The organism is Hymenobacter baengnokdamensis, assembly GCF_008728635.1.
Taxonomy (GTDB): Bacteria; Bacteroidota; Bacteroidia; order Cytophagales; family Hymenobacteraceae; genus Hymenobacter; species Hymenobacter baengnokdamensis.
The window spans coordinates 1,605,517-1,663,187 of record NZ_CP044285.1 but is presented as its reverse complement, the minus strand read 5'-3'; the positions used below and the strand labels follow the sequence as shown (position 1 = coordinate 1,663,187).

Genomic DNA, 57,671 nt, shown 5'->3' with positions numbered 1-57,671 from the left:
GCGCAGTCTAAGACGCAGCCGCTGCATTTATTCCTTGCTAATGTGTACGTAACAATTCCCGCCCAGGAATTAAAAGCAACTCTTGTAAAAACGAAACGAAATGCACTGAATACCACCCAATACGTAGACCTAATAAACATTATACTTCCAAACGACTTCGTCAGAAATAAGCTGGTTGACACTAAAGACATAGGTGACACAGGATTATTTACACATGACCAGCTACTTATTTGCTTTGCGGTTTTACCTGATTTACGCACTGGGAATGTAACGTGGGTACCATTTAGCCCCGACTCTGTTCCAGCATCAAGGCAAGTTGCCTGGCGCGACATAGCTGATGACTGTTATACCCGGCTGTTTAATTATGAGGCACTGGGCGGGCCAGCTATTGACTGGTCTCGAAGGCGTTTGGATTTGCGCCCTGTAATTAAAAAAGGTAATCAGTATTTCACTACGAACCAGACAGTGCTAACAGAATATTTCTTATTGCGCAATATGCCTACCTGGTATCCAACTAGCGGTGATAATGCAACAATTAACTGCTTAGCTCACCCCTTTACACCTGCCGATTACGCCGCTGAATCAATGCGCATAACAGATTCGATACTGAAAGGGCAGGAAGTACCGCGGCTTCGTGGAGAGCTTACGACAAAGTTATTGCTGCAAAAAGTAGAGAACAACATTTATACTTTTTGGTCACTGCCACCTAAAATTTTTGATGCAAATATTGCTTCTTTTGGAGCAGGAGAACTAAAATTCCAACCTGAGATTGGCCTAATAAGCGGGAAATACTCTCAATATTTCGGGCTTGATAGCAACGACATGCATAATATATTTTTTGATTTAATCTCTATACAAAAAATATAACCAAGTTGATAATGCTCATTATTATATAAAATCATCAATAAGTATAATATTTAAATTATAATACTTTAATATTGAATAATTATTCATGAAAGTTATTATTTTTAACAATAAGCTATGGTAGTAAATAGTTAAAGATGAATGCACTAGGATTTTTTATTAATATCATTTCTTATGAAAGACCTATACTAGTTCGCATGGGTTTTATCCGCGTGTATGTTTGCAGCGACAATTTTGCTCCTAGCGTCAGCTAATAACTCTGCAAGTTAGCCACGTTTAGTTATCCTAACTGAGCAGCGCTCATACTTAGACTATAGCGCGTAAATAATTCTCTTACCCCCGCACCAAACTATCCCCTCGCCACAGCGGCAGAATCTCGGGGTGGGTATCGACGTTCATGCAAAAAGTGAAGTCGTCGTGGGCTTCGAGCGCGTTGAGGCCGCGCACGGCGGCCGACTGTAACAAGTAGTGAGGTCAGGTGGCCCCGGCGACTACGGCGGCACTCCCGGCAACGGCGGCAACAGCCCTAATGACCCCGGCAGCGGGCCTCAGGGGCCATTGCCTGGCGGCAGTGCACCGACGGCAATTACGACTATCGTAAGTGATGGCCTTAACCTTGTATTCAACCCATCCTTGCGGCTCTGCAGGGGTTGAAAGGCAATGACATAGCGGGCATTTTTTCCCTGTTAGGGAACAATATAGCTATCACCTGGACGATTACGAGTGGCAATATTCCTGTTGACCCTAAGTATCCAGCAGGAAGCATAAACGCACGGACGGAAAGCGCAAATAGTAACCCGCCTCAATTTACTACTACTGTTGACCTGACCTTTACTTCGCAAGCAACTAATCTTGCTGTAGCCAGAACGTTAATTCACGAGTCTCTCCACGCCTACCTGGAAAAGTGGGGGCAGGGTAAAAATCTGGACTCGAATGCGACAATAGACGACTTGCTTGACAGGTATGTAGGGTCGATGGATTTAAAAGAGGCGGAGCAGCATGACCTTATGAGTTCTATTATCAGTCAGATGGCTGATGCCTTGCAAGCCTACGCTGCCAGCCAGGGCATTCTATTAGACCATCAATTGGCAGAAGACCTGTTTTGGGGCGGCCTGCAGGGAACCACTACCTACCAAAGCTTTTCGCCTACCCGCAAAGACTTAATCGATAGAGAAACGCAGGCAGAGCAGCACAACACATCTTACCCAAATCCCAGCAATGGCCTTATCATTAAGGCGCAGGGCAGCCAAGCATGTCCGTAGGTATAATTTTTTAGCTCGTCTTTTATTATGAATTTACTTATCAGAGCAGCACTGCTTTTGTTTTGCTTCATCAGCTTGGCTGGCCCGGCTAAGGAAGCGTTTGGCCAGCAGTTGGTTATGCCTAAATCCTACATCCTACTCGAATCAGCCAAAAACCGCATTACCTACGTTCGCACGCAGCGCACGCGGCTGGGCAAGCCTGAGCAGGTGGACATCGTTAATATACTGGCCGACAGCACTTATTTCCTGCCTCATTACGATGATGCTGCAACCATTAGGACAAACGGCTATTATTACAGCGATAAGCTATTAGTAACCCTGGCCGTACTGCCCGACGAGCAGACTGGCCAGGTGACATGGGTCGCGATAGATATCGACACGCTGAACAGCCGGGCCAGGGTGTCCTTGGAAACGGTGCTCCAGAATGGCGTGGAGAAACTACTGGCCTACAAACGGCAGTTGCCAGTTGTAAACCTGCTGACGCGTCATCTGGGCTGGCAGCCCATTATCAAACGCGGCGGTCGCTACTATACTACCTCCAATCAAGTACTGACGGAATATTTTCTGGTGCGCCGGCAGCCCGTCTGGTTTCCTGGCACTGCCGACAACGTTACCCTCAACTGCGGGGCCCAGCCCTTTGCGCCAGCCGACCTCGCGGCGCTGCAAAAACGCCTCGTGCTCACCTTTCCCAAGCCCGCCGACCAGCCATCCGTAGCCTGGCAGGTAGCCGGATGCAAACTGGTGCTGAGCAGTAAGGAGCAGCAGATTTACACGTTCTGGTCTATTCCACTCAAAATATTCGACGTAGAGCCTCAGATTGTATATTTTGGCGCGGTGGACCTTAAATTCAAGCCCGGCATCGGCGTCATATCGGGCAAATACCCGCACTATTTCCATATGGACTATGACAATGGCTACAATACTTTTTTCGACACGGTAAGTATCGAGGTGCTGAGTAGCCCAAAATAATGCGAGCGGCGCGGACAGGCTTAATGGCGCCGCCCGGCTACCCCCGCACCAGCCTATCGCCCCGCCACAGCGGCAATATCTCGGGGTGGGTATCGACATTCATGCAAAACGTGAAGTCATCGTGGGCTTCGAGCGCGTTGAGGCGGCGCACGGCGGCCGATTGCAGTAAGTAGTGGGGCCAGGTGGGCCTGGCGTCCTGCCACAGATGCAGGGCGGCCAGCGCCGCATCAGACGAGGCAATATCGAAGCCAAACGTAGCCAGGCGCTCGGCTAGCGCGCCGCCGAAGAGGCTGTCTTCGAGGCAGAACTGCCCTTTCCAGCCGGCGCACACTACCAGCACGTCGCGCCCCTGCGCTACGGCAAAGTCGGCCACGGCGCTTAGGTTGAGAAACGCGCCGCACACGATGGCCTGGGCCGCCAGCGAGCGGCGCAGGGCCTGCGTGCCGTTGGTAGTGCTGATGGCCAGGGCGCGACCCTGCACCGCCAGTTTGCCATCTAGAAAGCCAAAGGGCGAATTGCCCAAATCGAAGCCGGCGGCGGCGACCCCATCGCGCTCAGCAGCCGTAATGCAGCCCTGCTCGCGGCCCAGCGCCGCGCACTCATCGAGCGTGGCGGTCGGGTAAACCTCGGTCACGCCCTGGGCCAGCGCCGTCACGATGGTGCTGGTAGCCCGCAGCACATCCACGATAACGGCCACCTTGCCGCGCAGGTCGTAGAGCGGCAGCAGGTCGGGCGAAAAGCAAACGTCGAGTTTCATACAATCAAAGGGCAGTTTGATAATCCAGCCGTCCGCCATTGCGCGCAACGCGAAGCAATCGCACCGGAACGACACCCGTACGGCTCGTTCTGATGCGATTGCTTCGCGTTGCGCGCAATAATAGAAGGTGGTGAATTTGTTGAAGTGTTATACCTCCTCCGTACCGGGCACCAGCGGCAGCTTATGCACCGTGGCAGGCAGGTTTTTGCCGCGCACCTGCACGAAGATTTGCGTACCCGGCGCGGCCAGCTCGGTTTTGACGTAGCCCAGGCCAATGCCTTTGCTGAGGCTGGGCGACTGCCCGCCGCTCGTAACTTCCCCAATGGCTTCGCCGCTGGCCGCTACCAGCGGGTAGTGGCTGCGGGGCAGGCCACCGGGGCCATCCATCACAAAGCCCACGAGCTTGCGCTGTACGCCGGCGGCTTTCTGGGCCTTGAGGGCTTCACTGTTGGTAAAGTCTTTGGTAAACTTGGTAATCCAGCCCAGGCCCGCTTCGAGGGGCGACGTGGTGTCGTCGATGTCGTTGCCGTAGAGGCAAAAACCCATTTCGAGGCGCAGCGTATCGCGCGCGCCCAGCCCGATGGGCTTGATACCGAATGGCTTACCGGCTTCCATTATCTTATCCCACACGCTGGAAGCATACTCGTTGGGAATGTAGAGCTCGAAGCCGCCCGCGCCAGTATAGCCCGTGGCCGATATAATAACGTCGGGGGCGCCGGCAAACGTCCCTTTTACAAAGCTGTAGTACGGAATGGCCGTCAGGTCGACTTCCGTTAGGGCGCGCAGTGCCTCGGCGGCCTTCGGGCCCTGCACCGCAAAGAGGCTCAGCTGGTCGGAGACATTCTCCAGCTCGGCACCATTCGTGTTGTGCTGTTGCAGCCAGCTCCAGTCCTTATCAATATTGGAAGCATTGACTACCAGGAAATAGTCTTCGTCGCCCATCATGTACACCAGCAGGTCATCCACGATGCCGCCTGCGGCATTGGGCAGGCACGAGTATTGGGCCTTGCCGGGCTGCAGCTTACTGGCATCGTTGGAGGTAGTGCGCTGAATAAGGTCGAGCGCCTGCGGGCCGCGCACCCGAAACTCGCCCATATGCGACACGTCGAAAATGCCTACCGCCCGGCGCACCGTGTGGTGCTCTTCCAGGTCGGAGGAATAGCGCACGGGCATGGCGTAGCCGGCAAACGGAACAATTTTGGCCCCCAGCTGCTGGTGGGTGGCGTGCAACGCAACGGTTTTAAGTGAAGTATCTTCCATAAAGAATGCGAGGGTGGGCAGAGCAGTTACCCAGCCGGGCTGAGCACTTGCAAAGCTACTTCGTACTAAGGCAATACCCCGGCCGGCTGCCTACCTTTGCGCCATGTCGCCCGAAGCTATCAAACAGGATTTTGAGTCCGCTTTAATTAAGCATTTCTCTTTTAAGGCGCGCCTCCGCTCTTTCCTGCATGGCAATGGTACGGAAGAAGGCCCCTTGCGCGACCCCGAGCAGTGCGGGCTGGGCGTTTGGATAAAGGAGCGCCGCGAGGGAGCTTACCATCACCTGCCCGAAATGAGCGAGCTCGACCGGCAGCACCGGCTCATCCATAAGCAGGCTAACCGCCTCATGGACCTGCGCTTGGCTAATCGGGGAGAAGAGGCACTAGCTGGCTTTGGCGAGGTGCAGGCGCTGGCCGATGCCCTTACCACGCTGCTCCAAACTATAGAAGCCAAACTGCGTACTGCCGGGGCCCAATAGCAGGCCCGAAAGCCATGAAGAGTAACCTTACCACCAAACTGTTTGCCGGCTTCTTACTGCTGCTGGGCTTATTTGCCGCCGTGGTAATTGTCAACTATCGCCTGGCCGAGCAGGTATTGCGCAATTCGCAGCGCATGGAAGCCTCGCAGCGCACTTCTGCCGATGGCACTACGCTGCTACGGAGCATCATCGACATGGAAACCGGCTTTCGGGGCTACCTGCTGCTGGGCAATGAGCAGATGCTGCAGCCCTATTACTCGGGCGAGCGCGACCTGCTGCACCGCTTCAACACCCTGCGCCAGGAGCTGGCCGACGAGCCCCAGCAGCGCGCCCGCCTCGACACAACTGAGCACCTGTTTCGGCAGTGGTCGGAGTATACGCACCTGATGATAAGCGAGAAGCGCGCCGTGCACAACCGCAATGCGCAGCTAACCGGCCTGATGGAAATGCCCCACGGCAGCCTGGTCGCGGGGATGTCGGGCAAGCAGATAATGGACGCTATCCGCTTTCAGATGGCCAACTTCGACGCCACGGAGAACGCCGGCCGCCAGCAGCAGCGCCAGCGCCTGGCCAGCAGCATCGCCCGCGCCCAGCAACTGTCGGGCCTGATAACGGGCCTGGCGCTGGTATTTGGCCTGCTTTGGGCCGTGTACCTGGTCCGCCTGCTCTCGCGCCGCCTGCGCAGCATGATAAAGATGGCCCGCCACCTGGCCGATGGCGACTACAAGATGCAGCTGCTAGATAATGAACATGATGAAGTGAGCGAACTGACGGCGGCGCTCAATACCATGGCCCGGACTATCGACCAGAACATCAGCCAGCTCGAGGGCCGCAACCAGGAGCTGGACCAGTTTGCCTACGTAGTATCGCATGACCTGAAGGCGCCGCTGCGCGGCATTGAAAGCGCCTCGCGCTGGATTGAGGAAGACATGGGCAAAGACACCCTGCCGCCCCACATCCAAGAGTTTCTGGGGTTGATGCGCCAGCGGGTTCACCGCATGGAAAACCTCATTACGGGCATTCTGGACCTGGCGCGGGTGGGCCGGGTGGCCGAAGCCAACGAGGCCGTATTTGTGCGGCAGCTGCTCCGCGAAATTACCGACACGGTGGGCCTGCCCGAAGGTATGCACCTGGAGCTGCCCTTCTTTCTGCCTACGCTGCCAACCAACCGCACGCAGCTGCAACAAGTTTTTACCAACTTGATTTCCAACGCTATCAAGTACCACGACCATCCCGAAACCGGCACGCTGCGCATCGGCTGCGAAGACCTGAACGACAGCTTCTACCGCTTTTCGGTGCAGGACGATGGCCCCGGCATTGCGCCGGAATACCACGAGCGCATTTTCGTCATTTTTCAAACGCTGGTCGAGCGCGACACCCTTGAAAGTACGGGCGTAGGGCTGGCCATCGTCAAAAAAATTGTGGAGCGGCAGGGCGGCCGCATCTGGGTCGAGTCGGCCGAGGGAAAGGGCGCTACCTTCTTCTTTACCTGGCCTAAAAAACCCGTCGCCAAGCCCAGCTCAGGCACCATAAAGGCCGTACCCGCTGGCCAGCTAAAGGCGCTGGCTACCTAATTCAAGCATCCTTCACGTCTTTTTTACCGTTAATAGAGAACCCCTATTTTGGTAAGCCTGCCTTCTTCACTACTCATGCCCCCCCTTTCCTCGCCTGCAGCGCCTAGCATCCTACTTGTAGAAGACGACCAGATGGACGTCATGAATGTACAGCGGGAGCTTCGCAAGCAGAATATTACCGTACCGCTAATCCATGCCCGCAACGGCCGGGAGGCCCTGAACCTGCTGCGCGGCGAAAATGGCGAAACCAAAATAAGTCGCCCCAGCCTGGTGATGCTTGACTTAAATATGCCGCGGCTCAATGGCCTGGAAATGCTCAAGATTTTACGGGCCGACCCTGAGTTTAAAGACCTGACCGTATTCGTCATGACCACTTCGGACCTGGATACAGACCGTATCGGGGCCAGCGACCTGGGCATCAGCGGCTATATTATCAAGCCGCTCACCTTCGACTCCTTTGGCAGCGAGGGTGGGGGCACGGTAGACAGCTTCAGCCTGTTTCTCGATTTGCTCAAGATGAAGAATAACGAATAAATATTATATTGATAATATTTTTAATATATATTATATTTATAATAATCTAAAGCCCATGCGGTGGTGCCGCGTGGGGCCGTGCTCACGCAGCGCCGTGCGGTGGGCCGCTGTAGGATAGCCTGCATTCCGGGCCCAGCCATAGTGCGGAAATTCCCTGTCCAGCTCCAGCATGTGCGCGTCGCGAAAGGTTTTGGCCAGCACCGACGCGGCGGCAATGTGGCGGTAGCGGCCATCGCCGCCCACGGCGCAGGTATGTGCCACCCCCGGATAGGGCCGAAACCGGTTGCCGTCGACGAGCAGGTGCGCAGCTGGTACGTGCAGGGCGGCCACTGCCCGGTGCATAGCCAGATAGCTCGCCTGCGCTATATTATGCGTTTCTATTTCTTCTATGGTAGCCGAGCCCACTGCCCAGGCTACCGCCTCGGCGCAGATAGCCTCGCGCAGCACCTCGCGCCGACGCGGCGTTAGCTGCTTCGAGTCGTTGAGAAAAGGCGGGTTAAAATCGGGCGGCAGGATAACGGCCGCCGCAAAAACCGGCCCGGCCAGGCAACCGCGCCCGGCTTCATCGAGGCCAGCCTCGTGCGGATGACCGGTGTGGGTAGCCAGCAAGCCGGGCGAAATAGTAGCGGCAGACCGGGAAACGATGGATGACATAGTACAAAGCAATGAGCCAGAACCAGCCGCAAAGGTCGGCAAAGGCTCGCCTCCATCCTGGGCCTGGGCCGCGCTACCCTTGCCGAAGCCTGCGGGCGGCCAACGTTAAAACTGCACTAGCTGCAGAAAAAAAACCTGCCGCTCGGAGGCGTGCCCGGGTTTAATACGCTGAAAGCCACTGGCTACAAAGGTATTGTTGGCCCAGGGCATCAACTCAGGCTGGCGCACTTCGGTTACTTTTTCGGGCGCGCCGGTGGAGGTGAGCAGCTCTACCTTGCTGTCGTTTGCGCTGGGCTCGCTCTGGCTGATGCGCTTATAGTGCAGCTCATTGTCGAGCAGGTAGGCCAGTACCAAATGGCCATCGGCCAGGGCCAGGGCCTGCACGGCTTCTTCAAGCTCCGAGCGCACTACATCGTCACTGAGCACGAAGTTATTATCCCACAATAGATTGCCACGCTTATCGAACCCGCAAACCAGTACGTGCGACGTACGAAAGCCCGTAAAAGAGCGGTTCGACCCGCCATAACGATTATAGGGCCCGAAGCCATTGTAGGGGCTGTAGGAGTTGTGCCCAGGCAGGCTATACGGGTTAAGCATCATGTTGCCATAGGTCGAATAGCTATACTGAGGGTTATACACCTCGGCCACCAGGGTATAGCCGCCGTCGGGCTGGGGCAGCAGCTCGTGCAGCAGCAGGTGATAGTGCCAGCGCAAAGGGCTGGCCTTGCGGGCCTCGCGCCGGGCCGCGCGGGCCTGTAGCCGCGCCGAGTGGTTTGGCGCCAGGTAATCGAAGAAATGCCGGAAGCGCTTAAAATCGTAGAAGCGCAAGGCCGGGTGGTCGTCGGGGGCGGGGGTTGCCCGCCTGGTAAGGTCGGTGGCAAATAGTCCTTGCGCGTAGCGCAGGTCGCGCAGGCCGTAGGTGCCGGCCAGCAGGCGCGTAGTAGTGTCTTCGAGCGGGCTAAGCTGGGCCGTGAGCAAGCTGCGCTCACTCTCGGTCTGCACCATTTCGGAGTTGAGCACCTGGCCCTGCTCGGCCGAAAGGCGCTTGAGCAACAGGCGCTGCTTGCGGCCGTTGCTCTGGCTGAGCACAAACTCGGCGCGGCCGGCCGGGCGGTCGGCTACGCTGGTCAGCTCCGTATCAAGGGGCTCGTAGAGTGCGGGCAAAAACTGAAACTGCCCACTGGCAACATCGAGCAGCAGCACGGTTTGGTGCAGCTGGTCGGCAAGCGTCACATTAACCAGCAGCCGGCCAGCCATGGCCTTAAGGCCCACTACCTCGCGGCTGAGCTTGGTATCGAAGGGCTGCACGTGCACCTGCCCGCCGTGCGCATCGTAGGCTACTACCAGCAAGCGGCCCGATACATCAGGGTTGCGAAACAGGGCGTAGGCGATGCCCGGCTCGGCGCACAGGCGCTGCACCTCAAACCCGGCGGGTATCTCGACGGGCGTTTCGCGGCGCAGGTGCAGGTTGGCGCCGTATTGCTGCAGCACGTAGCTTGGCTGCTTGCGAATACCGGGCGCTTCGTGGCGTATCAGCACTACCACGGCCGTATCGGCGGGCAGGGGCTGCACCTGCACCTCATCGTTGGCCGGGTCGAGCAGCAGCTCGGTGCGGGCCAGCTGGGCCGGGGCATCGGGCGGGGGCGGCACCGGCCGTTGAGCCGCTACCAGTAAGGGCAAGCAGCTCAGCACTGTAGCGAAGAGGTGTTTCATAGCTAATTCCGCAACGCAACCCCGCGCCAGATTGGTGGCGGGCCTTTACGAAGATAAGCAAGCCGCTGCGGAATAGAAGGGTAAAGCGAGCCGGACAACTAATTTTTCTCCGGCTTGCTTCAGCTCCAGCAAGCGGGCTTATTCGCTCAGCCCCAGCACCAGGTCAAACTCTTCGGGCCGCACGGGCGTGACCGATAAACGCGACTGGCGCAGCAGGGCCAGCTGGGCCAGCCGGGGCTCGGCCTTCAGCGCCGCTAACGATACGGGGCGGCTCAGGGGTACATGGGGCCGCAGGTGCACCGCCACCCAGGGGCTGCCGGCCTCGGCGGTGGTATCGGGCCGGTGGGCGGCATGGACGATGGCCACCCCTACCACGGCCTTTTCGCTCACGCTGTGATAAAACAGGGCCAGGTCGCCGGGCTGCATGGCTTGCAGGTTGTTGCGGGCCTGGTAGTTGCGCACGCCCGTCCAGTCGGTGCCGCCGTCGCGCACAAAATCGGCCCAGGAATACGCTTCGGGTTCGGATTTAACGAGCCAGTGATTCATGCCCACAAAGGTCGGTATAAGCCGGTACAGGTCGGTACAGGCCGGGCCGGCGGGCAAGGCTCAGGGATGGCGAATAATCTCGATGGCCGGCCGCTCGCTCAGGCGGCGCAGCATCAGCACCCCCTGCTTATAGGCCAACAGCTCCAGCTCGTAGTCGGGCGCGGCGGGCTCCAGCTCGGGCAAGTGAATAAGCAGATGGCCGGTGGTGGTTTCGGTCCAGGTGCCCTCCTGAGCCAGCAGCCCGCCGCCGGGGGCCACGTCGTAACGCACAAAGCGGCCATCCGGCCCCAGCTTAAAGCCCGGCCGGCCCTCCGGCCGGTAACGAAAGCGAAACGTGTTGCGCCGGTACGTGAGCGTATCGGCCCGGCTGGCTTCGGGCACCAGCAGCCAGGTGCCCTGCAAGGCTGCCAGCGAGCCGCCCGGCAGCCCGCTTGGATGGTGGGGCTGGCAGGCGGCCAGCAGGGCCAGCAGCACGCCGCCTGGCAGCCGCAGACGTTTCAATGACAACATAGCGGGCAATAGTACGCGCATTTTGGGCATCCCACCGCAGGGTTGGGCCGTACTTTTGGTTTCAGTAACTCTTTTTTCGTTGCCTGTTGGCAGTTGTTCGTTGTCAGCAACTGGCTTATCAGCGGGCTGCTCAACGAATAACGGGTAACGAACAACGCACTCCGCAAAGCTCGCAATGGATAACCGCGCCCTTATTAAAGCCTTCCGGCTCACGGCTCAACTCATGGAGCTGCACGACGAAAACCCATTTAAAATCAGGGCGTACGAGGGCACTGTCACGGCCCTGGAGCAGCTGGAGTTTCCGGTGTCGGAGATAGAGCGCGCGGGGCTGCCCGACCGCACCGGCCTGAGCAAGACCCAGGCCGCCAAAGTAGCGGAGCTGCTCGACACGGGCACGTTTGAGGAACTGCAGCGCCTGCTCGACAGTACACCCGCCGGGGTAGTCGAGCTTCTGAATATCAAAGGTATCGGCCCCAAAAAGGTGCGGGCGCTGTGGCGCGACGCGGGCATTGAGAGCCCCGACCAGCTGCGCGAGGCTGCGGAAGCCGGCCTCGTAGCCAAGCTTAAAGGCTTTGGGGCCAAAACCCAGGAAACCCTGCTGGCCGCCCTCGAATTTACGGACCAAAGCGCGGGCAAGCTGCTTTTTTCGCAGGCGGAAGAGCTGGCTAATACCCTCCTCGAGCACCTGCGCCAGGTGCCGGGCGTGACGGCGGCGGCCGCGGCCGGCGAAGTACGCCGCGCCCTCGAAATTGTGGAGACAGTGGAAATTATCGTGGCTACCCCCGACCCCTCCCCCATCCACGCGCTGCTCAATGCGGCCCCCGGCCTGCGGCACGAGGTGCGCCGCTCGGGCCCCTGGGCCTGGTGCGGCACGGCTACCGATTCGGGCGTGGGCGTAACGGTACGCCTGACAGCGCCCGAAGACTTTATCAATCAGCTTTTTGTAGCCACCGGCAACGACGCGCACCTGACTACCGCGCTGCCCCAGGCCGGTCCCGGCCAGCCAAACACGCTGCGGCAGTGGGCTAAGCGTGAGCGCTTTGCCAGTGAAGAGGCGCTGTACGAAAAAGCAGGCTTGCAATATATAGCGCCTGAGCTACGGGAAGGGCTGGGCGAAATTGAGCTGGCCGCCGAGCATAAAATTCCGGCTTTGCTGCAAGACAGCGACTTGCGCGGCTCGCTGCACAACCACAGCACCTACTCCGACGGCAGCCACTCGCTGCGCCAGATGGCTACCTTTCTGCGCGATGCCGGCTACGAGTACCTCGGTATCTGCGACCACTCGCAGGCGGCGCACTATGCCAACGGCCTGGGCCCCGAGCGCGTGCGCCAGCAGCAGCGCGAAATTGACGAGCTAAATGCCGAGCTGGCACCGTTTCGCATTTTTAAGGGAATTGAGGCCGATATCTTGGGCGATGGCAGCCTCGACTACGATGAGACGCTGCGCGATTCGTTCGACTTTATCGTGGCCTCCATTCACTCCAACCTGAAAATGGATGAGGCACGGGCCACCGAGCGCCTGCTGCGGGCCATTGCCAACCCCCACACCACCATGCTGGGCCACCCCACTGGCCGCCTGCTGCTGCGCCGGGCCGGCTACCCCATTGATTTTAAAGCCGTTATTGATGCCTGCGCCCAGCACCAGGTGATTATCGAAATCAACGCCAACCCCTGGCGGCTCGACCTCGACTGGCGCTGGGTGCGCTATGCGCTGGCCCAGGGCGTGCAGCTCAGCATCAACCCCGATGCCCACCACACCAGCGGCTACGCCGATATGCGCTACGGCGTGCTGGCCGGCCGCAAAGGTATGCTAACCAAGGAGATGACGTTTAACGCCAAGTCGGTAGACGAGGCCGCAGCGTATTTCGCGGCCCGGAAGGCGAAGCTGTAGCGTGGACTCTGCGAGTCCGCGCATAGGTATACAAGGCGGTCCGTTCAACGCGCGGACTCGCAGAGTCCACGCTACATTACTTATGAAAATCCTGGTTCTGCGCTTCTCTTCCATCGGCGATATTGTGCTGACTACGCCGGTGGTGCGACAGCTGAAAACCCAACTGCCGGGGGCACAAGTACATTTTGCTACCAAGCCGGCATTTGCCAGGCTGTTTGAAGCCAGCCCTTACGTCGATAAGCTGCACCTGCTGAGTGGCAGCCTTTCGCAGCTGGTGCGCGAGCTACGGACCGAGCGCTTTGACTATATAGTTGATTTACATAATAACCTGCGCTCCCGGCTCATTCGGCTGCAACTGCCGGGCGTGCCGGGCCAGGCCTTCGATAAGCTCAACTGGCAAAAATACCTGCTGGTGCAGTTCAAAATCAACCGCTTACCGCCCGTGCATATCGTAGACCGCTATCGGGCGGCCGCCGCGCCGCTCGGTATTCGCGATGATGGCGAGGGGCTCGATTATTTTATTCCGCCCGGAGCGGAAGTAGACCTGGCTACCGAGCTGCCGGCTGGCTTTCAGCCCTGGGAATACGTGGCCGTGGCTATCGGCGCGCAGCACGCCACCAAGCGCCTGCCGGTCGAAAAGCTCATTGAGCTGGTGCAAAACCTGGCCCCGCGCCCGGTAGTGCTGCTCGGCGGCCCCGAGGACGAAAGCACCGGCCACGTTATCCAGCTGGCGGCAACCTCGCTCGTTTTTAATGGCTGCGGGCGTTTTTCCCTGCATCAGTCGGCTTCTCTGCTGCGGCAGGCGCACTTTGTTATAAGCCACGATACCGGGCTGATGCACATTGCCTCGGCGTTTAAGAAAGAGATTTACAGCGTGTGGGGCAACACGGTGCCGCAGTTTGGGATGTACCCCTACCGCACCCAGTTCGAAACCCTGGAAGTGCCGGGCCTACCCTGCCGGCCCTGCTCGAAGATTGGCTTTGCCCAGTGCCCGCAGGGGCATTTTAAGTGCATGCGCAACCAGGATTTGGCGCGGGAGTGGCCGGCCTAGAACCTCCGCCCGGAACCGTTAGCCGGCGCAGGCGCTGGCAACTACTACTTCCAGTCGCCCCCCGCGCCCTTGTCGCCTTCGGGCTTAATCAGGCGGAATTCTACCCGCCGGTTGATGCGGGCATCGGCATCGGTTAGCTCGTCTTTGAGGGGCTTGCTGGAGCCGTAGCCGAAGCTTTCGATGCGGTTGGGACTAAGCTTGCCTTTGCGCTCGATGTAGCGGCGGATTTCCTCGGCGCGGTCCTGCGAGAGCTTTTCGTTTACTTCGGGGTCGCCGCGGCCATCGGTGTGGCCCGCGATGCTGAGCCGGTACGTAGGATGGTCGGCCAGAAACAGCGTGATGCGGTCGAGGGTGGGGTGCATGGCCGGCGAAATGTTTGACTTACCAGCCTCAAACTCAATATTTTTGAAAATAAGCGGCAGCTTGTAGTTGATGCTGTTGGTGAGCATCGCCATCACCGTATCGCCTTTCAGCTCAAACTGCCGCTCCACCGTGAACGCATCGGGGCTCTGAATAAGCATGGCGTAGTGCGAGCCATCCATGAGCTCGAAATCGAACGAGCCATCGGCACGCAAGTACTTGCTGGCCACCTCAATTCCGTTGTCGAGGTCGATAATGCTGACCATACCTTTCAGCGGGCGGTTGCTCACCGAATCGAGGAGCGTGCCCGCCACTTGGGTGGTAGCCATGGGCTGGGCCTCCATGGGGAGCGGAAACGAATACAGGTCGAGGTTTTCGATGTCCTTCGGCTCGGAGCGGGCGTAGTACAGGTTTTTGCTTTGGCTATCGATGGTAAAGTAATACTCTGAGCCCTTGCCGTTTACGAGCGGGCCGATGTTGCGCGGCTCCTGCCAGCGGCCATTTACCCGGTAAGTTTTATATATATCAAAATCGCCAAAATTCAGCAACTGCCCCCGCGAGCTGAAATACAGTACCTGGTACAAGGGATGAAAAAACGGGCTCACCTCGCTTTCGCGGGTGTTTACGACGGGGCCCATATTCAGGGCCTTGCCCCACTGGCCATTTTTGCCCTTCACAGTGTAATAAATGTCGCTCATGCCAAAGCCACCGAGGCGGTCGGAGGCAAAATACAGCGTGTCTTCCTTGGGCGAAAGAGTAGGCTGCGAGTCCCAGGCCGGAGAATTGACCAGCGGACCGAGGCTTTTGGGCGTGCTCCACTTGCCATCTTTGCCCAGCGAAGCCGTAAACAGGTCGCAGTTGCCGTGGCACACCGGGCATTCGCAGCGGGCAAAGAAAATGGTGCGGCCATCGTGCGAGAAGCACGCCGAGCCTTCGTTATAGGGCGAGTTGATGGGTTTGGGCAGCGGCTCGGCATCCGACCAGTAGTTGGGGCCTTGCTTGTGCGAAACATAGAGATTTTCATCTACTTTCGCGCGCACCCCCTTGCCTTGCTGGCGCTTCGAAGTAAAGAGCAGCACGGTGTCGCCCGCGCCCAGGGTGGGGCCGTAGTCCGGAAACCTGGAGTTCACGGCATCGCCCATGTTGGTATACACGTTCTTGGGCGGATGAAACGTGTTGATACTCTTGCGGTACTCCACCACGTCGTAGTACACCTTGAGCGGCACGTAAAGCAGCGCGCCCTTCTCCTCCAGCGAATCGTAATAGAGCTGCACCCGGCTGATATCGGTGCGATGATGCTTGAGCGCCAGCCGGAAATACGCCTTGGCCAGCTCCTGCCGCGAGCTATCGCGCTGCAACAGCTGCCCCAGGTGCCAGAGCAGGTCGGTATTACGGTAAAAGTTTTCGATACCGAACTGGCCAACGTATTTTTCCAGCAAAACCCGGGCCTCGGCATAGTGGTGGCGGCGCTCGGCTTTCTGGATGGCCTTCAGCGCTTTCTTATCCTCAAAGAACGGGATTTTATTGATATTGGGAAAGTCGGGAGTTCCATCGGGTCGTACGCGCAGGTGGCGGCTGATGCGCCCTTTCAGCGCCCGTTGCTGGTAGGCCGGCCGGGGCGAGGCCTCCGCTTTGGGAGTGGCTGGGGGGGGCACCGCTTTATCCGCCTTCGCCGCCGCATGCGGTGCCGGTTGCGCCTTTAGCGGCCGCGCCCCACCCAGCAAAACCAGCCAGCAGCAAATAAAACAAAAAAGTAGCGGGTGGCGCATGGGCAGGCAGCAGGGCAGAACAGGGCTGCAAGTTCTTACATAATAGCCATTATTATCAAATCACTAGCGCAGTTTCGGCGTCGGGGTGCCTGATAGCTACAATGGCTCAGCCGCTTTTAGTCATTGCCGGGGCTTATCCAAGCCGAATGCCTGGTAAACGAACTGGCAGCCGGGCAGCACTTCGTAGCCCGGCTTCAGACGAAGGCGGGGACTGGCTGTGCGCAGCGTGCTAACCTGCTCTGTAAGAACTGCTGCCTTGCCGGCTAATGCAGGGTTACGCGCACTGGCTGGCGGGCCACAAGCTCTTCATTGCCCGCCTTCAGCACTACGTCGCCGGCCTGGAGCCGGCCAAACACCTGCACCTGGCCAGCGTTCTCATCACCTAGCTGCACGTCTACCAGCTCGGTACGGCCGTCGGCCACGCGGATGAGGTAGGTGCGCTCGGCAGTGTTCACCACCGCCGATTTGGGCACGAACAGGCTGTTTGCCGAGACTTTCACCGGCAGGCTGGCCGAGGCGAACATGCCGGGCTTCAATTCCTCTTTCGGGTTGGGAATATCCAGCTCGACCTGCTCGGAGCGGGTGGCGGCCTGCACGCTGCCGGCCGTGCGGGTAAGCTTGCCAGTGAAGGTGCGCCCCGGAAAGGCCCGCACCGTGAACTGCACCGGGTTGCCATTTTTGATTTCGCCCACGTAAGCCTCGGGCACGGCTACGCGAAGGCGCAGCGGGTCGAGCTGCCGGAGCCGGAACAAGGGCACGCCCGTGCCCTGGCCTACCATGGCCCCGGGGGCGGCATTGCGCTCCGTGATAGTGCCGGCGAAGGGGGCCGTCAGGCGCAGGTAGGCCGCCATCTGGGCAGCGGCCCGGTAATGCGCGCGGGCCGCTACCACGTTCAGGCTGTCGCTGGTGGCCTGAGTGCGGGCCTGGTCTACGGCAAGAGGCGACACGGCCCCGGCAGTACGGGCCGTTTGACGCAGGCGGCGGTAGCTGCCCTGGCTACCCTGGGCGGTGGCCTCGGCAGCCTTCTGCTTGCTCAGCGCTTCGTTGAGGGCGGCCGTCAATTCGGGCGCGTCGAGCTCGGCCAGCACCTGGCCGGCCCGTACGTGGTCACCGATGTCTACGTTTACCCGGCGCACGTAGGCGCTCACGCGGGGCGTGATGTCGGTCTGATAGAAACTTTCCAGCTCGCCGGGCAAGGTCAGGGCCTGGGCCGGGGGCGCGGCCGTCACCCGGACGGCCGCATAGGTGGCGGGGCCGGCAGCCGCCGGGGCCTTCTGAGCGGCTTGGTCAGCCACGTCGGACGAGCCACAGCTGCTCAGCAAAAGGGCCGGAGCCGCCAGGTAGGTTGCCAGGGTCAGAAGACGGGCTGTACGGAAATAACAAAGGAAACAGGTCATGGGTGTACCATTAGGTCGGCAAAAAGAACTAAGCCAGCACTGGCTCGGTCGGGGGGCGCTCGGCCAGGGGTGCAGTGGCGCGGTCGTAGTCGGCACTTTCCGGGTTGTCGGGGTCGAGCGAGACAGATACGAAACCGGTTTTGCGCTGCACAGCCGCGAATACCACTGGCAGAATCAGCAGGGCAGCAATCGTGGAGGCCAGCAGGCCGCCAATCACGGCCCGGCCCAGCGGGGCAGTTTGCTCGCCGCTTTCACCCAGGCCCGAGGCCATTGGCAGCATACCCGCAATCATGGCAATGCTCGTCATCAGGATGGGGCGCAGGCGGGCGGCGCCGGCCAGGCGGGCGGCGGCCGTGGCATCGCGGTAGCGCAGGCGCAGGCTCTCGGCGTTGGTGACGACCAGCACGGCATTAGCCACCGACACGCCCACCGACATGATGATACCCATGTACGATTGCAGGTTCAGAGTCTGGCCCGTGACTAGCAGCAGCAGTAGCGAGCCGGCCAGCACCGCCGGCACCGTCACGAGCACCACACCGGCCACTTTCAGCGACTGGTAATTGGCGGCCAGCAGCAGAAAAATGACCACGACGGCCAGTGCCAGGCCAGTTTGCAGGCTGCTCAGGGTTTCTTCGAGCAGCTGGGACAAGCCCCGCACCTGCACCACCGAGCCCTTGGGCGGCGCACCCACTTCCCTGATAGCCTGCTGCACGGCGCGGGTGGCGGTGCCGAGGTCTTTATGGTCGATATTGGCCGAAACCGTGACGATGCGGCGCGGCCCGATGCGGTCGTACTCGCCGGGCACAGTGGCCGTGCGCAGCGTGGCCACGTCGCCCAGGGTGGGGCGCAGTTGGCCCGGCACGAGCGGAATATTGCGCATGTCGTTCTCAGTTTTCATGTCCTGCGAGGCGAGCTGCACCTGCACCTGGTAGGCAAAGCCCTTGCTCTGGTCGAGCCACAGGTTTTTGGCCGTGAAGCGGCTACTCGACGTAGCCGCCACCAGCGACCTGGCAATCTGGTCGGGGGTGAGGCCAAACTGCGCCGCCCGCTCGCGGTCTACGGTAATCTGCACCGTGGGGTAGCTCAGGGGCTGATTGATGCGCACGTCGCGCAGGTAGGCAATCTGCCTGAGGCGGGCCACGAGCTTATCGGCGTAGCCTTTACCATCAGATAGGCTTTTGCCGGCTACCAGCACCTCAATGGGCGTTTGCGCGCCCTGACTCATAATCTTGTCGGTCAGCTCGATGGGCTCGAAGCTGAGCTGCACGTCGGGCACCTGGCGGGCGGCGGCCTGGCGGATTTTATCCTTCAGCGCGTCCAGGTTCTGCACCTTGTAGTCCTCGGCCAGGTTCACCTGCAAGTCGGCCTCGTTGGGGCCGGCGTTGAAGACGTAGAGCGCGCTCGTGCCATACGAGCTGGGCGTCATGCCCACGAAGGCCGAGGTGATGGCCACATTCTGCGGCCCTACAATAGTCTGAATAATTTTGATAATTTGTTTAGTGCGCTCTTCGGTGCGCTCGATGCGCAGACCCTCGGGCGCCACCAGGCGCACCTGAAACTGCTTGGAGTGCGTGATTTTGGGCATCATATCCTGCCCGATGAAGTAGAAGCACGTGCCGATAATGGCGGCGCACACCACGCCATACACAGTAGCCACCAGCGCCCGGTGGCGCAGCAGCCGGTCGAGCAAAGCCAGATAATGCAGCTTCACCCGCTCGAAGCCGGTGACTTTTTCGGGGTGGTGCAGCTCGTAGGTTTCCTGGGCTTCGTCGCGCGGCTCGCTCAGGTCGGGTAGCAGGCTCAGGTCGTGCGGGCCAGGGTGAGCGTGGCCTTTCAGCCACCAGTTGGCCACCACCGGCACAAAGGTTTGCGAGAGCACATACGAGACGATAATCGAGAAGCCCACCGAGAGCGAAAGCGGAATAAACATGCCCCGCGGCACCCCACTCATCAGAAACGCCGGCGCAAATACGGCCAGAATGCTGAGCGTGATGAGCAGCAGCGGAAACGACACTTCCTGGCTGGCATCCAGAATGGCCCGAGCCTTGGGCTTGCCCATTTCCAGGTGCTGGTGAATGTTTTCAATCACCACCGTAGCCTGGTCGACCAGGATACCGATGGCCAGCGACAAGCCCGAGAGCGTCATCAGGTTGATGGTTTGCCCGAAGAGCTGAAGCAGCAGAATGGCCGACAAAATGGAGGCCGGAATGGTGAGAATCACGATAAGCGACGAGCGCAAATCGCCCAGAAACAGCAGCACCACCAGGCCCGTGAGCAGCGCGCCGAGCCCGCCCTCAAAGGCGAGGCTATGCACGGCCTGCGTCACGTACACCGACTGGTCGAACTCGTAGCTGAGCTGAATAGTAGAGGGCAGCAGGGCGCGCATCTCGGGCAGCTTGGCCTTGAGGGCGCTTACTACGCTCATGGTGGAGGCATCGGCCGATTTCGTGACGGGGATATACACCGAGCGCTTGCCGTTGATGAGGGCGTAGCCCACCGGGATGTCGGTGCCGTCTTCCACCGTGGCAATGTCGCGGATGAAGACGCTGGGCCCTACGCCCTGCCGCAGCGGAATATTCAAAAAATCAGCTATTTTATCCAGCACCGTGTTGCTCGGGGTCATCACCATGTAGTCGCCCATGCCCACGGCCCCGGCCGGCGAAACCTGGTTGTTTTTCACGATGGCCGACACGATTTCATCGGGCGTGAGGGCGTAGCTTTTCATCTTCTCGGGGTCGACGCGCACCACCACCGTGCGCTCGTTGCCGCCAAAAGGCGGCGGGGCCGACGCGCCCGGAATCTGCGAAAACAGCGGCCGGATTTTGGTCGAGGCCAAATCCTGCATCTGCCCCAGCGACGCGCTGGCCGAGCTGAACACCAGCTCGCCCACCGGCAGACTGCTGGCGTCGAAGCGTACTACCGTGGGCGGCACCGAGCCGGGCGGCAGGTAGCTCATCACGCGGCTCACCTGGCTGGCTACCTCACCGGCGGCCTGGGCCATGTTCACGTCTTCGTAGAAGGTACACTTGACCAGGCACAAGCCCTGGATGTTCTTCACTTCCACGGCCTTAATACCCGACACGTAGAGCATCTGGTTCTGGTAGCGCGTGGCAATAAAGCCTTCCATCTGGGCCGGCGTCATGCCGCCGTAGGGCTGGGCAATATAAATGGTCGGCAGGTTGAGCCGGGGGAAAATATCGACCGGAATGCGACCCAGCGCCAGCCCCGCAAAGACAAGTACGCCGAGCAGGGCCACGATAACGGCGATGGGTTTGGCAAGGGCAGCTTTGAGCATATTTTTAAGCTGTTAGCTTCTTTAAAGTCGTCCGTCGTGCTGACGAAGGAAGCATCTCTACCTCTTAGTAATCATGGCTATAGCAACGAAGCGGTAGAGATGCTTCCTTCGTCAGCACGACGTTCTTATTCTAGTTCTATAATTGTCCCAGCAACCCGCCTAGGTTGCCGCCGGCCGCGCCTTGCAGCAGCACGGCGCGCCAGAGGTTGTTGGTGGCCAGGGCCTGGTCAGTTTCGGCGCGGTTGAGCGCCTCGGTGGCCTGGGTGAGCACGAGCAGGTTGTCGAGGCCGGCGTCGTAGCGGGCGCGGGCGGCGGTGTAGGCCTGGCGGGCGGCGGCCAGCTGCGCGGGCGCCGCCAGGGCCGTTTGCCGGGCCAGCTCAACTTGCAGGCCGGCGTTTTGGAGCTGGGTTTCGAGCTGTAGGGCCTGCTGGTCATAATCGGCACGGGCCTGCTCGCTGCGAATGCGCTGCGCCTGCACCGCCCGCCCCGAGTGAATCAGCTCAGTGGCCCGCCACGTGAGGGTAGCGCCCACCATATAGTTATAAGCCTTGAAGGGCAGCCCGGCGCCCGGCGATGAGTCGATGACAAAATTGCCTTTGTCATCCACGGCGTCGCGCACGCCCGAGCCCCGGCCCCAGCTCGAAGCTAATAAGTTGAGGCTGGGACGTTTATTGACATTAAGCAATGAGGCTTGCGCCTGGCTGGCCACGATGCGCTGGCGGTAGGCCCGCAGCAGCGGGTTGGTAGCGCGGGTAGTATCGGGCGCGGCAGCGCCGGCCACTGGCAGGCGCGAATAAAACTGCATGGAGTCGAGCTGCACGTCCTGGGTGGGCTGGCCCAGCAGGCCCGCCAGGCGGGTGCGCTGCGTGCGGGCCTGCTGCCGGGCCGCCAGCACTTGCAGCCGGGCGCGGGCCAGCCCGGCATTGGCAGTGGAAGAGTCGATACCCGGCCGGATGCCCGAGCGCGTACCCGCCCGGATAACCACCGCCAGCTGCTGGGCGCGCGCCAGGTTAGCCTGCTGCAAGGCTACCGCCTTCTCAGCTCCCAGGGCCAGCAGATAGGCATCGGCCACCTGCGCCTGGTACTCAAATACCGCCTGGTCGTAATCGGCCTGGGCCGCCGACACGGCTGCTTGCGAACGGTTTTCGCTGGCCCGGTAGCGGCCAAACGTCACGGCCGGCCACTCAATGGCCAGCACCCCGAGGCTCGAAAAGTTGGTGCGCCCATCCGGCCCGGTCGATTTTACTGCCCCCGACTCCGAAAAGGCGACGCCCGGCAAATACGCGCCCCGCACCTGGTTGGCAGTGGCATTGAGAACCTGCGCCTGCGCCGTAACCTGTGGCAAAAAGGTGGAGCGGTTGGTCCGCACATCGGCCTCAGCAGCCCGCACGGCCGCCTGCCGGGCACGCAGCGCCGGGTACTTGGCTTGGGCTACCTGCAAGGCTTGCGGCAGGGTAATGGGTCGGGGCAGCTGGGGCAGCTCGCGGGGCTGCTGCGCCCGGGCTACCAATAAGCCGGGGCCTGTCAGCAGGCCCAGCCAGCTCAGGCAAAGGAAGATTCTCAGCTTCATGCTGCAAACCTCCGGTGGTGGTATTAGACTGGGATTAAGATGAAATTAGAAGTTATTAGAAGAAGCTTCTGCTGCTCTCTGCGTGGCGCCTCACCTTCCAGCCAGCGGCAAGCTTACCTCGGCGCTGGTGCCGCCGCCGGGCCGGGGCCGCAGCCGCAGCGTGCCCCCGTGCCGCTGAATGATGCGTCGCGCCAGCGTCAGCCCAATGCCGAAGCCCGGCACATCGGCCGATACGTCGCGGCCGCGCGTCAGGGGCTCAAACAAGCGCTCGGCTTCCTCCGGGCGAATGCCGGGGCCCCGGTCTTCAACGCGAATGCGTACGGCCATTTCGGTATCCATCTCGAGGCACACGTCCACGGGCTGCCCATTGGAATACTTAGCCGCATTATCAACCAGGTTGCCCAGGGCCGTGCGCAGCAGGGAGGCGTGCCCGCGCAGCGAAGGGGCGTGCTGCTGCTGCTGCACGCCCTCGCTCAGGTCGAGGTTGAGTACGCGGCCGGGGTGCTGGCGCTGAGCCGTACTTACCACCTCCAGCAGTACGTCTACCAGGTCGAGCGGGGCAGTGGGCAGCGTGGGGTCGGGGCCATCGAGCCGGGCCAGGTAAAGCAGGCCGTTTGTCAGGGCCGTGAGGCGGTCCAGTTCCCGCACGGCCCGGCCCAGGCCCACGCGCAGGCTATCAGCATCCTGGTCGTAGGCCAGCGAGGTTTCCAGCCACCCCTTAAGGGTGGTGAGCGGCGTACGCAGCTCGTGCGAGGCGTGCGAGATGAACGCGTTCTGGCTCTCGGCCAGGGCTTCCTGCCGGGCCAGCAGGGCGTTGAAAGCCGCCGCCAGCTGGCCTACTTCGTCGCGGGTGTTAGCCGGGCGCAGCCGAAAGCCGGCCGCCCCGGCCTGCGAGGTGCGCAGCTGCCCGATAACCAGCGTGAGCGGAGCCAGAGCACGCACCGCAAAAAGCCAGCCCAGCGCTCCTACCACGGCCACGGCCCCCAGGATTCCGAGCCCCAGCACCTGTCGCAGCCGGTGCAGCTGGTCGTAGCCCTGCTGGTCGTAGGCCGTTGCTACCGCTACGTAGCGGCCAGCGGTGCCCGCTCGATAATAAGTGAGCGCCACCCCTTCCTTTCGCTCCTCATGGCCAGGGCTTGCGTAGGTAAAGGCCAGCGAATCCAGTCCGCGTGCCTGCGCCAGCCACGTTGCAGAGGGGTAAAAATCCGGGTTCAGTCCCCCCGAGTACACCCGCTTGCCGTCGGGCGCATACACGTATTCGCTTTGCTCGGGCAGCGAAGCCAGCATAGCCCCGGCGGCGGAGTCGCCCAGCGCCAGTACCTGCTGGGTAATGGCTGCTTTGCGCGCCAGGCGCTCGGTAAACGTCTGGGCCCGGAAGCGGGCCGTGCTCACGTACACGTAGGCAGCCAGCACCAGCAAAAGCGCAATAACCAGGGCGGCAAACCAGAGCAGGAGCTTGTGTTTAATCTGCATCGCGCGCCTGCTCAACCCCGCATCATATAGCCCGTGCCTATTATCGTGTGCAGCAGCTTTTGCCCGAAGGGCTTGTCAATCTTGTTGCGCAGGTAGTTGACGTATACATCGATGATATTGGTGCTGGTATCGAAGTTCAGGTTCCAGACCTTCTCGGCAATGTCTACCCGGCTCACGGTGCGGTTCTGGTTGGTCATCAGGTATTCGAGCAGCGAGTATTCGCGGGTGGTCAGCTCGATGGGCTGGCCGGCGCGGCGTACGGTGCGGGCGTTCACATCCAGCTCTAGGTCGGCCACGTGCAGCACGTGGTGCAAGCCCGCATAGGCTGCGCCGCGCCGGGCCAACGCCCGGATGCGCAGCAGCAGCTCTCTGAATTCGAAGGGCTTGACCAGGTAGTCGTCGGCCCCGGCTCCAAAGCCATTTTCCTTATCCTGAATGCCATCGAGGGCGGTGAGCAGCAGTACGGGCTGCCGGGGCGAGTGCTGCTTGATGTAGCGGCACAGCTCGAAGCCGTTCAGGCCGGGCAGGTTCACGTCCAGAATTACTACGTCGTAGAGGTGCTGGTCGAACATGGCCTGGCCCATTAGGCCATCGTAGGCCACCCGCAGGTCGTACCCCTCTGCCTCAATGCCTTTCTGAATAAAGTAAGTGACGACCACCTCGTCTTCCACCAGCAGAATTCTCATAGCGCGAAGGTCGGCAGGTTTACGAAAGTGCGATACATTCACCAATTAATTAAATATATAATATATATAATAGTTTTATTATTAATCACCTGTGCGTGCGCCGCAGGGTGCCGCTTTGGCCGGCCCGGCAGGGCTGGCACGGCCCTTGCGCCAGTGCCAGCCCTGCCGGGGCTTACCTTAGCTGATTGGGAGCTGGCTGCCACCGTGGCAGCCGCCCAATTGCTTGCTAGCCGGCTATTTGCTTCAGCTAGTATCTGATAGCTATTCGCTAACAGCCTTTTCTATGTCGTTTGATTTGACTCACCCCGGCCGCCTGGCCGCCGGCGGCACCGATTCACCCCCCGAAGCCATTGCCATTATGGCCGCCGACCCCGACCACCTGATGCCGGGCGCGGATGCGCCCGACGTGCTGGCTATTCTGCCGGTGCGCAATACAGTGCTCTTCCCCGGCGTGGTGCTGCCCGTGACCGTCACGCGTAAGAAAAGCATCCGGCTGGTGCGCAAGCTGGCCGCTAAAAACGATAAGCTGGTGGGCGTAGTGGCCCAGCGCCAGCCCGATGCCGACGAGCCTACTACCGACGACCTGTTTCCGGTGGGTACGCTGGCCCGCATCCTCAAAATTATTGACCAGCCCGACGATACGGTCACCATCATTATCCAGGGACAGGTGCGGTTTCAGGTGGGCGAGCAGCTCACCTTTACGCCCCAGCTCACGGCGCGGGCCGCTTATTTCACCGAGCGGGCCCTCGATGCCGAGGTCGACAGCGAGCTGGTGCTGCTGCAAAGCCTGCGCGAGGCAGCCAGCAAGGTGCTGGAGCTTACGCCCGAGATACCGATGGAGGCCCGCACCATGCTCGAAGGCATTCAGTCGCCGGCTTTTCTGATTCACTTTCTGTCGTCGAACGTGCAGCTGGAGCTGCCGGCCAAGCAGCAGCTGCTGGAGCTGGCCGACCCCGAGGCCCAGGGCCGCCAGCTGCTCGAAGCGCTGCTGCGCCAGGTAGAGCTGCTCGAAATCAAGAATGATATCCGCACCAAGGTGCACACCGGCATCGACGCCGAGCAGCGCGAGTATTTTCTGCGCAAGCAGCTCAAAACCCTGCAAGATGAGCTGGGCCAGGGCGAAGGCAGTGCCGAAGGTGACGTGGCCGCCATGCGCGCCCGCGCCGTGGATAAAAAATGGCCCGAAACCGTGGCCAAGCACTTCGATAAAGAGCTGGGCAAATTGAGTCGCCTCAACCAGATGTCGCCCGACTACCCGGTCACGCTCAACTACGTGGAGTTTTTGCTGGATTTGCCCTGGGGCGAAACTACCAAGGATAAGTTCAACCTCAAGAGCACCCGCAAAATCCTCGATGCCGACCATTTTGGCCTCGAAAAGGTAAAGGAGCGCATCATCGAGTACCTGGCCGTGCTCAAGCTAAAGCAGGATTTGAAAGCGCCTATATTGTGTTTATACGGACCTCCCGGCGTGGGCAAAACCTCGCTGGGCCGCAGCATTGCGCAGGCGCTGGGCCGCAAGTACGTGCGCCTGAGCCTGGGCGGCGTGCGCGACGAAGCCGAGATTCGCGGGCACCGCAAAACCTACGTGGGGGCCATGCCGGGCCGTATTATCTCGCAGATTAAGAAGGCCGGCGTGAGCAACCCGGTTATTATTCTGGACGAGATTGACAAGGTGAGCAGCGACTTCCGCGGCGACCCCAGCTCGGCCTTGCTCGAAGTGCTCGACCCCGAGCAAAACTCCACCTTTACCGATAATTACCTGGAGGTGGAGTACGACCTGAGCAAGGTGCTCTTTATCGCTACCGCCAACTCGCTCGATACCATTCAGCCGGCCCTGCGCGACCGCATGGAGATAATCGACCTGACCGGCTATACCCAGGAAGAAAAAGTCCAGATTGCCAAAAAGCACCTCTGGCCCAAGCAGCTGCGCGAGCACGGCCTGGGCGAGACCGAGGTTAAAATCAGCGACCCGGCCCTGCACCGCGTGGCCGACGACTACACCCGCGAAAGCGGCGTGCGCAGCCTTGAGCGCCAGCTGGCGGCCCTTACCCGCAACCTGGCTCGTCGCAAGGCCGGCAAAGAGCCCCTGCCCGCTCAGCTTGAGCCCGGCGACGTGCTCAAAATCCTGGGCTCGCCCCGCTTCGACCGCGACAAGGAGCAGGACCACGACACGGCCGGGGTGGTTACGGGCCTGGCCTGGACCAGTGTGGGCGGCGATATTCTGTTTGTGGAAAGCCTGCTGAGCCGGGGCCGGGGCAAGCTGACGCTCTCGGGCCAGCTGGGCGACGTGATGAAGGAATCGGCCATTACGGCCCTCTCCTACCTGCGCTCGCGGGCCGATGAGCTGGGTATCGACTACCGCCTGTTTGAGCAGTACGACCTACATATTCACTTCCCGGAAGGCGGCATTCCGAAAGACGGCCCCAGCGCGGGCATTGCCATCTTTACCAGTATCGCCTCGGCTTACACCCAGCGTAAAGTGCGTCCTAAAATGGCCATGACTGGCGAAATCACGCTGCGTGGGCGGGTGCTGCCGGTTGGGGGCATTAAGGAAAAGCTGTTGGCCGCGCGGCGGGCGGGCATCGACCTGATTATTCTCTCGCCCAAAAACCGCAAGGATGTGGAGGAAATTACAGCCGACTACCTCAAGGGGGTGCACATTCACTACGCCGAGCGCGTCGACGACGTGCTGGCCGTGGCGCTGCTGCCCGAGCTGGTGGCCCGCCCCCAAAAGCTGCCCGTGCGCGACGAGCCCCCGGCTCCTGCCGGCCCCAGCGTAGAGGTACAATAGCGTGTGGGGTAAGCGTGGGCCTGCCGGCAGCGAGAAAACCATTTTTCAGCTTCCGGCAGGCGAAAGCTTGCACCATGCTCGTTACTTTAGAACGATGAAGCATCTCTCCGCCTTTTTGCTGCTCCTGCCTTTTGCCGCCCAGGCCCAGCTGGGTGGCCGCTCGGCCTTTCCATTTCTGGAGCTGCCACCCTCGGCGCAGGTGGCTGCCCTAGGTGGCATGACTGCCTCTACCCGTAGCAGCGACCCCACGCAGTTTTTTGCCAACCCGGCGCTGCTCAGTGCCGATATGGACCACGCGGCCGCCGTCAGCTACGTGAGCTACGTAACTGATATCAAGCAGAGCACCGCTGCCTACGCTTTTAATACCGAGAAGCACGGCCGCTTCGGCCTGGGGCTGACCTATCTCAACTACGGTAGCTTTGACAGCTACGATGCGGCCGGCAACGTGCTGAGCACGTTTTCGGTGAATGAGTATGCCCTGGCCGCCGCCGACTCTTATACCAAAGGCAAGTTCACCTTTGGCCTCACCGGCAAGCTGGCCGTGTCGGGCATTGCCGGCAACCGCGCCGTGGGCCTCGCCGCCGATGCCGGCGTGCTCTATAAGCCCAGCGAGCAGGACTTTACGGTGGGCCTGGTGGTGAAGAACGCGGGCTACATGCTAAAGCCCTACACCGCCGCGGCCCGCGAGCCGCTGCCGCTCGATGTGCAGCTGGGCACTACTATTAAGCCCGAGCACATGCCGCTGCGCTTCACGTTTACGGCCCACCACTTGCAGCAGTGGGATATCCAGTACCTCGACCCCAACGCCAGCACCACGAATGCCAACGGTGATACCGTCCGGGCCAAGAAAAACTTCGGCGACAACCTGGCTCGCCACCTCACCCTGGGGGCCGAGTTGCTGCTGGGCAAAGGCCTGAGCCTGCGCATGGGCTACAACCACCTGCAAGCCCGTGAGCTGCGCCTCGATAACGTGGGCGGCGGAGCCGGCTTCAGCTTCGGAGCTATGTTGAAGATTTCGCAGTTCCAGCTCGATTATACGTATGCTACGCTACAGGCGGCCGGCAGCAGCAATTACTTTACGCTGAGCCGGCGCTTCGATAGCTCTTCCAAGAAAAAATAACGCGGGGTTTTACAAGGGCAAAAGAGGTTTCGCAAAGTAAGCCGAACCAAACGCTGCGAAACCTCTTTTACCCTTGCGAAACCTCGCGCTCAAAACCGAATGCTAGATACCACCTCTCTTACGCCGGCCCAGATTGTAGCCGAGCTCGATAAATACATCATTGGCCAGCACGAAGCCAAGCGCCATGTGGCCATCGCGCTACGCAACCGCTGGCGCCGGCTGCACGCCCCAGCCGAGATGCAAAAGGAAATTGTTCCCAACAACATCCTGATGATTGGGGCTACCGGCGTGGGCAAAACCGAGATTGCCCGCCGGCTGGCCTTCCTGGCCGATGCACCCTTCGTGAAAGTTGAGGCCAGTAAGTTTACGGAGGTCGGCTACGTAGGCCGCGACGTGGAGAGCATGGTGCGCGACCTGGCCGAGCAGGCCGTCAGCCGCCTGCGCCAGCGCCGCCAGGAAGAAGTGAAAGCCCAGGCTGCCCAGGCAGTCGAAGACCTTATTCTGGACGCGCTCATTCCGCCCATCAAAGGCTATACGAAAGAGGCCGCTGGCCGCACGGGCCTGGGTTTCAGCAGCGAAAGCAGTGCCGCCAGCGCCCTGCCCGACTCGGACCAGGAGTTGAACGAGCGTACCCGCGAGCGCTTCCGCCAGAAAATCCGCAATGGGGAGCTGGAAGACCGCCGCATCGAAATCAGCTTGGCGCAAAGTGGCCCCAACGTAGGCATTATGGGGGCGCCGGGCATGATGGACGAGGCTACTATATCGGGCCTGCAGGATATGCTGGGCACTATGCTGCCCAAAAAATCGCGCAAGCGCAAGGTATCGGTGGCCGAGGCCCGTAAGCTGCTGCTCGAAGAAGAAGCTGCCAAGCTCGTCGATATGGACGAGATAAAGGAAGAAGCTATCCGGCAGGCCGAAAATTCGGGTATCATCTTCATTGATGAGATTGACAAAGTGGCCACCAGCGGCAGCGGTAAAAGCGGTGGCCCCGACGTGAGCCGCCAGGGCGTGCAGCGCGACCTGCTGCCCATCGTCGAAGGCTCGGCCGTGAACACCAAATACGGCATCGTAAATACCGACCACATCCTGTTTATCGCGGCCGGGGCCTTCCACGTTTCCAAGCCCAGCGACCTTATCCCCGAGTTGCAGGGCCGCTTTCCCATCCGCGTCGAGCTCCAAAGCCTGACCAGGGACGACTTCTACCGCATTCTCAAAGACCCTAAAAACGCGCTTACCAAGCAGTACCAGGCCCTGCTGGCCGCCGAAGACGTGCAGCTCGACTTCGAGGACGAGGCCTTACTCAAGCTGGCTGAAATTGCCTTCGAAGTCAACAGCGAAGTAGAGAATATCGGTGCCCGCCGGCTACACACTGTTATGAGCCGCCTGCTCAACGAGCTGCTCTTCGATGTGCCCGACAAGCTGCCCGCCGGTACGCAGCTCACCATTACGCCGCAACTGGTGGAGGAGCGCCTGCGTAGCATGGTTAAAAACAGCGATATAAATCAGTATATTTTATAAAGAGTTATGCGTGCGTAATAAATATATTATTTTATATATATTATCTCCACCAAAAAAGGCCCCCACCTGCATATAGGTGGGGGCCTTTTTTTTGCATTTAGCAGCTAGCTGCTAAGGGAAAGCTGCTACCGACTAGGGCTGCACGCGTACCCGCGCCGGCTGCGGAATGATAGTCGTACCGTCCGACAAAGTCATCAGAAAGTAGAACTGAATCTCCGTTGGCGTTTGCGAAGCAGTGGTAGTAGGCGCAGGCAGGCTAACCGGAGTAGTGGTAGTGGTAGCCGGACCAGCGGAAGCCCCGTTGGCCTGCCGGAAGGCCAGATACTGTGCCAGGGTAGAGCTGAACGTAATCGTGTTGGTGTTATTACCAGCAATGGGGGTCACAACCCGGTTAGCACCAGTACCCGTAGCATTATAAGCGAACGCAGCACCTGCCCCCGACATGGTAATGTTATTGAGCTGGGTCAGCGAGCTGCCGGCCGCAACGGCAGTGGTCGTCACCTTCGTGATTTCCTTGATGGTAGGCCCACCGGCCGGAATCTGGAAATCGAAATGGAAGGCCCCACCATTACTAATGGAGGCATTCACGATAGGGAAACGCTCGAAGTAATCGTAGTTGGTCACCGTTACCGGAATGGTCGCCACCAGGTCGCCCAGGGGGTTGATGTTCATGCTGTCGTACTTCTTTTTGCAAGAAAATGAGCTTGCAGCCAGAAGCAACAACGTGACTACTTTAATTAAATTATTCTTCATATCAAGAGCTAAGAAAGAAGGAGTGGGTAGGAAGATGTGCGCTTAGCGCACATCCCACCATACATGCACGTTGGTTTTTACGAAAGCCGGAGCGTTGGCCGCGTTGTTGCTGAGCTCGGAGGTAGGATACGGGAAACGCGAAGGAATCGTATTCTGGTCGTCCGGGCTGGCATTGGGCTGAACCACTGCCAGGCGCGGGTAGCCGGTACGACGATAGTCGTTATAGGCTTCGTACCCATTACCTACCCAGGCAATCCACTTTTGCGTGATAATCTGGTCGAGCATTCGGGCATTACCTCCCTGTAAGGTAGCAATGGTGGGGTTAGCTGCCAGATAAGCAGTTACCTGAGCAGCCGTTAAGCCTACTTTGGTCATCGAGGCAGTAATGCCTTCGGTGTAGTACCGCTGGGCGTTAACTACGTCGTTCTGACTCAGGTAGTACTCAGCCAGAATAAACGCCCGCTGGAAGTTGGTTATCATCCGGATGGGCGCTTCTCCCTTCGTTGCAATCTGGTACACGCCAGCCGTTGAGCGGTTGGCCTGTACAGGAGTCCCGGCACCGCTGTTATTCTGATAGCCGGTGAAGGTATAGAAGGTAGCACCGGCGGTAGCCGGGGGCACAAGGGGGTTAACCGGTATCTTGGTGTTCGTGCCCGAAGTATTTACCGTAGCAGTCTGCGTCGGCGTATTCGTGAAGAAGAACGGCAGGCGTGGGTCGCTCTTCACGTTCATGCTATCAAGCAGGCGCTGGCTCAGGAACTGGTCAGCCGGCCGGTTTACGTAGTTAAAGTAGTAAATCGGGTTCTGGTTACCAACTGCACTGCCAAAAGGAACCTGGAAGTCGTCGGTGTTCGACGTGATGTAAGCATTGGTACCCTTCGCCAGCACTTCGGCGATAACTGCATTGGCCAGTGTAGGGTTTTTGCGGCTGATAGTATTAGCCAGCTTGAGTAGCAGGGTGTTTCCCATACGGTTCCACTTAGCCAGGTCACCCGAATAAACCGGGTCATCGACCGCCGAAGGCGTTACAGCCGAGGTTTTGGCCAGGTCGGCCAGGCCTTCGCGCACCAGGTCAAACAGGCTCTGGATGCCTAGTGTAGCGTTACCCTGGTAGATGTCCTGCTGGGCATCGAAGCGTGGCGAGAGGTTGTTAAGTGCCAGGCCTGCCTGCGAATACGGCACATCGCCCCATAGGTCGGTGAGGACAGCAAAAGCGTACGCCTTGTGCAGCTTGGCAATACCGGAGTAAGCGGGGCTGGAAGTGTTGGTAGCAACCGTAATCAACCCATTGGCATTGTATATCGTGCCCTGATAGTACAGGTTCCAGGCGGCATCCGCAAAGCCCGACTGCTGCAGCTGATAGTTATCAACGTTCGCAATCTGGTTGCCGACACCTGCATAGTGCTGTATCAGTACGGAGCTGGTCCGGTCTACGTCGTTGCCGGTGTTGAAAGCGTTTACTACTTCCAGGTTAGTAAGGATTACACCGGGAGGAGCCGTTTCAAAGCTATTCGGGTTCTGGTTTACATCCAGAAACGAGTTAACCTTGCACCCCGTGCTGGCCACCACCAAAGCAGCGGCCAGCGTTAAGAGTTTATAATTATGTTTTTTCATGAAATAAAAAGCAAAGCAGATTAGAAGGTAAGGCGCAGGTTTACGCCATAGTTGCGCGTATTGGGCGCACCTTGCAGCTCGAGGCCGCGTACTGTGCTGCCGCTGGCACTGCCACCGTTGCCAGCACCCTGAGTGCTAACATCTGGGTCGAAGTTGCAGTTCGGGGCGTAGTAGAAAAGGTTACGACCCGTGAGCGAGAGGCTGGCATTGCCGAAAGGAGTGCTTTCGAGCAGCGACTTCGGCAGCGAATAGCTCAGCGTTACTTCGCGCAGACGGTAAACCGTGGCATCGTACACGTTATTCTCGCTACCCGAGCCGTTCGACAACGAAGCCCAGTACGTCTGCGCATCGATTTGAATGTTGTTGGGTACGTAGCCCGTAGTGCCATCTGCATTCTTCACTGCAATCACACCCGGCAGCTGACGGGGCAGGTTGCGGTCGTTAACTGCCGTTTCGTAGAGCATACCCCGGATTTTCTCTACGTAGTTGGTATAAGAGAAAATGCCACCACCCTGGTTGGTATCAATCAGGAACGACAGGCCAAGGCCTTTGTAAGAGAAGCTGTTCGTGATACCAGCCGTCCAGGCTTGGTTGGGGTCGCAGATGGGCGAGAGGCCGGTGCTCGAAGCAAATGCGCCGGTAGCCGGGTTGATGAGGTACTGGCCGTAGTACTGGCTGTTTACATCCGTTACGCGGGGAGTAACGGCCGAGCCCAGAATGATGCCGTAAGGCTGGCCTACTACGATAGAAGGCTGAATACCCGTGAAGTAGTCGGTATTGATGCCGGACTGGGTAACACCGGGCGCAATAGAAACTACCTTGTTGCGAATGCGGGTGAAGTTACCCGTGATATCCCAGCGGAAACCTCCCGCACGTACCGGGTTGATGTTTACCAGGGCTTCGTAGCCCTGGTTGTCCATGCGGCCCACGTTCGTAACACGGGCAGCCAGACCAGTCGAGCCAGCAGTAGTTACCTGGAAAATCTGGTTTTCGCTGATGGTTTTGAAGTACGTCAGGTCGAAGGTTACGCGGTTGTTCCAGAAACCCAGGTTGGTACCAAACTCATACGAGCGGGTGAACTCGGGCTGGAGCGTCTGGCCACCACCGGCTACGGTGCTGAGGCTGTAGCCAGCGTAGGTTCTCGAAGCACTGGAGTTGTTCGGGCTGGTCGTGAAAGGGAAGTTTACGTTAGCAACGTTGTTGCCATATGCCCCTACTACGTAAGGCGTGTTCAGGTCATACACCGGAGCATCCTTACCCACTTTGGCGTAGTTGGCGCGAACCTTACCGTAGGTGAAGAACTTCGATTGAATCTTAAGCGCATCCGTGAACACAAAGCCCAGGGTAGCCGAAGGGTAGAAGAAGGTGTTATTTGCAATCGGCAGCGTCGACGACTGGTCGGCGCGGCCGGTCAGCTCCAGAAACAGGTAGTTGTTGTAAGACAACGACAGCTGACCATAGTAACCCAGCAGACGACGCAGCGACGAGCTCTCACCCGTACCGTTCGAGAATACCGTGGCTACGCTGGAGTTGGGGAAGCCCCCAAATACCAGGTTATCGGCCTGCGACACGATAGTCTGGCTACGACGCTGGTTGATGTTCTGGCCCAACAGCAGGTTTGCATTGAAGCCCTCGGTGAAGATGTTATCCTTCTTGAGGTTGATGAGCAGGTCACCATTGAGTTCGCTACGGAAGAACGAGGCATCCTGCACCTCACCGGATGGTACCCGCGTTGCACCAATAGCAAACACCGTCTTACGCCGGTCGGTGTACACGTCATAACCTGCGCGATACTGGATACTCATCCAGGGAGCAACATCGTAGCTCAGGTTGGCCGTGTTGATGAAGCGCGTCAGGTTAGAATTAAACGAGTTGGAATAAACGCTGAAGTAAGGGTTTTCCGTACCGTAGACGGGCGAAGCACCCGTGTAGTTGGAGCCCAGGAACAAGTTGTAGCCGTTGGCGTTTACATAAGGAAGACCTTGCAGGTTGTAGCTGCGCGGCAAGCTGGAAAGGCTGGCGAAAGCCGAGCCACCATTACCCTGCTGCGGGCCGTTCTGGGTAGTCTGAATGAAGTTGACCGAACCACCAGCACGCAGCTTGTTGGCCAGCGTAGTGTTGCCGCCCAGCTGTACGCTCGTCCGGTTGAGCGAAGAGTTCGGCGTGATACCGGCCTGGGTCGTATTTACTACGTTGAGCGATACGTTCTGCTCAGCAGTACCACCCTGGATGTTTACGCCATTGGTGAATACGTGACCTTGGCGATAGAAGTCCTGGATGTTGTTGTAGGGTTGATAGTTAATCGGAATAGGATTGCCGTTAGCATCCAGGGCCAGGCCCGAAGCCGAGCCGGCGAGCAGGCCGTTGAACAGCGTAGGCGTAGTACCGTAAGCCGGGCCGAACGAGGCAGAGGAGCCAAAGTTCGGGTCGCCGGGTGAAGTCATGATGTTACGTCCACCAGTACCCTGGCCATAGTTGTTCTGCAGCTTCGCCAGGCCATATACGTTTTGCAGGGTATAGCCCGAAGTCACCGTTACTTCCGTTTTCTTGTTGGATGCGCCATGCCCACCCTTGGTTGTAATGATGATAGCCCCGGAAGCTGCCCGCGAGCCGTAGAGAGCCGCCGCCGCCGGGCCTTTCAGAATGCTGACGCTGGCCACGTTCTCCGGGTCAATGTCCAGTGCCCGGTTGGAGGTCTGGGCTGCGCCCAGCGAGCCGTAGCCACCGGCTGCGCCGAGGTCAACTGTGTTACTAATCGGAATACCATCCACTACGAACAGCGGCTGGTTGGTACCCGAAAACGAGGTTACGCCGCGGATGTTGATGTTGGTAGAAGCACCCGGCAGGCCGCTTGCCGTCTGGATAGTTACGCCCGACACCTTGCCCTGCAGGGCGCTCAACACGTTAGGCTCTGATTTCTGCGACAGCTGGTCGGCATTAATCTGCTGCGTTGCATAGCCCAGCGAGCGGGTATCTTTCTCAATACCCAAAGCCGTTACTACTACTTCGTTCAGCTGCTTTACATCGGCACCCAGAGCAATGTTGAATTGGGTTTCTTTGCCGATAATGCTCTCCTGCGGCACGTAGCCGATAGAGCTGAATACCAGCGTGCCATTCGTTTCCGGTACCGTAAGGCTAAAGGAGCCCTCCGAATTGGTAGAGGTGCCGTTGGTAGTTCCTTTCAGCAGTACTGTTACTCCCGGTAAGCCTTCACCGGTCTGTCGGTCAGTTACCCGTCCCGATACCGTTCGCGTCTGAGCCAGCACCGTATGGAAGAGGGTAAGCATGAGCAGCAAGCTCATGAGTAAGGTTTTTTTCATTGAAAATAAAGAAGGTGAAAAAGATAAAAAAGGCTTTGTGCTGTACGGCACGGAAAAATTGGTGTGGCAAGTTAATCAGGCAGCGTCAAAGTACGTAAGATATTTTCTATGCCCCTGCCATAAAGTTAAATAATAACTGCCACACGCAAACACAAGTCATTGACTTTCATAAATATAATTTCAGGGCATCAAAAAAAACCTTTGCATGCCTCAATGCTGTGCAGTTCATTTTTTTTTCATAAAAAAGCATTTAGCCTGGGTAAGTGGCGGGCTTGAAGCAACAATCTTGTATAATATATCTTATATTATTTGATAAATTATTTATATTGATTAAATACAGCTCCTAAACAAAAAGGCGCTGCTTGGTTGAGCAGCGCCTTTTTTGTTTAGGAGCTGTATTTGAAGCTTATCCCAGAAAATCCTTGTGGTCACTTAGAAGCGGTTTAGGAAGTGGAGCTGGGCGGTATCGCCGGCAGTCCGCTTCAGCCCCAACTTCCTAAATAGCTTCTTTATCTCCTCCAATAGCAGCAGCGTAGTTAGTGCTATTAATGCTCTGCTCGTCATATGGCTATTAGAAGGCGAACTGAGCTTGCAGATAGGGTATCCGCCGTCGCTCCGCCTTTGCTTACTCGCCGCACCAACCTGAAACAAACCTCCTGAGTTAACTACGTTAGCTCACTGCCCAATGCCGGCCAGACTGCCCCACCCGTGTTTTTCAAGTTGGATAATTGCAAACCGTTCAGCTGGCTTCCTCTGGATTGGTCAAAAAAAACCCCTGCTTCTGAGCTCAGAAGCAGGGGTTTGTGCTGGGCTAGCAGAAAGCTAGTACTTATCCCAGAAAATCTTGGTAGAAACTACGTCGCCCCCAATTGCCGTTGCGGCCGCCTGACGGTTAGCGTTGTTCAGGTTCTGCTCGCTATTCGGGTAGAAATAGCGCAGCGGAATGCCCGAGCTCTGATAGGTCACAGCTGGCGCTTGCAGCTTAGGATAATCGAGGCGACGCCACTCCGTCCAGGCCTGGGTAGGCTGGTTGTAGAGAGCAATCCACTTTTGAATTCCAATTTTTTGTTTAAAATTACCCGTTGCAGAGCTATAGGTCACGCTGGGCTGAGCTAAATAAGCCGGAGCATCTACGCTCGGGTTGCCCACACCAGCTATGTTTTCCCAATAAGTGATGGAAGCCGTAACAGCGTTGTTGTACAAATCAGAGGCAGAGCCGCCGACACTGATGCCACGGGCGGCAGCCTCAGCCAGCAAAAACTGCACTTCATAATAGGACAGGAACATTGCGGGAAAGGTAGGCTTACGCAAAACCACGCCAGGATTCGACCACAAGCTGTAGTTAGTGGCAGGCCCGTAAGGTGCTCCTGCGTAATAAGTAACAGTATCAGTCCTACCTACTGGCTGGAAGTAAATCGGCAGCCGCGGGTCTTTAGTAGGCAATAACTGGTTTTGAATGAAAACATTCGTACCTACATAGTCGTAGCGACCACTCTGCACCAAATCCTCATAAAGCGGGTTTGTATTGGGGTTAGTGGTCTGAAAAGCCAGTTGGGCAGCGTCACTATTCGATTGAAACACATTCGGAGCAGCCTGCTGAACCAAGGTAGTAGCCCGAGCCGGGTCTACATCGTAGGTCGTCATGGCTAAGCGCAACTTGAGCGAATTGGCATACTTAATCCAGCTCGGAATGTCCCCATTGTAAATAAGGTCGGCTGAACCCAGGCTGCCAGCGCTAGTATTCGCTTTAAGCGCGGCGATATCGGCATCGAGACGCTTGAGCAAGTCGGTATAGATAGTAGCGGCGTCATCATACACCGGCGTTTTATTGTTTATATCCAACGCCTGCGTATAGGGCACGTTTCCAAACGTATCCACCAAGTTGTGCCAGGCGTGAACAGCCAGTACATCCACACAAGCCAACTGATTGGCTTTGGTACCAGCATCAATAAGAGGATTTCCTGAAATCAGTCGCTTCGCCTCATTAAGGTTACCAAGCGCGCCTTGATAGTAGGCAGTCCAGACGTTATCCGGAATGGTACGGTTGGCCAGGTTATAAGTAGCCTCGTCGTTGTAGGTTGTCTCCGTCCAGTACTGCACCAGCAGCCGGGAAATGTAGCCGTTTTGATTGGTGCTGCTCAGGGAGCGAGCCAAGCTGCGCTCGGCCGAGGTTACGAAGTACACCCCCGGCACCGCGCCTTGACCTGGATTTTTCAAGTCAACGTTAGACAGTGTATCGGCGCAGGACGAGGCCAATAACAATGCCGGGATGGCTAGAATTAAAGATTTCTTCATGATAGATAGCAAGGAAGATTAAAAGCTGAGACGAATGTTGGCTCCTATCGTGCGCATAGCCGGGTAAGCTCCCGACTGGAAACCTTGGCCAGCAAGACCATTGCTGCCTCCGGTCGTCAGTCCGCCACCACCGGTAGCCAGGTCTTCGGGGTCGGCGTCGGGCAGATTCTTGTGGATAATCCACAGGTTCCGGCCCACGATAGAGAAATCAACACCTTTCACGGCAATTTTACTGAGCAGGGCGCTCGGCAAGGCAAACGTCAGTGCCACCTCCCGAAGTTTCACGAAGCTCGCATCATATACAAACCCAGCGTTCGGGTTGTGCACGTAGCCATACAAACCGTAGTCGGCGTTGTTAACGCGAACTGTATTAGGCGTACCATCAGCCATTACGCCGGGCTGGATAATGCCGCCGCCGGTAGCCAGGGTATTGCGCGAGGGGTTGCCCAGGTCGTTGTTACCGGCAGTTTCGGCGGCCAGGCCGGTGGCCAGGCCATAGGCGCGGTCAAGCGAGTATATCTGTCCACCGGTACGCATGTCAATCAGAAAGCGCAGCGTCACCGCCTTATAGGTGAACGAGTTGGTGATGCCCGCCCGCCAGCGCGGGTTAATATTGCCGATGTTGGCATTAGCTGTCGTCGTTTGCAGGTACTGCCCGTTAGCGCCTACCGTGCGCTGCCCGTTCGTATAGATATAGTCGGTACCGCGCAGCTGCCCTACGGGCTGCCCTACGGTCGCGTTTAGCGACACCCCTTGCTGGTAAGTAGCGAGCTGGAGGTTATCGAAGCCGGTGGGCAGTGAGAGCAGTATGTTCTGGTTGTGAGTAAAGTTGGCGTTCACCGTCCACTTAAAGCCTTCGGTTTGCACCGGCGTAACGAAGGCGCCTACCTCCACCCCACGGTTACGAATCTCGCCGGCGTTCACTATCTGATACAGGTAGCCAGTAGTGGCGGGTACGTTCACGGGCAGAATCTGGTCGAACGAGCTTTGCTGATACACCGTGGCGTCGAAGCCCAAGCGATTCTGCAGGAAAGCCAATTCCAGACCAGCTTCGTAGCTGCGGGTGCGCTCTGGCCGCAGCTCAGCGTTGTTACGCGTGTTAGGCAAACGATACACCGGGCTGGTACCAAACACCGGCTGCGACGTGTAGGTAGAGTTTACATCCAGCGGGGGGCGAAGTTACCCACCTCCGCGTAGTTGATACGGGCCTTACCGTAGGACAGCCACGGGGTTTTGTCTTTGAGCGCTTCCGAGAACACATAGCCCAGCGCTACCGAGGGATAATAGTAAATATTATTGCCGGCAGGCAGCGTCGAAGCCACGTCGCGGCGCACCGTCAGATCCAGGAATACTTGATTCTTGAAGCCCAGCGTGGCGTTGGCATAAATACCATCTACTCCGTAGTTGGTTTGCGATTCAGGAATGGCCGGGATAGGGGTGGCGCTGTTGTTGAGCGAATAAAGTCCAGGAATAATCAACCCCCCGTTAGTGGTGCCCTGAATACTTGTCGAACTGATACGCAGCATATTGGCGCCAATTAGACCGTTAAGCGAGAAGGTCGGCGACAGGTCAAATTTAAAATTACCAATCAGGTCGTAGTTGAATTCGCGACGGGTAGCGTTGAAACGGCTATAGTAAGGCACGTAAGAAGCCTGCGTGCTACCTACGGCCGAGCGCTCTTCCTGTAGCTGGTCGTAGCTGTCACCCGTTACGCGGCCCAGCACATTAAACCAGTTGGCGAATTTATAAGTAGCCACTACGTTGCCGAAGGTGCGGTAGCGCGTGTCTTGCTCGTAGTTCTGGTAGCGCACCCAGTAAGGGTTGTTCCAGTAGATAGCCGACAGGTCGCCGCCCGAAGGATTGGCGAAGTTCCATGTTACGTTGCCGTTATTGATGCCGCTGGCTGGGCTGTTAGGGACCTGCCCCATGTCATACGCCTGCTTCAGCTGCTTCATGTCCACGTTCATCTCCCACCACTGGCGGAAGTTGGTCATCAGGTTTTCGGAGCCGTAGCCCGTGCCATAGCGGCCGAGGCCAGCCGTGCGCGAGAAGTTAAGGTTGGTGCTGACTGTCAACTTAGACGACACGTTGAGCGTACCGGCGAAATTGAGCTGGTCCTTACGAACATCGCTATTCGCCAGGTAGCCTTTGTCATTGTTGTCGGTGAAGCCAATCTTGAACGTACCGCGGTCGTCACCCCCGTCCACAAATACGCTGTTCAGGGTCGAAACGGCGGTCTGGAAGAAAGTAGTCGGGTCGTTAGCCGCTGCAACCCACGGCGTGGCTTTACCAAAATTGGCCATGCCCGGCACATAGGAATCCCACTGCCGCACCATCAGGTTCGGGTTGAAGGCGGCCCCGTAGGAGGCATCTTCGTAGGTAGGTACAACCAAGTCGCTGCCGGCCACATCGAAGCGGTGATTTAGATTCGGGTCAGTGCTGGAATTCGAGTAATAGCGACCGTAGCCGGCGCCATACTGCTTTTGATAATGTATAAAGGTGCTTAGGTCAGCCCGACCAACCGTTGTGGTCGTGTTAACCGTTACCCCCAGCCCCGTCTTACGGCCCCGCTTAGTCGTAATCAGGATAACGCCTTGCGCCCCACGCGAGCCGTAAAGGGCCGTAGCAGCCGAACCTTTAAGCACGGTCACGGTAGCAATATCGTCGGGGTTCACGTCCGAGGCCGCGTTACCGTAGTCGTAGCCAGTAGCCGAGCCGCCGCCGGTGCTTGTGTTGCTGTTGCTAATCGGCACCCCGTCAACCACAAACAACGCCGAGTTATTACCGCCCAGCGACTTAATACCACGAATGACAACGTTGCTGGAGCCGCCCAGGGCGTTGCTTTGCACAATGTCCAAACCGGCTACTTTGCCCTCCAGTCCCCGTACGGCGTCCGGGTTGCGGCCTTGCGTCACTTCGCCGCCTTCAATCTGGGTGGCAGCAAAAGCCAGCTGGTTGCGGTTCTTCTCCACGCCGAGGGCCGTTACTACAACTTCATTGAGTTGTTTGGTGTCCGTAGCAAGCGCTATCGAAACAGTATTTACGCCCGTGATAGTGGCTTCCTGGGTAGCGTAACCCACAAAGCTGTACACCAGCGTAGTGGCCGTCGAAGGCACACTTAAGGAATACGCCCCATCAGCATTGGTCGAAGTGCCAATGGTAGGCATGCCCTTCACGATGATGGTAACCCCTGGCAAGCCTTGGCCCGTAGAACGGTCGGTTACCTTACCCGAAATGTTTCGGTCCTGTGCCCAGGCTTGCTGACAAAAACCAGCAAGGAGCAGAATGACCCAGAATAAGTGTTTACTCATGGTGGAAAAGTGTTAGTGAGTGTCTCAAAGTTTGATTTTGTGAAACGGATGAGGCAAGTATAAGCAAAAAACAATAGCCGGGAGGGTAGCTCGAACCGGACATCCTAATCATTACGGAGTTGTTAATTTATCAATACCAAGCATTTCGGCAAGTAAACCAAGTACTTACAGCCGATTATAAAACGTACAGAATATTGGCTCTGGCTAGGCAAAAAATTACAGGTTGAGATGCATGCCTACTATTTTCTCAGTAATCCCAGCAAAACCCGACCTCTGCTCAAGCAAAAAAAAATCCTCACCGATAGGGTGAGGATTTTTTAATGAATTTATTATGAAGTAATTAGTTCGACTAACTCTGCATCAGAAATCCTTTAATATATTCATCCAAATCGCCATCCAGCACATTCTGCACGTCGGTGCGCTCGATGCCGGTGCGCAGGTCTTTAATGAGCTTATAGGGATGTAGCACGTAGTTGCGAATCTGGGAGCCGAAGTCGATGCGCTTTTTGGTGGCTTCCACTTTATCGCGCTCCAGGTTGCGCTTGTCCATCTCCTGCTGGTAGAGGCGCGACTTGAGCATGCGTAGCGCATGTTCTTTATTCATTAGCTGGGAGCGCTCAATCTGCACGGCGATGATAATGCCGCTGGGCGCGTGGGAGAGGCGCACAGCAGTTTCGACCTTGTTCACGTTCTGGCCGCCCGCACCGCCGGCCCGGAAGGTATCCCAGGAGATGTCGGCCGGGTTTATCTCGATGTTGATTGTATCATCGACCACCGGATAGGCGAAAACGGAGGCAAATGATGTATGCCGCCGCCCGCTGCTATCGAAGGGCGACATGCGTACCAGCCGGTGCACCCCGATTTCGCTCTTGAGATAGCCATAGGCAAACGGTCCGTCGATTTCGAGCGAGGCCGACTTGATGCCCGCGCCTTCGCCGGGCTGGTAGCTCAATTGCTTCACCGTGAAGCCTTTGCTTTCGCCCCACATGATATACATGCGCATGAGCATCTCGGCCCAGTCCTGGCTTTCGGTGCCGCCGGCGCCGGGGTTTATGTCGATGATAGCCGGCAGCTGGTCTTCCTCATCAGAAAGCATGCGCTTAAACTCCAGCGCCTCCACCTTCTTTTGCGTGGCGTCGTACTCAGCCTGCACTTCAGCCTCCGTGGCCTCGCCTTCCTTGTAGAAGTCGTAGAGCACTTCGGCATCGGTCATGGCCTGCTGCACGGCCTCGTAGTCGTCGGTCCAGGTTTTGAGGCCTTTGATTTCGCGCAGCTTGGTTTCGGCGGCCTTGGAATCGTCCCAGAAATCGGCGGACATTGTTTCGGCTTCTGCCTTGATTACCTGCTCTTTACGATTGTCGTAGTCAAAGATACCTCCTCAGAGCCTCGACGCGGCCCCTCAAGTCCTTTATCTGGTCTTGGGTCATATAGTGTATGGGTAATGTAAAGCGCTGGAAACAGCTGCCATCGCAAAGGTCGGCAGAAAGCGATTGTCCTTACGAGCGCCACGAAGTGAAGCGCGGCAATCTTTCCTCATCGCCAGGTTATTTCTCCTAACGACCAAGGAAGGATTGCCGCGCTTCACTTCGTGGCGCTCGCAAGGACAAAAAATATAGTATTAATACTATATTATACAGCCACCATCCAGCCGTGCGGGTCGGGGGCCTGGCCATTGCGAATGGCGTCGAGGGCCGCTCCTACCCGGCGCGAAAAGGAGGCATCAGTCAGTGCGGGCAGGTCGTAGTCGTGGCCTTCGTAGCCCATAGTGGCAATAGTGGCAATGGTAGCAGCCGTGCCTACGCCAAAGGCTTCGGTGAGGCGGCCGGCGGTCAGCGCGTCAATTATTTCGCGGCCCGATACGCGGCGCTCTTCCACGGGCAGGCCCCAGTCGCGGGCCAACTGCAGCACCGAGCGGCGCGTGATGCCGTCGAGGATGGAAGTAGAAAGCCCGGGTGTAATCACTTTACCGTCAATAACAAACATTACGTTCATGGCGCCCGACTCTTCGACGTACTGGTGCTCGGAGGCATCGGTCCAGATAAGCTGGTGGTAGCCTTCCTGCTGCGCCAGCTTGCTGGGGAGCATGGCCGCGCCGTAGTTGCCGGCATTTTTGGCGTAGCCCGCGCCGCCGGCGGCGGCCCGCACATACTTCTGCTCGAAGCGCACCCGCACCGGCTTGGTGAAGAACGCCGCTACCGGGCAGGTGATGATGCCAAAGTGGTAGGTATCGGAGGGCCGCACGCCCAGCGCCCCGTCGGTGGCAAACATAAAGGGGCGGATATAGAGCGAGCTGCCGCTCATGTCGGGTACCCAGGCGGCGTCGAGCTTCACGAGCTCGCGCAGGCCCTGCATAAAAATATCTTCCGGAATGGTCGGCATGGCCATGCGCTCGGCCGAGGCGTTGAGGCGCTGCCAGTTGTCGAGGGGCCGGAACAGAGCCACGCTGCCGTCGGCCTGGCGGTAAGCCTTCATGCCTTCAAAAATGGCCTGCCCGTAGTGCAGAGCCGAGTTGGCGGGGCTGATTTGCAGCGGACCGTAGGGAACGATGCGCGGCTGCTGCCATTCGCCCCCGGTAAACTCTACCGTCAGCATATGGTCGGCGAAGAGCTTGCCAAACTCCATATTGGCCGGGTCGAGCTTGGTGAGCCGCGACGCGGTGGTGGGCTGTACGTCGATGGTTAAGGTATCCAGCATAGCGAATCGGGAAAAAAGCTAAAAATCGGCGGCCCGGCAACGGGCCGTCAGTGGGTGGGATGGGGAGAGAAGAGTGTAGTATACGTAAGCAACTGCTAACCTAGACGCGCGGTTTCCAGGTAACCTCGGCCACACCGAGCGCGTGGGCCATGGCGCGGCTGAGCACAAAGAGGTAATCGGAAAGCCTGTTGAGATACATTACCACGAGGTCTTCCACCGGCGACTCTTCCCGCAGGTGAATAACCAGCCGCTCGGCACGGCGGCATACGCAGCGGGCCACGTGCCCGAACGAGATGGATGCATGACCGCCCGGCAGCACAAACTCGCGCAGCGGAGCCAGCACCTCGTTCAGGCGGTCCATCTCCGTTTCGAGCAGGGCCACGTCGGCGGCGTGCAGGTCGGGCAGGCGCTGGCGCGGGTCTTTGCCAGGGTCGGTGGCCAGGTGCGAGCCGATGGTAAAGAGGCGGTCCTGGATTTCCTTCAGGAAATCGCGGTGCGGCGCATTCACTTCCTGGTCGCGCAGCAGTCCGATGTACGAGTTCAGCTCATCTACCGTGCCGTAGCAGTCGATGCGCAGGCTCGACTTAGGCACCCGCGTACCGCCAATGAGTGAGGTAAGGCCCTGGTCGCCGGTTTTGGTGTATATTTTCATTTAATAATCAGGATTTTATTATTTAAAATTTATTTATTATTTAATATATCTTAAATATACCAGGTAAACAACCTACCTACTTCTTCCCTACAAGATGAAAGACAATGCTGGCGGCCTTGCCCTAAAGGCTGTTAATGACTGTAGGAATTGATAGCCGGCTGCGTCACACTATGATTAGAGTCGTCCGTTTCGATGAGGCCATCGCGCAGGCGCACAATGCGGTGGGCGTAGTGCGCGATATCTTCTTCGTGGGTTACCATAATAATGGTATTGCCCTTGGCATAAAGCGCCTCAAACAGCCCCATAATTTCGTAGCTGGTTTTGGAATCGAGCGCGCCCGTAGGCTCATCGGCGAGCAGCACGCTGGGGTTATTAACGAGCGCGCGGGCGATGGCCACGCGCTGGCGCTGGCCGCCGCTCAGTTCATTGGGGCGGTGGCCGGCGCGGTCGGCCAGGCCTACCGAGCGCAGCGCTTCCAGGGCCCGCTCGTTGCGCTCGCGCTTGCTCAGGCCGGCGTAGATGAGCGGCAGGGCCACATTTTCGAGCGAGGTGGAGCGCGGCAGCAGGTTAAAAGTCTGGAAAACGAAGCCGATTTCCTTGTTACGCACCTCGGCCAGCTGGTTGTCGCTCATGCGGCTCACATCCTGGCCATTAAGGATATACTGGCCCTGGGTGGGCGTATCGAGGCAGCCCACAATATTCATGAGCGTACTCTTGCCCGAGCCCGAAGGGCCCATAAACGCCACGTACTCGCCACGCTTGATATCGATACTCACCGAACGCAGCGCGTGGATGTGCTCGGTCCCCATCACGTATTCCTTGGCGATGTTGGTGGTCTGGATAACGAGGGGTGTGGGGTCGGTGAGGGGCATACAGCAAAGGTAAAATCAGCGAGCGGGCACCGGCGGCTGGTCGAATGACGCGCCTGCCGCGGCGTGGGCTGCCTGGTGCGCCGCAAATTGTGTCAGCAAGTTAGCGTAGTCAGCGGGGCTAAGGCGCGGCCGCAGCTGGCCGAGCGCCGACTGGCCAAGGTCGGCCAGCCCCGCATCGGCGGCGGCCAGCGCATAGGCCTGCAGCAGCAGTAGCGAAGCGGGGTTTTCGGTAAGGCCCTTAGTGAGCGCGTCGTAGGCATCGGTGTACGCTTTTTGGGCGGTGAAGTAGCGGGCGGCAGCCAGCACGGCTGTTTCGTTGAAGGGCGTTTCGTTGACAATGCGCGTGTAAAGCTTGCGCTCAACGGCAGATTGGTGGCGCAGCCCGGCGAGCGCAGCCTGGGCGTAGAGCAGCGAACCTTGTGGCAAAGCCCAAGGGTCTTTATTCTTCACCCAGTTTTCGGCTCGCCTTACCTCATTCGCCATCAATTCGGGTTGGTTGGTCTGGGCCAGGTCAGTTAACTTTCTAGCTAGCCAAAGTGACGTTTCTACTTCACCATAGTTCTCCGCTTGATTAACTTTATAAAGTAGTTTGTTAACAAGCTTTTTGGCGGCCGAGTCTTGGACCGAAGCCATAGCCTGGCGAAAGGCAAGGATAGAGTCAGGTGGTAAAGGAATAACGAACCGAGCGAGTAGCTGCGCTGGCACGGCTTCTCTAAAGCCACTTTGCACTGCTCGCCCAAATTGCGCCGTTGCCGTGGCATACTGCTGCTGCTGCAACTGCCACAGCCCCAGCACATACTGATAATACCCGGCCGCAGGCGTACTGCCCACCGTGAGCGGCGCCAGCGTCTGGCGGGCAGCCAGCTCCTGGCCGGCCGCGTGGCGCAGCAGCGCTTGCAGGAAAAGCAGCTGCTCGTAGTAGACCTCGTTGCCCGCCCGCGCAGACAGCCGGACCAGCGCCAGGACCATATGCTGACAATCGGCCGGCTTGGCTGCCCGGATGGTTAGCAGGGCCGTTTGATAGAGCTGGGCAAAGCTGGCCGCGTCGAGGTCAGCAGCAGGAGCTGGCAGCGCGGGCAGCGGGGCCGGCGCGTGGGTCAGGAGCTGCACCAGCTGCTTGTTGGCCAGCAGGGCCGGCTCATCTGGGGTGGCTGGCGAGCTGGCGGCCAGCTTTTGGGCAGCCGGTCCCAGGCCCTGGCTCAGCAGGAAGGCGAGCTGATTGGTACGGCTCACGTAGCTGCCCGGCTTGAGCTGCTCGGCTTTATCAAGGTAAAACGCCACCGAATCGGTAAGCGCCGAGCGGGTAAACAGCTGCGCCATATCGGAGGTGAGCGCAAAGCGGTGCGGCGCGGCCCGTCGGGCCTGGCGCAGTACCTCCAGCGCATCCAGAAAATCGGCGGGCTCGCTGAGCAGGGCGTTCAGGTGCAGCGATACCTTTTCGTCGGGCCCGCGAAGCAGCGCCCGGCGCAGCGCATTCAGCTCGTTCTGGCGCTGGCTCCGAAAACGGTACAGGGCGGCCCGCCCCAGCTGCGCTGGGCGGTTGAAGCGGTCAAGCACGTCGCCGCTTTCGGCGTAGTAGCGCTCGGCCAGCAGGGCCAGCGGCAGGTCGTCGGGCCGGGCCTCGCTCTGCTGGCGGGTGAGGTCGCCGAGCTGGTTGTACTGCCCGGCCTGCACCAGGTTGAGCAGGGGCCAGTTGTTGCGCAGCTCATATAAAAACAAGCCGCCGATACCCAGTATATATACCAGGTAAAAGGGCAGCCGGCGCGGCTCAAATACGACCCGGTACACCCGCAGCCGCTGCCGGATAAGGGCGCCAAAATTGACCAGCACATAAAGAAAGAAGGCCGCGCCCACGGCCAGTAGCGCCTGCCCGCTGAAGGCACGGGCGGCGGTGAGCAGCGGGGTATTGGCCGTGGCCAGGGCGTAGCCCAGGGCGCCCGCGGCCGCAGCCACCAGCAGCCAGTAAAGCGGCCGGGCCGCCGCGTAGGGCAGCCAGCCGGCGTAGCTGGGCGCCCGCTCGCGCAGGCCCAGCCCGCCCATTAGCACGGCCGGCAGTAGCAACAGCAGCGGGTCGAGGTGCAGGCCGGCACCCAATGCCAGCGTATTATCGTTCCAGCAATAAAGCGCCAAAGCCCCCAGGTAAAGCATACTAGCCAGTAGAAATGGCAGCAGCCCAAACCGGCTTTCGGGGCGCTCGGCCTGGGTGTTAAACCATAGCAAAAGACGAATATTCTCCCCTCCTACCCATAGTACCAGCGCCGCTACCAGCGCCGCGCCGGCCGGCGTAGCGTAGGCAGCCAGGTGCAGCACCGTTTCGGACAGCGGCAGTCTGGTACGGATTAGTACGAGGGCCGCCAGCCCAGCCAACAGGGCGCTAAACAGCGCCACCCGCCACCCGGCCCGCACTTGCTCGCCAAAAGCGTGCAGCCCCAGGGCCGCCGTGCCCAGCACGGCCAGCATGAGGTATAAAAAGTACTGCCGGGTATCGTCAAAAATGCCCAGCGCGTCGGCATTAAGCGACATGAGCAGGAAGATGACAGGCATCGTACCGGCCAGAAAGGCAGGCCGCCGCAGCATACTCACTACGGCCAGCCAGCCGGCCAGCGCCATACCCAGCACCGCCAGCCACAGCGCCGCCGCCAGCGGCTGCGTGTAGGGGCCGCTCACCTCGTGCGTCAGCGTAGTAATAAAGCCGTTGACGGGCATAGGCAGCCGGGCCGGCCCTACGGCTATCGAGTCGAGGGTGAGGGGCACCGGGGCCAGGTGCGGCACCAGCCGGATGGGCAACACAGCATTGTCGCCCGCCACATAATAATATACTACCCCCAGCAGAGCCAGCCCGGCCAGAAGGGCGGGCAGCCCCGGCAAGCGGCGCAAAAAGGCAGAATCAGGCAAGAGTTGGCAGCATTACAGGTAGAAAGCAACAGGGCGCGGGCGCCTGCCCACGCTAATCCAGCACCTTGGGCACGCGGAAGTAGTCCGAATCCTTGCGCGGGGCATTGCGCAGGCCATCCTGGTGGCTTACGGTATTGCGGGCCTCATCGTCGCGCAGCACGTTGATTTCGTGCGACAAATGAACGAGCGGCGCTACGCCTTCGGTATCAACTTTCTCCAGCTGGGCCACCCAATCCAAGATTTTATTGAGGTCGGTGAGCATCTGACCTTCGCGGGCCGGGTCAAATTCGAGGCGGGCCAGGTGCGCCAGGCCACGCAGGGTTTCGAGGTCAGCTTTCATGTAATACGGGTAATAAGGCAATGGATACTGAGAAAAAAGGAAGTAGCAGGCAGATAAGTCGAAGTATACCAAACAACTACCTATCCCTTCTTACCTGTCACCAAAACTTACTGGGCTCCGGAATGCCCCGGCCTTCGGGCACGAAGTCATCGGCAATCTGAGCGGCCACTTTCGCTTTCAGAGCGGGTACATCTTCCTGGGTAAGGCCTTTGGTACTAATAGGCTCGTGAAACACGACGCGCAGCCGCGCGTGACGCACCCGCAGGCCGGCAACGGAGGGCATAAACTTGTGGTTCAGGGGCATGCTCACCGGCACAATCGGCACGCCGGTAGCAATAGCCAGCTGAAACGCGCCATCCATAAAGGGCAGCAGCTCCTCGCCGGGTTTGGGCCCAATGGTACCTTCTGGGAATATGGCCAGCGGCCGGCCATTGAGCAGCCCCTGCCGGGCCTGGGCCATGGCCCGGCCGCGGCTCACCACGCTGCGACGATTAACCGTAATATAAGTTTTGCCGAATATCGGTCCCCAGAGCGGAAACTTTGCCAGCGTGTCTTTCCCCATCATATTCAGGAAGCCCGGGATGGTGTAGAAGAGCACCAGAATATCAATGTAAGAGCCGTGGTTGGCTACGTAGATGCAGGGCTGCGGTACCGGCGCGGTGCTTTCGTGGATAATTTCCAGCGGCACGCCCCACATCAGGATGGAGAACTTAGCCCAATTGCGATTAATGGCGTGCAGGTAGGGTCGCCACTGCGGCCGGCGCACCAGAATGAGCTGCAGCGGGTAGGTGACAAAAAAAGGAAGTACAAACCACAGCGTAGCCCATGTAGTGTAGAGCCGATGGCCAAGGTAACGCAGAAAAGCAGGCATAAGGGCAAATTTACGGCGAATAGGGCGTAACTACCCGTGGCCTATGCCGGCTAAGTGGCCTGTGCCGGCGGCTGGGCACCATTTCTGGCGGCCAGCACCCGCTCCGCCTTCAGCAGGCCCGCCACGCTGATAGCATCGGTAATGCGGTCGGCCATAACCAGCTCAACGGCTTGCGCCAGCGGCAGCTTCCAGAGGCGCAGGTCTTCGGTTTCTTCGGGCTCCCACTCGCTTTGGGTCAGGTCTTCGGCCAGAAACACGAAGCCCTCTTCGTCGGTAACCGAGTTGGAAGTGTGCAGGCGGGCGATGCGCGTCCAGCGGGCAGCCAGCAGGCCGGTTTCCTCGCGCAGCTCGCGCCGGGCCGATTCGAGCACGTCGAGCTCGACGGGTCCGCCGCCCATCGGTATTTCCCAGCAGTACTCGTTGAGCGCGTACCGGTACTGGCCTACCAGCCAGGTATTGCCCTCCGGGTCGAGCGGTACAATTCCGATGGCTTTATTTTTCATGGACACCACGCCGTACACCCCAGGACCGCCTTTGGGGTTGATAATCTGGTCTTCGCGCACCCGAATCCAGGGATTCTGGTACTTCACTTCCGAGCTTAGCGTCTGCCAGGGGTTGTGCGTTTCGTCGAGGTCAGCGGGGGGCTGCGAATAAGTCATCAGGCGCGTGGCTAAGTGGAATGCCGGCAAAAATAGCCCCCGTCGGGCGGCCCGGCCGCCCAAACCCCGCGCCAAGCCGGGCCGTACTACGCTTAGCCCGGCTGCCACTCACCTTCCGGCCACCGGGCCTGCTTCTATGGCTGATAAGACTCAAAAGCCCGCCGACGACTCGCTGCTTAACCTCAAGTTTGCCCAGGCCGAAGCCGACCTGGCTGCCAAGACTGGTGGCCTCGGCCCCATTACCAACGACTACATCTCGACCGACGAGGCCGACGAAATAAGCCGGGCCGACGGGCCGGTCGATAGTCAGGGCCAGCGCCGGGGCGAAAACGACGCGCCCCTTAAAGGTGACTCGGCCGGTGCGCATAGCTAACCTCACTTTATGCACTTCCTTGATAGTAGCCCCAGCTGCCACCGCCCCCTGAACACGCGCATCTGGCTTCAGCTGCTGGCCCTGGGCATCGCCATTGGCCTGCTGATGCTGAGCGGCTGCCGCGCCGGAGGGCCGGGCACGCCTGCCCGCACCGTATCGGCTTTTTTTGCCAAATACCGCGACCGGCCCGGCTTTCGCACCACCGAGTGGTCGGCCGACCTGCTACAGCGTCTGGCGCTCGTGCGGGTGGGTAAGCTACTGGGTGGCAATGACCTTACGAATGCCATCACGGGTATCCGTACGGCACGGGTGATGAGCTTTACGCCTACCTCGGGCAGTGCCCAGGGCCTCGTACGCGAGGGCCTCAATAAGGAAGTGAGCGGCCTGCTGCAAGCCGAGCGCTACACCTCACTGGTGAATTCGAATGGCGGAGCCGCTACCTACCAATATGTGGTAAAAGCCTCGGGCGACCAGGTGAGCGAGCTGGTCGCTACCGGTGCCCTGCCCGATGCGCTGGGCTCGTTTGTGCTGGTGCAGGTGCAAGGCAATTTCACGCGCGCCCAGGCCGAAGCCCTGAGCAAAGTGCTGCCCGAGGTAGTGCAGCAAACGGCAGGTAAGTAAGCACTTCAGTAATTAAAAACTCAATTTAGTGGTGGTCATTGCTACTGGCATTCAGGCAACCCATGCGTGCCAGTAGCAATGATTACGCTACTTTAGCAGCGGCAAATACTTATATCTGCCAGCCCTTAGATGCGGACACTGCTACTTCTTGCCACGGTGCTGGCGCTGGCTAGCTGCCATAAATCAAGTCAAAGCCCCAGCTTTGACTTTGGCCTGGGCGACGGTTTCTCACACCGTGATTCCCAAAACCTGCCTAACGGCAGCCAGGACCCCACCGACTGGACTACTGATGCAACTTGGAATGCCCAGGAAAAAGCGCTGTTCAGTGACCTTGGTATTTCACTCGACAGCCCCCAGCAGCCTGACTTTATCGACTATACCGCAGTGTATTCTAATCCTGCGACCAATGCTACTTGGCTTGTTCAAAGTAAGCAAGCCTATGGAGCTGTGCCTCCAAATTTTCTGGCAGCCGCCGTTATAGTGCGTAGCAATTACCAACTTGTGCTACGGCTGCCTCAACGCCCCGCTAGCAAGGGAAGCCTCGGTTTCGTCTTTGACTATGCTAAGCTGGGCCTGCAACCGGGCGAAATGGCTCGGCTTTACTATGTCCTCTTTGATACTAGCGGCCTGCTATATAAAGGCCACGGTGATATTCGTTTCGCGCAGTAGTTCAAATACCGGGTGAAGCTATGGACGTAAGTCTGAGAGCAATTTAACGTCCTACTGAGAGCGCAGCAAAGTATTGCAGTGGAAGATGGCTTGATAATCCGAATGCCAGCATTCGAAATGCGTCACCGCAGGTAGCACTACTTCTTTTTAAGCACTAAATACCTTCTACACAGATTTTACCAAAAAGCCTCATTCAATTTAAAAGCGAGGCTTTTTGGTAAAAAAATTATATATTTCCTATATATCAAACTTAATACCCTGCGCCAGCGGCAGCTCGGTGCCGTAGTTGATGGTATTGGTTTGGCGGCGCATGTATACCTTCCAGGCATCGGAACCCGACTCGCGGCCGCCACCGGTTTCCTTTTCGCCGCCGAAGGCGCCGCCGATTTCGGCTCCGCTGGTGCCGATGTTCACATTGGCAATGCCGCAGTCGGAGCCCGGCGCGGCCAGGAAGGCCTCCGCCTCGCGCAGATTCAGGGTAAAGATGGCCGACGACAGGCCCTGCTTCACGCCATTTTGCAGGGCAATGGCTTCCGCTACCTCCCCGCTGTACCTGATAAGATAGAGAATGGGGGCAAACGTTTCGGCCTGCACCGTGGCGTAGTGGTTTTCGGCCGCTACCAGCGCCGGCAGCACGTAGTGCCCACCGTGCAGCTCGGCACTGCTGACTACCTGGCCGCCAGCCAGCAGCGTAGCGCCTTCTTGCTGCACGCTTTCGAGGGCCGAAGTGAAAAGCGCCACCGCATCGGCATCGATGAGCGGGCCTACCAGGGTGCCGGCCTGTAGCGGGTGGCCCACCGGCAGCTTGGCATAGGCGGCCAGCAGGCGCTGCGTTACCTCCTCATAAATACTGTCGTGAATAATGAGGCGACGCGTGGTAGTGCAGCGCTGCCCGGCCGTACCTACCGCCCCAAATACGATGGCTCGCATAGCCATATCCAGGTCGGCCTGCGGGGTAAGAATAATGGCGTTGTTACCGCCCAGCTCCAGCAGGGCGCGGCCCAGGCGCTGGCCCACGGCCGCGCCCACCGCCCGGCCCATGCGGGTGCTGCCCGTGGCCGATACCAGCGGCACGCGCTCATCGGCAGCCATAGCGGCGCCTACGTCGGCGTGGCCCAGCACCAGGTTGAAGACGCCTTCGGGAATATCGTTTTTTTCTAATACTCCACGAATGATGTGCTGCACGGCCACGGCGGCCAGCGGCGTTTTCTCCGAAGGCTTCCAGATGCTGACGTTGCCACACACGGCGGCCAGCATGGCATTCCAGCTCCACACCGCCACCGGGAAGTTAAAAGCCGAGATAATACCCACCACCCCCAGCGGGTGGTACTGCTCGTACATGCGGTGGGCCGGCCGCTCCGAGTGCATGGTGAGGCCGTGCAATTGCCGGCTCAGGCCCACGGCAAAGTCGCAGATGTCAATCATCTCCTGCACTTCGCCTAGGCCTTCCTGCAATATCTTGCCCATTTCGTAGCTTACGAGCTTGCCCAGCGCCTCTTTGTGGTGGCGCAGCTCGTTGCTTATCTGGCGCACGATATCGCCGCGCTGAGGGGCGGGCACCAGCCGCCATTTCAGGAAGGCCTGCTGGGCAGTTTTCACCACGGCGTCGTAATCGGCTACGGTAGCCAGGGTTACGGCCGCAATGCGCTGGCCATCGGCCGGCGACACAATAACTTTCTGTGGGCCAGGGGTAGTGCTCCACTGGCGGCCGGTACTAGCAGCAGGGTTTTCCGGCTTTATGCCGAGCTGCTGCAGCACGCCGCGGATGCCATGCGGGTCGGCGTGGGGGTGGGCTACAGTTACATCGGGCCGGGTGGCTTCTTCAAGAGCTTGCTTCATGGGGTGGGAATAGGGGACTGCTTTTGCCAAAGGTAGCAGCGCCGGCCAGGTGTGGGCCGGCGCTGGCCGGGCCGGCCTCAGCGCTGCTGTGCCAGCCAGGCCAGCGCCTCGCTTTCCTGATTGAAGTAGCAGTAATGCCCGTCTTGCAGCGAGCCCAGGCGCATATTCTCTCTCAGGGCGGGGTTGGTGCGGGCCAGCTCCTGGTTTACCATGGCGAAGTAGGCCAGCCACACCGGACGGCCCAGCACCAGGGGCAGCTGCGGGCCAAACTCCTCCCGAAACCACAGGGCGGCGTCGGTATCGATGGCTACGCGGCGGCGCACATCGAGCAACCAGTGGCAGCAGTTGTCGTGGGCAATGGCAGCGGCCAATAATGCGTGGTAGTGCGCCTTCAGCTCGTCGAGCGTTACCGGGCGCAGCCAGCGCCCGATGAGCATACGCTGCTCGGGGCGATATTCCAGCGAGAAGCTATCAGGAGAATAGGTAGTAGCGTGGGGTACCATACCAGCAGCAAAATGGAACGACAGGCATAAAGGTAGCTCTCACGCTTTGAGGCGCGCCAGCAACCTGCCCTGAAACGGGCGCCCAGGCAACGTAGCTGCCAGCAGCGCTTCAACAGCTGCTTTTTAGTCCTTCTCCTGCTGGCGGTGATACAGCAGCCAGTCACGGGCAGCGCCTTCGTTGTTAAAGAAGTACGGATAAAACTCTTCCTGAGCGTGCTGGCGCAGGCGTACCTGGGTGGCAATGCTTTCGATATCGGCTCGGTTTTGCTCGGTAGCTACGCAGGCCAGAAATACCGGCCGACCCAGTACCTGCACTACTTGCTTCGACAAGAGGTTATCAAACCACTTTTTAAAGGCCGGCGGGTGCCAGGTGCGCTCACGCAGGTCGAGCAGCCAGAACCGGCAGTGGTCAGCTTTCAGCGCTGCTTCAACCAGCAGCTCAAATACTTCCGGCAGGTCTGGTTCGGCATGGTTGCGCCGCCAGCGGCCTACAAGCACCCCCTCTTCGGCTTCATAAGTAATGGCAAGCGACTCAGCAGGGGAAGCAGGCATAGCACAACGGCGCAGAATTCAGGCAATAAGCAACAAGGTACGACCGGTTCAGGCGCGGGTCTTCTTTTATGCGGGAAAAGAACTCATTACATAGTATTTTTACTATATTTATAATGTAATCCGCCCAACTAAAAAGCCCTTTGCCAGGCATTGGCAAAGGGCTTTTTAGTTTTAAGCTGGCTTACTTCCTACTCGCGGCCGATGGGATAGTACGCCTTGCGGCCATCGGGATACACCCCTTCTACGAGGGCACCCGAGTTATCCTTGGCCTGGTCGAGGTAGGCCTGCACGTCGGCGGGCTTGCGCACCACGTTCTTATCAATGCGCGTGATGATAAAGCCATCGGCCATGCCGGTTTCCTTAAAATTGCTGCCTTTGATACCCGAAACCTGGGCACCACCCTCAATACCCAGCATATTTTGCAGCCGTGACGCTACCGGCGCTACTTTGGCGCCCTCGTAGCTGATAGCAGCATCGGCGGGTAGCTCGTGCACTACGGCCGTCGTATTGGCGGCATTGTAGAGCGTAGCCGTGGCTACCTCCTTGTTGCCACCGCGCAGATACCCCACCTTAATGCGGTCGCCAGGGCGGAAGCGGGCTACCTGCTCCTGCAGCTGCGAGGCCGTGTTTACGGGCACGCCGTTGATATCGGTAATAATATCGCCGATTTTCAGGCCCGCCGCCGCAGCGGCGCTCTTCTCGCCCAGACCCTGCACGTACACCCCGTTGAGGGTATTAAGCTTCTTCTCGGAAGCCAGCTTAGCGTCGACTTCCTGAATGCGCACGCCGAGCAGCGCCCGCTGTACTACTTTGTATTTGAGCAGGTCATCTACCACCTTGCTCACGATGGAGCTGGGCACGGCGAATGCGTAGCCTTCAAATGAGCCGGTGTGCGACGAGATGGCCGAGTTGATGCCGATGAGGTCGCCAGCGGTGTTTACGAGCGCGCCACCCGAGTTGCCGGGGTTTACCACGGCATCGGTTTGGATGTACGACTCTACGCCCATGTTCTGGTCGCGACTCAGAATGCCGATGCTGCGGCCCTTAGCCGAGATGATGCCGGCGGTTACCGTTGAGTTCAGGTTGAAGGGATTGCCCACGGCCAGCACCCACTGGCCCACTTTCACCTCATCGGAATTACCATACTTCACGAAGGGCAGGTTATCAGCCTTCACTTTCAATACGGCCAGGTCGGTGCTGGGGTCGGCCCCCACCAGTTCGGCATCGAACTTGCGCTTGTCGTCCATCACCACCGTGATTTTCGACGCTTTATCAATCACGTGGTTATTGGTGACGATGTAGCCGTTGGCGGCAATAATTACGCCCGAGCCGGAGCCTTCGCCCCCACCCTGCGGCTCACGCTGCCCGCGCAGTTGCCCATCAAACTGGTCGCCGAAGAACTGACGCAGGAAGGGGTCCATCTGCATCATGCGGCTCTGCTGCTGGGGCTCGGCCTTGTACTCGGTCATTACGTGCACTACGGCCGGCGTTACGGCCGCCGCCGCCGCCACAAAATTGAGGCCTTCCGGGGCCGCGTAGGCGCTGCTGCGCATAGCCGAGGTGTAGCGCACCTGGGGGTCGGAAGCTACGGTAGCCTGAGCCACGTTGCCCGGCTCGGCTTCCAGCAGCTTGTATCCCCCACGGCCACGCCGCCGCCCAGAATGGCGGAAGTCAGCAGGCCGAGCATCATGTTTTTAGCTTGCATTGGGGTTAAGTTAAAATGGTAAAAAAGAAAGTCAGGTTAAGAATACGCACTCGCCGACACCACCATATTACCCGCACAACAGGCGGGAGGTTTTTCAGCCAGACCATGCAACGCCAAAAAGAGGCGTTGTAGTGCCCAAAGGTTGCCAGCGAAGCGTTTATATGCAAGCCTCAGGCCAAAAAAGGCACCTTTGGAGGTGCCTTTTCGCCGGTTTAGCGCACTTCAATGTGCTGCTTGGTTACCTTCTCGGTGTCGAAAGGCAGGGTCACGCGCAGCAGCCCGTCGGACAGTTCGGCGCTGATGTCTTTTACATTCACCGTCTCGGGCAGGCGAAAAGCCCGGCGGAACTCACCAAAGCGGGTTTCGACCCGGCGCAGCTGGGGCACATTCTCGCCCTCGGTAGCCGGGGCCGGACGGTTGCCGCTGACCACCAGTTGGCCGTCCTGAAAATCGATACTAACGGCCTCTTTGGCTACGCCCGGCAGCGCCAGGTGCAGCTCAAAGCCCTGGGCCGTTTCGAAGATGTCGGCGGCGGGCACAAAGGAGGTTGAAGGCTGGGGTGCGGCCGGCTGCGCATCGCGCAGCAATTCGCTCAGCATGGTGTTAAAGGCACGGGCTGGGCGTTGAGCGGGCAGGGAATTATACAATAAAGTAGCCATGATAAAAGAAAGATGTTAAGGGAAAATGCCAGCCGTACAACCGGCGGCACGCCTTACCTTCCTTAAAATTCATGCCGACTAACCTATACTGACATTATGGCTATTATTTCTAACACTCAACTTATAACATCCGTCTTACCTGGCGTAAAATATGCCACAATTGTCTTTAATCGAGCTAAATTACGCCACTTCTATCAGTCATTATGTCATCATCAGCAGTCTAGTGCTGCGTTGGTAACTGCTGGCGCGTGGGCTTTCCACCAGTAGGCAGCAACGTAAAGCGCACCTCTAGGCCTACCGTCGGATACACATTGTTATCCTTGCCACCGCTAACCTGCATATTGTTTTTATCGTATTGCGGCTCTGACAAGAAGTAGATGGTCTGGTAAGCAAACCAGGGGGTTAAATCTAGGTGCGGCGACATGCGCACCC

The 57,671-nt window shown here is 58.7% G+C and carries 47 protein-coding genes (2 of these 47 only partly in view); 14 read left to right on the top strand and 33 right to left on the bottom strand.

Features of this window, described 5'->3' with window-relative positions:
• On the top strand, positions 1–867 hold the 3' portion of the coding sequence (locus F6X24_RS06995) for a hypothetical protein (RefSeq protein WP_151087320.1). Its footprint begins 66 nt before the window's first position; the window shows 867 of its 933 coding nt (coding positions 67–933); the start codon falls outside the window, past its left edge; its stop codon occupies positions 865–867.
• Positions 868–1,197: 330 nt separating this feature from the next.
• On the opposite strand, the gene F6X24_RS19270 is transcribed toward F6X24_RS06995, so the two are convergent.
• Positions 1,198–1,329, bottom strand: a complete 132-nt coding sequence (locus tag F6X24_RS19270) for a hypothetical protein (protein WP_262714512.1) — start codon at positions 1,327–1,329, stop codon at positions 1,198–1,200.
• Between the two features lie 185 nt (positions 1,330–1,514).
• On the opposite strand from F6X24_RS19270, the gene F6X24_RS06990 reads away from it, so the two are divergent.
• Both F6X24_RS06990 and F6X24_RS06985 read left to right on the top strand, forming a co-directional pair.
• Entirely contained in the window at positions 1,515–2,126 is a 612-nt protein-coding gene (locus F6X24_RS06990; protein ID WP_151087319.1) for a hypothetical protein, read from the top strand.
• Between the two features lie 117 nt (positions 2,127–2,243).
• A complete protein-coding gene (locus F6X24_RS06985) occupies positions 2,244–3,095 on the top strand; it encodes a hypothetical protein (RefSeq protein ID WP_151087318.1) in 852 nt (283 codons plus the stop codon).
• 37 nt (positions 3,096–3,132) lie between these two features.
• Here the strand turns inward: F6X24_RS06985 and F6X24_RS06980 are convergent, their stop codons facing one another.
• Together F6X24_RS06980 and gcvT are read right to left on the bottom strand one after the other, a co-directional pair.
• Positions 3,133–3,852, bottom strand: a complete 720-nt coding sequence (locus F6X24_RS06980; protein WP_151087317.1) for a 2-phosphosulfolactate phosphatase — start codon at positions 3,850–3,852, stop codon at positions 3,133–3,135.
• Between the two features lie 147 nt (positions 3,853–3,999).
• Entirely contained in the window at positions 4,000–5,112 is a 1,113-nt protein-coding gene (gene gcvT, locus F6X24_RS06975) for a glycine cleavage system aminomethyltransferase GcvT (RefSeq protein WP_151087316.1), read from the bottom strand.
• Between the two features lie 103 nt (positions 5,113–5,215).
• Here gcvT and F6X24_RS06970 point away from each other — a divergent pair, with 103 nt between their 5' ends.
• The 3 genes from F6X24_RS06970 to F6X24_RS06960 all read left to right on the top strand — a co-directional run bounded on the left by F6X24_RS06970 (position 5,216) and on the right by F6X24_RS06960 (position 7,698).
• Complete coding sequence (locus F6X24_RS06970; RefSeq protein WP_151087315.1) at positions 5,216–5,590, top strand: CZB domain-containing protein; 375 nt, start codon at positions 5,216–5,218, stop codon at positions 5,588–5,590.
• 14 nt (positions 5,591–5,604) lie between these two features.
• A complete protein-coding gene (locus F6X24_RS06965; RefSeq protein WP_151087314.1) occupies positions 5,605–7,164 on the top strand; it encodes a sensor histidine kinase in 1,560 nt (519 codons plus the stop codon).
• 75 nt (positions 7,165–7,239) lie between these two features.
• Positions 7,240–7,698, top strand: coding sequence for a response regulator (locus F6X24_RS06960; RefSeq protein WP_151087313.1), 459 nt, complete (start codon positions 7,240–7,242; stop codon positions 7,696–7,698).
• Between the two features lie 36 nt (positions 7,699–7,734).
• Here F6X24_RS06960 and F6X24_RS06955 read toward each other — a convergent pair whose 3' ends face one another.
• The 4 genes from F6X24_RS06955 to F6X24_RS18910 form a co-directional block, all read right to left on the bottom strand.
• On the bottom strand, positions 7,735–8,352 hold the full coding sequence (locus F6X24_RS06955; RefSeq protein ID WP_151087312.1) for a ribonuclease HII: 618 nt from the start codon (positions 8,350–8,352) through the stop codon (positions 7,735–7,737).
• Between the two features lie 105 nt (positions 8,353–8,457).
• Positions 8,458–10,065 carry a hypothetical protein gene (locus F6X24_RS06950; protein WP_151087311.1) on the bottom strand — a complete coding sequence of 536 codons (1,608 nt, stop codon included), beginning with the start codon at positions 10,063–10,065 and terminating at the stop codon, positions 8,458–8,460.
• A 138-nt stretch (positions 10,066–10,203) separates the two neighbouring features.
• Complete coding sequence (locus F6X24_RS06945) at positions 10,204–10,611, bottom strand: EVE domain-containing protein (RefSeq protein ID WP_151087310.1); 408 nt, start codon at positions 10,609–10,611, stop codon at positions 10,204–10,206.
• Between the two features lie 60 nt (positions 10,612–10,671).
• The gene (locus F6X24_RS18910) at positions 10,672–11,121 is read right to left on the bottom strand and encodes a hypothetical protein (RefSeq protein ID WP_191906486.1); all 450 of its coding nucleotides are present in this window, start codon (positions 11,119–11,121) and stop codon (positions 10,672–10,674) included.
• A gap of 175 nt (positions 11,122–11,296) precedes the next feature.
• Between F6X24_RS18910 and polX the strand changes: the two genes are divergently transcribed.
• A complete protein-coding gene (gene polX / locus F6X24_RS06935) occupies positions 11,297–13,012 on the top strand; it encodes a DNA polymerase/3'-5' exonuclease PolX (RefSeq protein WP_151087309.1) in 1,716 nt (571 codons plus the stop codon).
• 82 nt (positions 13,013–13,094) lie between these two features.
• Positions 13,095–14,063, top strand: coding sequence for a glycosyltransferase family 9 protein (locus F6X24_RS06930; RefSeq protein WP_151087308.1), 969 nt, complete (start codon positions 13,095–13,097; stop codon positions 14,061–14,063).
• Between the two features lie 44 nt (positions 14,064–14,107).
• Here F6X24_RS06930 and F6X24_RS06925 read toward each other — a convergent pair whose 3' ends face one another.
• The 6 genes from F6X24_RS06925 to F6X24_RS06900 all read right to left on the bottom strand — a co-directional run bounded on the left by F6X24_RS06925 (position 14,108) and on the right by F6X24_RS06900 (position 24,613).
• Positions 14,108–16,078: an OmpA family protein gene (locus tag F6X24_RS06925; RefSeq protein ID WP_229725410.1), complete on the bottom strand. Its 1,971-nt coding sequence runs from the start codon at positions 16,076–16,078 to the stop codon at positions 14,108–14,110.
• Between the two features lie 377 nt (positions 16,079–16,455).
• Positions 16,456–17,514, bottom strand: coding sequence for an efflux RND transporter periplasmic adaptor subunit (locus tag F6X24_RS06920; RefSeq protein WP_229725408.1), 1,059 nt, complete (start codon positions 17,512–17,514; stop codon positions 16,456–16,458).
• 103 nt (positions 17,515–17,617) lie between these two features.
• On the bottom strand, positions 17,618–20,884 hold the full coding sequence (locus F6X24_RS06915) for an efflux RND transporter permease subunit (protein ID WP_151087306.1): 3,267 nt from the start codon (positions 20,882–20,884) through the stop codon (positions 17,618–17,620).
• Between the two features lie 136 nt (positions 20,885–21,020).
• Complete coding sequence (locus F6X24_RS06910) at positions 21,021–22,454, bottom strand: TolC family protein (RefSeq protein WP_151087305.1); 1,434 nt, start codon at positions 22,452–22,454, stop codon at positions 21,021–21,023.
• A gap of 90 nt (positions 22,455–22,544) precedes the next feature.
• Positions 22,545–23,927 carry a sensor histidine kinase gene (locus tag F6X24_RS06905; protein ID WP_151087304.1) on the bottom strand — a complete coding sequence of 461 codons (1,383 nt, stop codon included), beginning with the start codon at positions 23,925–23,927 and terminating at the stop codon, positions 22,545–22,547.
• 11 nt (positions 23,928–23,938) lie between these two features.
• Complete coding sequence (locus F6X24_RS06900; protein ID WP_151087303.1) at positions 23,939–24,613, bottom strand: response regulator transcription factor; 675 nt, start codon at positions 24,611–24,613, stop codon at positions 23,939–23,941.
• Between the two features lie 283 nt (positions 24,614–24,896).
• Between F6X24_RS06900 and lon the strand changes: the two genes are divergently transcribed.
• From lon to hslU, 3 genes are all read left to right on the top strand, one after another.
• Complete coding sequence (lon, locus tag F6X24_RS06895; protein WP_191906485.1) at positions 24,897–27,404, top strand: endopeptidase La; 2,508 nt, start codon at positions 24,897–24,899, stop codon at positions 27,402–27,404.
• A gap of 94 nt (positions 27,405–27,498) precedes the next feature.
• Positions 27,499–28,524, top strand: coding sequence for a type IX secretion system protein PorQ (porQ, locus tag F6X24_RS06890; protein WP_151087302.1), 1,026 nt, complete (start codon positions 27,499–27,501; stop codon positions 28,522–28,524).
• A 99-nt stretch (positions 28,525–28,623) separates the two neighbouring features.
• Complete coding sequence (gene hslU / locus F6X24_RS06885) at positions 28,624–30,042, top strand: ATP-dependent protease ATPase subunit HslU (protein WP_151087301.1); 1,419 nt, start codon at positions 28,624–28,626, stop codon at positions 30,040–30,042.
• 132 nt (positions 30,043–30,174) lie between these two features.
• Here the strand turns inward: hslU and F6X24_RS06880 are convergent, their stop codons facing one another.
• From F6X24_RS06880 to F6X24_RS06820, 14 genes are all read right to left on the bottom strand, one after another.
• Positions 30,175–30,795, bottom strand: coding sequence for a hypothetical protein (locus tag F6X24_RS06880; protein WP_151087300.1), 621 nt, complete (start codon positions 30,793–30,795; stop codon positions 30,175–30,177).
• A gap of 42 nt (positions 30,796–30,837) precedes the next feature.
• Positions 30,838–32,409 carry a SusD/RagB family nutrient-binding outer membrane lipoprotein gene (locus F6X24_RS06875; RefSeq protein WP_151087299.1) on the bottom strand — a complete coding sequence of 524 codons (1,572 nt, stop codon included), beginning with the start codon at positions 32,407–32,409 and terminating at the stop codon, positions 30,838–30,840.
• 20 nt (positions 32,410–32,429) lie between these two features.
• The gene (locus F6X24_RS06870; RefSeq protein WP_151087298.1) at positions 32,430–35,729 is read right to left on the bottom strand and encodes a SusC/RagA family TonB-linked outer membrane protein; all 3,300 of its coding nucleotides are present in this window, start codon (positions 35,727–35,729) and stop codon (positions 32,430–32,432) included.
• 822 nt (positions 35,730–36,551) lie between these two features.
• On the bottom strand, positions 36,552–38,024 hold the full coding sequence (locus F6X24_RS06865) for a SusD/RagB family nutrient-binding outer membrane lipoprotein (RefSeq protein WP_151087297.1): 1,473 nt from the start codon (positions 38,022–38,024) through the stop codon (positions 36,552–36,554).
• Positions 38,025–38,042: 18 nt separating this feature from the next.
• Positions 38,043–39,131, bottom strand: coding sequence for a TonB-dependent receptor domain-containing protein (locus F6X24_RS19110; RefSeq protein WP_394349938.1), 1,089 nt, complete (start codon positions 39,129–39,131; stop codon positions 38,043–38,045).
• A 50-nt stretch (positions 39,132–39,181) separates the two neighbouring features.
• The gene (locus F6X24_RS06860) at positions 39,182–41,335 is read right to left on the bottom strand and encodes a SusC/RagA family TonB-linked outer membrane protein (RefSeq protein WP_229725404.1); all 2,154 of its coding nucleotides are present in this window, start codon (positions 41,333–41,335) and stop codon (positions 39,182–39,184) included.
• Positions 41,336–41,684: 349 nt separating this feature from the next.
• A protein-coding gene (gene prfB, locus F6X24_RS06855; RefSeq protein WP_151087296.1) for a peptide chain release factor 2 occupies positions 41,685–42,762 on the bottom strand; the annotation gives its coding sequence in 2 pieces (ribosomal slippage) (positions 41,685–42,701 and positions 42,703–42,762; 1,077 coding nt in all).
• A 202-nt stretch (positions 42,763–42,964) separates the two neighbouring features.
• Complete coding sequence (locus F6X24_RS06850; RefSeq protein WP_151087295.1) at positions 42,965–44,029, bottom strand: branched-chain amino acid aminotransferase; 1,065 nt, start codon at positions 44,027–44,029, stop codon at positions 42,965–42,967.
• A 100-nt stretch (positions 44,030–44,129) separates the two neighbouring features.
• Complete coding sequence (locus F6X24_RS06845; protein ID WP_151087294.1) at positions 44,130–44,681, bottom strand: cob(I)yrinic acid a,c-diamide adenosyltransferase; 552 nt, start codon at positions 44,679–44,681, stop codon at positions 44,130–44,132.
• Between the two features lie 131 nt (positions 44,682–44,812).
• Complete coding sequence (locus F6X24_RS06840) at positions 44,813–45,553, bottom strand: ABC transporter ATP-binding protein (protein WP_151087293.1); 741 nt, start codon at positions 45,551–45,553, stop codon at positions 44,813–44,815.
• A 15-nt stretch (positions 45,554–45,568) separates the two neighbouring features.
• Positions 45,569–48,448: a tetratricopeptide repeat protein gene (locus F6X24_RS06835; protein WP_151087292.1), complete on the bottom strand. Its 2,880-nt coding sequence runs from the start codon at positions 48,446–48,448 to the stop codon at positions 45,569–45,571.
• Positions 48,449–48,500: 52 nt separating this feature from the next.
• The gene (gene gatC / locus F6X24_RS06830; RefSeq protein WP_151087291.1) at positions 48,501–48,788 is read right to left on the bottom strand and encodes an Asp-tRNA(Asn)/Glu-tRNA(Gln) amidotransferase subunit GatC; all 288 of its coding nucleotides are present in this window, start codon (positions 48,786–48,788) and stop codon (positions 48,501–48,503) included.
• A 97-nt stretch (positions 48,789–48,885) separates the two neighbouring features.
• A complete protein-coding gene (locus F6X24_RS06825; RefSeq protein ID WP_151087290.1) occupies positions 48,886–49,659 on the bottom strand; it encodes a lysophospholipid acyltransferase family protein in 774 nt (257 codons plus the stop codon).
• A 50-nt stretch (positions 49,660–49,709) separates the two neighbouring features.
• Complete coding sequence (locus F6X24_RS06820) at positions 49,710–50,318, bottom strand: NUDIX domain-containing protein (RefSeq protein ID WP_151089543.1); 609 nt, start codon at positions 50,316–50,318, stop codon at positions 49,710–49,712.
• A gap of 136 nt (positions 50,319–50,454) precedes the next feature.
• On the opposite strand from F6X24_RS06820, the gene F6X24_RS06815 reads away from it, so the two are divergent.
• The 3 genes from F6X24_RS06815 (at position 50,455) to F6X24_RS06805 (ending at position 51,981) form a co-directional block, all read left to right on the top strand.
• Positions 50,455–50,691 carry a hypothetical protein gene (locus tag F6X24_RS06815; RefSeq protein ID WP_151087289.1) on the top strand — a complete coding sequence of 79 codons (237 nt, stop codon included), beginning with the start codon at positions 50,455–50,457 and terminating at the stop codon, positions 50,689–50,691.
• A 9-nt stretch (positions 50,692–50,700) separates the two neighbouring features.
• Entirely contained in the window at positions 50,701–51,312 is a 612-nt protein-coding gene (locus tag F6X24_RS06810) for a DUF4252 domain-containing protein (RefSeq protein ID WP_151087288.1), read from the top strand.
• 156 nt (positions 51,313–51,468) lie between these two features.
• A complete protein-coding gene (locus F6X24_RS06805; RefSeq protein ID WP_191906484.1) occupies positions 51,469–51,981 on the top strand; it encodes a hypothetical protein in 513 nt (170 codons plus the stop codon).
• Between the two features lie 237 nt (positions 51,982–52,218).
• Here F6X24_RS06805 and amaB read toward each other — a convergent pair whose 3' ends face one another.
• The 6 genes from amaB to F6X24_RS06775 form a co-directional block, all read right to left on the bottom strand.
• Positions 52,219–53,820 carry an L-piperidine-6-carboxylate dehydrogenase gene (amaB, locus tag F6X24_RS06800; protein ID WP_151087286.1) on the bottom strand — a complete coding sequence of 534 codons (1,602 nt, stop codon included), beginning with the start codon at positions 53,818–53,820 and terminating at the stop codon, positions 52,219–52,221.
• A gap of 77 nt (positions 53,821–53,897) precedes the next feature.
• Entirely contained in the window at positions 53,898–54,323 is a 426-nt protein-coding gene (locus F6X24_RS06795) for a hypothetical protein (RefSeq protein WP_151087285.1), read from the bottom strand.
• A gap of 123 nt (positions 54,324–54,446) precedes the next feature.
• On the bottom strand, positions 54,447–54,875 hold the full coding sequence (locus F6X24_RS06790; protein WP_151087284.1) for a hypothetical protein: 429 nt from the start codon (positions 54,873–54,875) through the stop codon (positions 54,447–54,449).
• Between the two features lie 188 nt (positions 54,876–55,063).
• Positions 55,064–56,479, bottom strand: a complete 1,416-nt coding sequence (locus F6X24_RS06785) for a S1C family serine protease (protein ID WP_229725402.1) — start codon at positions 56,477–56,479, stop codon at positions 55,064–55,066.
• Between the two features lie 313 nt (positions 56,480–56,792).
• The gene (locus tag F6X24_RS06780) at positions 56,793–57,239 is read right to left on the bottom strand and encodes an Hsp20/alpha crystallin family protein (protein WP_151087283.1); all 447 of its coding nucleotides are present in this window, start codon (positions 57,237–57,239) and stop codon (positions 56,793–56,795) included.
• Positions 57,240–57,459: 220 nt separating this feature from the next.
• Positions 57,460–57,671 carry the 3' portion of a hypothetical protein gene (locus tag F6X24_RS06775; RefSeq protein WP_151087282.1) on the bottom strand. Its footprint extends 667 nt past the window's final position, so 212 of the gene's 879 nt are visible here — the last part of the coding sequence; its start codon lies beyond the right edge, outside the window; it ends in the stop codon at positions 57,460–57,462.

Coding starts and splice junctions, on each gene's coding strand:
- F6X24_RS06850 (WP_151087295.1), bottom strand. CDS start 44,029: ATGCTGGATACCTTAACCATCGACGTACAGCCCACCACCGCGTCGCGG.
- F6X24_RS06795 (WP_151087285.1), bottom strand. CDS start 54,323: ATGGTACCCCACGCTACTACCTATTCTCCTGATAGCTTCTCGCTGGAA.
- F6X24_RS06790 (WP_151087284.1), bottom strand. CDS start 54,875: ATGCCTGCTTCCCCTGCTGAGTCGCTTGCCATTACTTATGAAGCCGAA.
- F6X24_RS06980 (WP_151087317.1), bottom strand. CDS start 3,852: ATGAAACTCGACGTTTGCTTTTCGCCCGACCTGCTGCCGCTCTACGAC.
- F6X24_RS06875 (WP_151087299.1), bottom strand. CDS start 32,409: ATGAAAAAACATAATTATAAACTCTTAACGCTGGCCGCTGCTTTGGTG.
- F6X24_RS06860 (WP_229725404.1), bottom strand. CDS start 41,335: ATGAGTAAACACTTATTCTGGGTCATTCTGCTCCTTGCTGGTTTTTGT.
- F6X24_RS06945 (WP_151087310.1), bottom strand. CDS start 10,611: ATGAATCACTGGCTCGTTAAATCCGAACCCGAAGCGTATTCCTGGGCC.
- F6X24_RS06865 (WP_151087297.1), bottom strand. CDS start 38,024: ATGAAGAAATCTTTAATTCTAGCCATCCCGGCATTGTTATTGGCCTCG.
- F6X24_RS06815 (WP_151087289.1), top strand. CDS start 50,455: ATGGCTGATAAGACTCAAAAGCCCGCCGACGACTCGCTGCTTAACCTC.
- F6X24_RS06950 (WP_151087311.1), bottom strand. CDS start 10,065: ATGAAACACCTCTTCGCTACAGTGCTGAGCTGCTTGCCCTTACTGGTA.
- F6X24_RS06780 (WP_151087283.1), bottom strand. CDS start 57,239: ATGGCTACTTTATTGTATAATTCCCTGCCCGCTCAACGCCCAGCCCGT.
- F6X24_RS06965 (WP_151087314.1), top strand. CDS start 5,605: ATGAAGAGTAACCTTACCACCAAACTGTTTGCCGGCTTCTTACTGCTG.
- F6X24_RS06905 (WP_151087304.1), bottom strand. CDS start 23,927: ATGCAGATTAAACACAAGCTCCTGCTCTGGTTTGCCGCCCTGGTTATT.
- porQ (WP_151087302.1), top strand. CDS start 27,499: ATGAAGCATCTCTCCGCCTTTTTGCTGCTCCTGCCTTTTGCCGCCCAG.
- gcvT (WP_151087316.1), bottom strand. CDS start 5,112: ATGGAAGATACTTCACTTAAAACCGTTGCGTTGCACGCCACCCACCAG.
- F6X24_RS18910 (WP_191906486.1), bottom strand. CDS start 11,121: ATGTTGTCATTGAAACGTCTGCGGCTGCCAGGCGGCGTGCTGCTGGCC.
- F6X24_RS06820 (WP_151089543.1), bottom strand. CDS start 50,318: ATGACTTATTCGCAGCCCCCCGCTGACCTCGACGAAACGCACAACCCC.
- F6X24_RS06960 (WP_151087313.1), top strand. CDS start 7,240: ATGCCCCCCCTTTCCTCGCCTGCAGCGCCTAGCATCCTACTTGTAGAA.
- polX (WP_151087309.1), top strand. CDS start 11,297: ATGGATAACCGCGCCCTTATTAAAGCCTTCCGGCTCACGGCTCAACTC.
- amaB (WP_151087286.1), bottom strand. CDS start 53,820: ATGAAGCAAGCTCTTGAAGAAGCCACCCGGCCCGATGTAACTGTAGCC.
- F6X24_RS06970 (WP_151087315.1), top strand. CDS start 5,216: ATGTCGCCCGAAGCTATCAAACAGGATTTTGAGTCCGCTTTAATTAAG.
- F6X24_RS06845 (WP_151087294.1), bottom strand. CDS start 44,681: ATGAAAATATACACCAAAACCGGCGACCAGGGCCTTACCTCACTCATT.
- F6X24_RS06840 (WP_151087293.1), bottom strand. CDS start 45,553: ATGCCCCTCACCGACCCCACACCCCTCGTTATCCAGACCACCAACATC.
- F6X24_RS06900 (WP_151087303.1), bottom strand. CDS start 24,613: ATGAGAATTCTGCTGGTGGAAGACGAGGTGGTCGTCACTTACTTTATT.
- F6X24_RS06810 (WP_151087288.1), top strand. CDS start 50,701: ATGCACTTCCTTGATAGTAGCCCCAGCTGCCACCGCCCCCTGAACACG.
- F6X24_RS06825 (WP_151087290.1), bottom strand. CDS start 49,659: ATGCCTGCTTTTCTGCGTTACCTTGGCCATCGGCTCTACACTACATGG.
- F6X24_RS06880 (WP_151087300.1), bottom strand. CDS start 30,795: ATGAAGAATAATTTAATTAAAGTAGTCACGTTGTTGCTTCTGGCTGCA.
- F6X24_RS06930 (WP_151087308.1), top strand. CDS start 13,095: ATGAAAATCCTGGTTCTGCGCTTCTCTTCCATCGGCGATATTGTGCTG.
- gatC (WP_151087291.1), bottom strand. CDS start 48,788: ATGAAAGCTGACCTCGAAACCCTGCGTGGCCTGGCGCACCTGGCCCGC.
- F6X24_RS06910 (WP_151087305.1), bottom strand. CDS start 22,454: ATGAAGCTGAGAATCTTCCTTTGCCTGAGCTGGCTGGGCCTGCTGACA.
- lon (WP_191906485.1), top strand. CDS start 24,897: ATGTCGTTTGATTTGACTCACCCCGGCCGCCTGGCCGCCGGCGGCACC.
- F6X24_RS06955 (WP_151087312.1), bottom strand. CDS start 8,352: ATGTCATCCATCGTTTCCCGGTCTGCCGCTACTATTTCGCCCGGCTTG.
- hslU (WP_151087301.1), top strand. CDS start 28,624: ATGCTAGATACCACCTCTCTTACGCCGGCCCAGATTGTAGCCGAGCTC.
- F6X24_RS06870 (WP_151087298.1), bottom strand. CDS start 35,729: ATGAAAAAAACCTTACTCATGAGCTTGCTGCTCATGCTTACCCTCTTC.
- F6X24_RS06915 (WP_151087306.1), bottom strand. CDS start 20,884: ATGCTCAAAGCTGCCCTTGCCAAACCCATCGCCGTTATCGTGGCCCTG.
- F6X24_RS06985 (WP_151087318.1), top strand. CDS start 2,244: ATGCCTAAATCCTACATCCTACTCGAATCAGCCAAAAACCGCATTACC.